Source organism: Streptomyces sp. NPDC085900, from assembly GCF_044540925.1.
GTDB lineage: Bacteria > Actinomycetota > Actinomycetes > Streptomycetales > Streptomycetaceae > Streptomyces > Streptomyces gilvifuscus.
The window spans coordinates 1-57,360 of the sequence record NZ_JBITSP010000023.1 but is presented as its reverse complement, the minus strand read 5'-3'; the positions used below and the strand labels follow the sequence as shown (position 1 = coordinate 57,360).

Sequence of the window (57,360 nt, the reverse complement as noted above, 5' to 3'; positions counted from 1 at the left end):
CCGGCGGGGGCTCGCGGCCCTCCTTCTACGCCGAGGGCGCGCCCGGGGCGGTCCTGCAGGACACGGTGTCGGTGACCAACCGCGGCGGGCGGCCGGTCATCGTACGGCTCAGCGGCCGGGGCGTCCGGGCCGTCTTCGCGCGAAGCCGCGTACGCGTGCCCGCCCGCACCCGCGCCGACATCCCCTTCACCGTCAGCGCGCCCGGCGACCGCAGCGGCGAGATCGTCGCCCGCGACCAGGACGGCCGCACGGCAACCGCCCCGCTCCGCCTGCGGGCGGGCGGACCCGAACTGTCCGCGCTGACCGTCGAGCAGGTGGCCGTGCACGCCGACCGCATCACGTACGACCTGGTCAACCGCGGTACGACCACCCTGGTGCCGACCCTCGCCGTGCACGCGGACGGCCTGCTCGGCCCGGTCCTCGACCGTGCTCCGCGCACCCTGCCGGTCCGCCTCGCGCCCGGCCGCCGGCTGCGCCTGACCGAGCCCTGGCGCGACCACCCCGCCCTGGACGCGGTCGACGTCCGTCTCACGGTGACGGCACCCGGTGGCGCGAAGGGCTCGGCCGCCGCGTCGGCCCGGTTCGTGCCCTGGAGCGGGGTGGCGGGAGCCGCGGGCGCGGTGACGGCGGGGGGCGCGCTGCTTCTCGTACGACTGCGGCGGCGCGGGCGTCGTCCGGCTCGGGAAGCCCCCGAACACGCGGGCGCGGATGTCGAGTTGACGGGAGCGGTGAGGTGAACGGCAAAGTGAGGACGGCCGCGCTGCTGGCGGTGTTCGCGCTGCTCCTGCTGCCGCTGACGGCGGGGACGGCGGCGGCGGACGGGCCGAGCGTGAAGCTCTCCAAGTCCCAGGCCGGGACCGGGGGTTCGGTCACCGTCAGCGGCAGCGGCTGGCGACCGCACGCGCTGCTGATGATGCTGGTCTGCGGACAGTCCACGCCGTCGCGCGGCGTGATCGGCGGCACCAACTCCTGTGCCAACGGCGACGGCCGGGCCGTCACCACCGACGCCAAGGGCTCCTTCACCAGGAAACTGCCCGTCGCCGAGCCGCCGGTGCCCTGCCCGTGCGTCGTGCACGTGGCGACCGTGGAGGGCGCGAAGGCGCAGGCGGACGCCGTCCTGAAGGTGGCCGGGCACGCCGTGGAGCCGCTGCCGGCCGAGCCCTCCGGCGGGCGCCTGTCGATCCTGACCGACACCCGGCTCGACGGTTCCAGCGGCCTGCTCACCTGGTTCGGCGCGCCGCCCACGCGCACCCTCGTCTTCACCGTCGGCAACGTCGGCACCTCCCCGATCAGGAACCCGGTCTTCCAGGTGGGCACCTCCCACGGCGTGTTCGCGCCGCAGTGGGAGGACCAGGAGTGGCGCGGCACCCTGGGCTCCGGGAAGAAGGCGCAGATCAAGCTGCCCGTCGAGCTCGCGGCGGGCGCGCACGGCGACTACACGGTCTCCCTGAAGTACGGCGGGAAGGTCCTCGCCGAACAGCCCTGGGGCGTGGGCCGGCCCTGGGGCGTGACCCTGTTCTGGGTCCTGGTCTGCCTGGTGGTGCCGGCCGCGCTCTTCCGCGCCGGGATGGCGATCGTGGACCGGGTGCGGCCCCGCCGCGCCGGCGGCCTGCGGCACCGCGGGCTGCGCCTGCCGGAACTGGCCCTGCGCCTGCCGGGCCTGGGCAACCAGAAGCCGGGCGCCCACGCGGCGCCCCCGACCGCCTCGACCTTGCCGTGGTTCACCCCGGACTCCGATCCGAACACGGCCGGTCGGCTCTCCGCACCGCACGACGACAGTCCGACGAGTCCCACGACTCCCACCAGGAAGGGAACGACGTGAGAAAGCGAAGGAGAGTCACACCGGCCGGCAGAGGGAGGCCGCTGGCAGCGGGTGTCGCGCTGGTGCTCGGCGGCGCCGCGGCCCTGCTGGGGCTGGCCGCCGGGTCCGCGCAGGCCGCGCAGGTGTCGTTCGCGACGCACTGTGTGCCGCCCGCCGGCATCGATCCCGTGGACGGCACCACCAAGGTCGAGATCACCGCGCCGGCCACCGCGAAGGTCGGCGACACCGTGAACGTCGTGTGGAAGTTCGTCCAGGCCGCCTCCAAGAACCCGGACATCATCGACCTGCCCGCCAACTCCGTCCAGCCGTCCGGCACCCTGAAGGCGGCCGGTGCGCAGACCGCGGACATCGCGATGCAGGGGCCGCGGGAGAACCCCGCGATCCCCAAGGGCGGCGACATGGTGCTCTCCGACATGAAGGGCACCCTGAAGCTGACGACGGCCGGCGAGGTGACGCTGACGCCCGACGCGTACACGGTCAACGCCATGTCGACGGACACCAAGTGCACGCCGAAGGAGACGGTGCAGAAGGCGGCCACGATCGAGGTGGCGCCGGGCGACGGGGGTACGGCGTCCGCGACACCGACGGACACCTCCTCCGCGACCCCCACGGACACGCCGTCCGCGACCGATTCGGCCTCCGCCTCCGCCTCCGCGTCCGCGAGCGACGGCACCGGTGACGGGCAGACCGACTTCACCGGTAAGGAAGTCGACATCCCCTACACCTGCCAGTCCCCGATCGGCGAGAAGAAGGCCACCTCGCCCATCCAGATCAACGCCAAGAAGGACGGCGGCAGTTACGGCCTCACCGTGCAGTTCAAGAAGTCGGTGATGGACAGCCCCGCCGACATCCCCGCGGGATCGGTCAAGCCCTCCATGGAGGTCGTCCTCGGCGGCGCCGACAAGGGCACGGTGCATGTGGAGGGGCCGACCAACTCCAAGGCCATCAAGTCGGGCGACCCGATAGAGATCCCGGATCTGACGGGCACCTACAAGCCGGGCGCCAGCGGCAGTTCGACCCTGTCCCCGGGCGTCCTGACGATCAACGCCCTGGGTACGACCACCACCTGCAAGCCGGACAGCACGGCGGTGTCGCTGACCCTGGACACGACCCAGCAGGCGAGCGGCGCCTCGGGCGGCACCTCGACGTCCGGCGGCACGTCCTCGTCCTCGTCGTCGAGCGGCGGCCTGGCGGAGACGGGTTCGAGCGACCACGGCGCGCTGAAGGCCCTGGGCCTGGTGGCGGGCACCGCGGTCCTGCTCGGCGCGGCGGTCTTCACCTTCATGCCGGGCCGGCGCACCCGGTGAGACGCCGCCGGCTCAGATCTTGCTCAGAAGATCACGAATCGTTTGCTTCCTTGATCATCGCCGGCATAACGTCCCGTTGTTCGCACAAGCAAGCGGACATGGCAAAGCGCGCGGGGCAAAAGGGCAGTTGAACGATTGACCATCGTGGCCGGTGCCCCGCGAAGGAAAGAGGAGCAAATGTTCTGGGGGAAGAAGCTGGCGGGCGGCGCGCTCGCCGCCGTCCTCATGGCGACCGGGGCCGGACTGGCCACGGCGGCGCCGGCTCAGGCCGCGGCGGCCAGGTACACCTGCAAGGCCGAGGTGCACCTCGACCTGGGCCGGCCCAAGGCGACGTCCTCGTGCCGGAAGTCCGGCTCGGGCAAGAAGGTCTCCAAGCACCGCGTCAAGCTCGTCTGCGACGTGGTGCGCGGGCGGGGGACCCCGCACGAGATCCCGTGGATCCTGTTCGGGCCGTGGGTGAAGCCGGGTCAGAAGTCGACCGTGATGTGCGGGTTCAGCAGCTTCACCCGCTCCTGGTCGGTCGAGACCAAGGCCTGACGAGCGGGCCGCGACACGCGTGAGGGCCGCCGTACCCGATGGGTACGGCGGCCCTCACGCCGTCAGGGGGCGGGCGTCAGCGCACGTCGCCCATCAAGGTCTTCACCTTGCGGCGGTACATCCACACCGCGAAGCCCGCGAGAGCGGCGAGAGCCGCCTCGCCGAAGACCGCTCCCGTGCCGCCGAGATCGACGCCGGCGACGGCCGGGTTGGACAGCAGGCTGGTGATCGAGTCGCCCGCGGTGACCGCGAGGAACCACACGCCCATCATCTGGCTGGCGTACTTGGCCGGCGCCATCTTCGTGGTGACCGACAGGCCCACCGGCGACAGACACAGCTCACCCACGGTCTGGATGAAGTAGATGCCGACCAGCCACATCGGGCTGACCGCCGTGCCGTTCGCCGCCATGGCGAGCGGAATCAGGAAGAAGAAGAACGAGACGCCGATCAGCACCAGGCCCATCGAGAACTTCACGATGGTGCTGGGCTCCTTGCCCTTGCGGTTCAGCCACACCCACACCCAGGCGAAGACCGGGGCCAGCGCCATGATGAACAGCGGGTTCAGCGACTGGTACCAAGAGGTCGGGAAGCCGAAGCCGAGCAGGGACGTCGACGCCTTGCCCTCGCCGAAGGCCTGGACCGTCGAAGCGCCCTGGTCGTAGATCATCCAGAACACCGCGGCCGCGACGAAGAACCAGACGTACCCGGTCATCTTCGACTGCTCGGTGGCCGTCAGCTCCTTGTCCCGCTTGATGCGCAGCAGCACGCCCGCCGGGATGACCAGACCGATGACGGTGAGCGGGATCATCGCCCAGTTCAGGGTGAAGTGGCCGGTGAGGCCGACGACGCCGTAGAAGACCGTCGCCGCGAGCAGCCAGAACAGTCCCTTGCGCAGCCAGGTCCTGCGCTCCTCGGCCGCCAGCGGCTTCGGGACGACGTTGCTGACCGGGCTCAGGTTGCGGGTGCCGAGCAGGAACGCGGCCAGGCCGATGGCCATGCCCACCGCGGCCATGCCGAAGCCGAGATGCCAGTTGACCTCCTGGCCGACGGTGCCGATCGCCAGCGGGGCGAAGAACGCGCCCGCATTGATGCCCATGTAGAAGATCGTGAACCCGCCGTCGCGCCGCGGGTCGTCCGGACCGTCGTAGAGGTGGCCCACCATCGTGGAGATGTTGGCCTTGAGCAGACCGGAACCGGCCGCGACCAGCGCCAGACCCGCGAAGAACGGCGCCTGGCCGCCGGGGATCGCCAGGACGACGTGACCGGACATGATCGTGACAGCCGCGATGGCCACCGTCTTGCGGGGGCCCCAGACGCGGTCGCCGAGCCAGCCGCCGGGCATGGCGAGCAGGTACACCATGGCCGAGTAGACGGAGACGATCACCGTGGTGGTGGCCACGTCCATCGCGAGGCCGCCGCCCATGCTGTGCTTGCCGGCGTCGGGGCCGCCGGAGAGCAGGTAGACGGTGAGCAGGGCCTTCATGCCGTAGTAGGAGAAGCGCTCCCACATCTCGGTCATGAACAGAGTGGCCAGTCCGCGGGGGTGGCCGAAGAAGGTCTTCCCGGAGCCGGGGGTCTCCGGGCGGACCGAGTCCTTCGTCAGGCTGGACGCCATGGTCGTTCCTTGCTGGTGGGGGTTACCGCACACAAAAGAGACCTTCGGCGTCGGTGCCGCCAAAGGTCCCCGCAGTGCTACAGGCGTTGTTTTTTCACCATACGGCAGAGTAGTGCCGGAAATGGAAGGACTTGAGACGTGAATCACAGGTGACCAAGGAACCGTACACCCGCTTTCCAAGGTCCCTTACAAGATCGCCCCACTGATGCACAGGTTCGTTTCGGTGCGTACGAAGGTAAGAATCACCCGTGCCGATCACACCCCAGCACCTGTCGGGAGCGGACTACCATCACCTCATGACCCGTGTACTGCTCGCCGAGGACGACGCGTCCATCTCGGAGCCGCTGGCCCGCGCACTGCGCCGGGAAGGTTACGAGGTCGAGGTGCGCGAGGACGGACCCACCGCGCTCGACGCCGGAATGCAGGGCGGCGTCGACCTGGTCGTGCTGGACCTCGGTCTGCCCGGCATGGACGGCCTCGAGGTCGCCCGCCGGCTGCGTGCCGAAGGCCACACCGTGCCGATCCTCATCCTGACCGCGCGGGCCGACGAGGTGGACACCGTCGTCGGTCTCGACGCGGGCGCCGACGACTACGTCACCAAGCCCTTCCGGCTCGCCGAACTGCTCGCCCGGGTGCGGGCCCTGCTGCGGCGCGGTGCCGCCGAGCCGGCGCAGCCGCCCGCCACGCACGGCGTGCGGATCGACGTCGAGTCGCACCGGGCGTGGATGGGCGACGAGGAACTCCAGCTGACCGCCAAGGAGTTCGACCTGCTGCGGGTGCTGGTGCGGGACGCGGGACGGGTCGTCACCCGCGACCAGCTGATGCGCGAGGTGTGGGACACCACCTGGTGGTCGTCCACGAAGACGCTCGACATGCACATCTCCTGGCTGCGCAAGAAGCTGGGCGACGACGCGGCGAACCCCCGGTACATCGCGACGGTGCGGGGCGTCGGATTCCGCTTCGAGAAGAGCTAGTCGGCTACGCGCGTTGCGCCGTCGTGGCTCGGGCGTGTGGCGCGGCTGCGGGTGCGTGGGGGCCGGTCGCGCGGTTCCCCGCGCCCCTTCACGGCATCGCCCACAGGGCGTTGAAGCCACTGTCCGGAGGAGTTCGTGCGTCGTCGTCTGATTCAGTCCACCCTCGCCGTCGTGCTGGTGGTCATCGCCGTCTTCGGCGTCTCCCTCGTCATCGTCGAGACGCGGACCATCAGCAACAGCGCCCAGGAACGGGTGAGTTCCGAGGCGCAGCGGCTGGCCAGCATCGTGGACAGCCGGCTGAACGTGGCGGGGGCGGTCAACGCGGAGGTGCTGCACGGGCAGGTCACCGGGGACCGGTATGCCGTGGTGCGGATCCCGGGGCAGGACGCCCTCACGCTCGGGACAAAGCCCGACGGCGAGGTCATCCGGGGGCACGCCAGCGGTGAGGAGGGCGAGACGGTCGTCGTCGAGGAGCCCCGCTCGACCGTCAGCCGGGAGGTCGGCCGGACGCTGCTGATCATCGGCCTGGTCGCGCTGCTCGCGGTCGTGGCCGCCGTACTCCTCGCGATCCGTCAGGCCAACCGCCTCGCCTCCCCGCTCACCGACCTCGCGGAGACCGCCGAGCGGCTGGGGTCGGGTGACCCGCGCCCCCGCCACAAGCGGTACGGCGTCCCCGAGCTGGACCGCGTCGCCGACGTCCTGGACTCCTCCGCCGAGCGCATCGCCCGGATGCTCACCGCCGAACGGCGCCTGGCCGCCGACGCCTCCCACCAGCTCCGCACACCGCTCACGGCGCTGTCGATGCGGCTGGAGGAGATCACCCTCACCGACGACCCGGACACGGTGAAGGAGGAGGCCAACGTCGCCCTGACCCAGGTCGAGCGCCTGACGGACGTGGTGGAACGTCTCCTCACCAACTCCCGCGACCCCCGCACCGGCAACGCCGTCTCCTTCGACCTCGACGAGGTCATCCAGCAGCAGCTGGCGGAGTGGCGGCCCGCCTACCGCAGCGCGGGGCGGGCGATCGTCAGCTCCGGCAAGCGGCACCTGCAGGCCGTGGGCACCCCCGGCGCCGTGGCCCAGGTCCTGGCGGCCCTCATCGAGAACTCGCTGATGCACGGCGGGGGCACGGTGGCGCTGCGCACGCGGGTCACCGGCAACCAGGCGGTGGTGGAGGTGACGGACGAGGGTCCGGGCGTCCCGGCCGACCTCGGCGCGCGCATCTTCGAGCGGACCATCAGCGGCCGCAACTCGACCGGCATCGGACTGGCCGTGGCCCGCGACCTCGCGGAGGCGGACGGCGGCCGCCTGGAGATGCTCCAGACGAAACCGCCGGTCTTCGGTCTGTTCCTGTCCCGCACACCGCCCCTGAAGCGGCCCCGGACCGACGAGGAGCCGACGGTCCGCTGAGTCAGGGGGAGCCGTGCGGCCCCCCGGCGGTCGTCAGTCCGGGTCAGCCGACCCGCTGTCGCGCCTTGCGTCGCCCCAGCTGGGCCGAGGCCTTCGCCTCGGCCTCCAGAAAGGCCTCCGCGTCCGCGACGGCCTCCCGGGCCGGCAGCGCCTTGAACACCCACGTGCGGTACGACCAGAACCGGAACAGCGTCCCGAGCCCGATACCGACGACCTTGAAAATGTTCCGCTGCAGGGAGCTGTCCCAGCCGAAACCGTAGATCGCGGCGTACAGCACGCCGTTCTCGATCACCAGACCGACCAGGCTGAACGCGAGGAAAAGCGTCAGTTCCCTGGTCCGGGCGCTCTTGTCGCGGTCGCGATAGGTGAAATAGCGGAAGCCCAGATAGTTGACCCCGATGGCGACGACGGTCGCGATCACGTTGGCGCGCACCGCCTGCAGGCTGGTCACATGCCACAGCAGGTTGGAGACGCCGAAGTTCACGACGGTGCCGAGCGCGCCCACCGCCCCGAACTTGGCGATCTCCTGAGTGAGCCTTCGCAGCCCGGAGGAACCCTGTTCCATGGTCCTTGAGGCTCCCATCCGGTAGGTATCGCCGTCGTTTTTCGTCGTTTTCACCAACCCAGCCATGCTAACCACCGCCCGTGGCGATCGCCTGTGCATGAGCTCACAGGTCGGAAAGAGGTCGGGAAGAGCGGGGGAGACGAGGGAAAAGTCCGGGAAGAGCCCGGTAAGAGCGCTGGGAAACGGCCGGAAATCGGTGCCCCCGGCGCGGCCGATACCCTAGGGGCGTGACGTTTCCGGTAGTCGGCATGGTCGGCGGAGGCCAGCTCGCTCGTATGACACACGAGTCAGGCATCCCGCTCGGCATCAGGTTCAAGCTCCTCAGTGACACTCCCCAGGACTCCGCGGCGCAGGTCGTCGGCGACGTCGTCGTCGGCGACTACCGCGACCTGGACACGCTGCGTGCCTTCGCGCAGGGCTGTGACGTGATCACCTTCGATCACGAGCACGTGCCCACCGAGCACCTGCGGGCCCTGGAGGCGGACGGCATCCCCGTGCGCCCCGGCCCCGACGCGCTCGTGCACGCCCAGGACAAGGGGGTGATGCGCGCGAGGCTCGACGCGCTCGGCATCCCGTGCCCGCGGCACAGGATCGTCAGCGACCCGGCCGACGTGGCCGCGTTCGCGGAGGAGGGCGACGGCTTCCCCGTCGTCCTCAAGACCGTCCGCGGCGGCTACGACGGCAAGGGCGTGTGGGTCGTGGACGGCGCGGAGGAGGCCGAGGACCCGTTCCGCGCCGGCGTCCCCGTGCTGGCCGAGGAGAAGGTCGACTACGTCCGCGAGCTCGCCGCCAACGTCGTCCGCTCCCCGCACGGCCAGGCCGTCGCCTACCCGGTGGTCGAGTCACAGCAGGTGGCCGGCGTCTGCGACACGGTCATCGCGCCCGCCCCCGACCTCGACGAGGAGCTCGCGCTCAAGGCCGAGGAGATGGCCCTGACCATCGCCAAGGAGCTCGGCGTCGTCGGCCACCTCGCGGTGGAGCTGTTCCAGACCCGCGACGGCCGCGTCCTCGTCAACGAACTGGCGATGCGCCCGCACAACTCGGGCCACTGGACCCAGGACGGCGCGATCACCTCGCAGTTCGCCAACCACGTCCGCGCCGTCCTCGACCTCCCGCTCGGCGACCCGCGCCCGCGCGCGAAGTGGACGGTCATGGTCAACGTCCTCGGCGGCGACTACCCGGACATGTACTCCGCGTACCTGCACTGCATGGCCCGCGACCCCCAGCTGAAGATCCACATGTACGGCAAGGACGTGAAGCCCGGCCGCAAGGTCGGCCACGTCAACACCTACGGCGACGACCTGGACGACGTTCTCGAGCGCGCGCGTCACGCAGCCGGCTACCTGAGAGGCACGATCACCGAATGAGCCCCGTTGTAGGCATCGTCATGGGTTCGGACAGCGACTGGCCCGTCATGGAGGCCGCGGCCAAGGCCCTGGACGAGTTCGAGATCGAGTACGAGGTCGACGTCGTCTCCGCGCACCGCATGCCGCGCGAGATGATCACGTACGGCGAGCAGGCGGCCGAGCGGGGCCTGAAGGTGATCATCGCGGGCGCCGGGGGCGCCGCCCACCTCCCCGGCATGCTCGCCTCCGTCACCCCGCTGCCGGTCATCGGCGTCCCCGTGCCGCTGAAGTACCTCGACGGCATGGACTCCCTGCTGTCGATCGTGCAGATGCCGGCCGGCGTCCCCGTCGCGACCGTCTCCGTCGCCGGCGCCCGCAACGCCGGCCTGCTCGCGGCCCGCATCCTCGCCGCCCACGACGAGGACCTGCTGCAGAAGATGCGCGACTTCCAGCAGGACCTGAACGACCAGGCCACCGAGAAGGGCAAGCGCCTGCGCGCCAAGGTCGACGGCAACGGCGGCGGCTTCGGCTTCGGGAAGTGACGCCCGTGAGCTCACTGGAGCAGGCCCGGGAACTCCTCGGCGAGTTCCCGGTCGTCGACGGCCACAACGACCTGCCCTGGGCCCTGCGCGAGCAGGTCCGCTACGACCTCGCCGCCCGCGACATCGCCGTACACCAGAACGCGCATCTGCACACCGACATCCCGCGCCTGCGCGAGGGCGGGGTCGGCGCGCAGTACTGGTCGGTGTACGTGCGCTCGGACCTGCCGGACGCGGTGCCGGCGACGCTGGAGCAGATCGACTGCGTACGGCAGTTGCTGGCCCGCCACCCGGCGGACCTGGCGCCCGCGCTGACCGCCGCGGACATGGAGGCGGCACGGCGGGAGGGCCGTATCGCCTCCCTGATGGGCGCCGAGGGCGGCCACTCGATCGCCAACTCCCTCGGCACGCTGCGCGGGCTGTACGCGCTGGGCGTGCGGTACATGACGCTCACCCACAACGACAACAACGACTGGGCGGACTCGGCGACCGACGAGCCGAACGTCGGCGGCCTGTCGGCCTTCGGCCGTGAGGTCGTGCGGGAGATGAACCGGCTCGGCATGCTCGTCGACCTCTCGCACGTGGCGGCGACGACCATGCGGGACGCGCTGGACGCCACCGGCGCGCCGGTGATCTTCTCCCACTCCTCCGCGCGGGCCGTGTGCGACCACCCGCGCAACATCCCGGACGACGTCCTCGAACGCCTGCCCGGCAACGGCGGCATGGCGATGGTGACCTTCGTGCCGAAGTTCGTGCTGCAGGCGGCCGTCGACTGGACGGCCGCGGCCGACGAGAACATGCGCGCCCAGGGTCTGCACCACCTCGACACGAGCCCGCAGGCCATGAAGGTCCACCGGGCGTTCGAGGAGCGTCACCCGCGCCCGGTCGCGACGGTCTCCACGGTCGCCGACCACCTGGACCACATGCGCGAGGTCGCCGGCGTCGACCACCTCGGCATCGGCGGCGACTACGACGGCACGGCCTTCACGCCCGACGGGCTGAACGACGTCTCCGGCTACCCGAACCTGATCGCCGAGCTCCTCGACCGCGGCTGGTCCAGGTCCGACCTGGCCAAGCTGACCTGGAAGAACGCGGTACGGGTGCTGGGCGCCGCGGAGGAAGTGGCGCGGGAGCTGCAGGGGGCGCGGGGGCCGTCGAACGCCACGATCGGGGAACTGGACGGCTGAAGCGGGCGGCGGCAGGGGGTCGCTGGACCGGCCGCCCCCCGAACGCCCCACCCACCAGGAAGCCCCAGCGGCTCCGTGCGACGGTGACCGTACATCTTCGGGATCCTTCGGGACGATCACGACGTACGGAGCCCGCCATGGCAGATCTCCAGGACGAACTGGACACGACGACCGAGGTCGGCGGGCTCGACGGCCTGCCGGACCCCTTCGAGACCGCGGAGCCGTACACCCCCGTCTCCGACCCGGACGACGCTCCGCTGGAGCGCGCCCACGCCATCCTCGCCGCGCATCCCGTCGCGGACGGCTACAGCGGGCTGCCGTGGGCGCTCAGACACCTGCCCTGGTACGACCTGGAGCTCGGCGAGAGCGCCGTGGACACCGACGTGCCGCGGCTGCGGGAGGGGCACGTCGGCGCGCTGTTCTGGTCGCTGCACCTGCCGGAGGGACTGGCCGGCGACCGCGCCGTCGGGGCCACCCTGGAGCAGCTCGACCTGGTCAAGACGGTCGTCCACGCCCACCCCGAGGGCCTGCGGCTGGCCGGCGCCGCCGGACAGGTCACCGACGCCCGCAACTGCGGCCGCATCGCCGTCCTGCTCGGCCCCGCGGGCGCCGCCGCCCTCGGCGACTCCCTCGGCATCCTGCGCTCCCTGCGCTCCCTCGGGCTGCGCCTCCTGACCCTGACCGGCGCGTCCTGGGCCAGCGAGGCCGGGCTGACCCGGTTCGGCGAGGAGGTCGTCCGGGAGATGAACCGGGTCGGCGTGCTCGCCGACCTCTCCGGCGCCTCCGCCGACACCGTGCGCCGCGCCTTCGCCGTCTCCAAGGCGCCGGTGCTGTTCACCCGCTCCGCCGCCCGCGCCCTGCGCCCCCACCCGGCCAACCTCCCCGACGACCTGCTCGCCGAGCTCGGCGCCGCCAGGGGCCTGTGCATGGTGCCGCTGACGGCGGAGCAGGCCGGGCCGTCGATCCGGGACGTCGCCGACCACCTCGACCACGTCCGTGAGATCGCCGGGTCCGAGTGCGTCGGCCTGTCCGGCACCTACGACGCCGGCACCGCCCACCCCCAGGACCTGGCCGACGCCTCCTGCTACCCGCTGCTGATCGCCGAGCTGCTGCACCGCGGCTGGTCCGAGCCCGACCTGGCCCTGCTGACCTGGGGCAACGTCCAGCGCGTGCTGCGCAACGCCGACTTCACCGCCCGCGCCGCCCAGCAGCGCCGCGAGCCGTCCACGGCGAAGATCGCCGATCTCGACGGCTGAGGGACGGGACCCTAAGAGGGCTCCTTACGACTCGTCGATCCGGCACAGGCAGAACGGATGCCCCGCCGGATCGGCGTACACCTGGAAGTCCTTCTCCTTGCGGTCCTCCAGGTCCAGCGGCGTCGCCCCGAGCGCCAGCACCCGCTCGTGCGCCGCGTCCATCTCCTCCCACGTCGAACCGGCGTCGAAGTCGAGGTGGAACTGCTGCGAGTTGCGGTCCGCGCGCGGCCACTCGGGCGGCGTGAGCCCCTCCGCCCGCTGGAAGGCGAGCCGCGGCCCGTCCGGGACGCGCAGGACGACCCAGTCGTCGTCCTCGGCCCGCGGGGTGCCGCCGACGACCTGTGCGTAGAAGTCGGCCAGCGCGTGCGGGTCGGGGCAGTCGATCACGACGGAACGGAAACGGGCCACGGCCATGGTGTCCTCCTGATCAGCAGGCGCAGAGGCAGAACGGGTGCCCTGCCGGGTCGGCGTACACACGGAAGCTTCGCGAGCGGTCGTCCGCGTCCAGCGGCTTCGCGCCGAGCGCCAGTACGCCGGCCTCGGCCGTGTCCAGGTCCTCGACGGTCAGGTCCAGATGGAACTGCTGCGAGCGGTCCGGCGCGGGCCACTCGGGGGCGACGAAACCGGGGGAGGCCTGGAAGGCCAGTGCCCGGCCCTCGGGGGTCGTGAGGTCCACCCAGTCGCCGTCCGCCTCGACCGTGCCGCCCAGCAGCTCGGCGTAGAAACCGGCGAGCGCGCGCGGGTCGGGACAGTCCAGGACGACGGCGCCCAGCTTGGCGATGGCCATGACTTCCTCCTGCGTTACCTGTAGATGTGGTCAAGGAGTAACCGTTACCGCATGCTCCCCCATTGGAGGTAACGTCGCAAGAGGAATTCCCGGAGGTAGCGTGCAGCCATGAGTGAGAGATCGGCCGCGCCCGGGGGCCTCGCACTGGTCGAGTCCCTGGTCAACACGCTGGACATCGAGTCGGGGGCGGACGCCCTGGACACCGAGGACGGCCGGGCGCGCTTCGGACTCACCCAGGACGAGGTGGAGGCCGCACGCGAGCTGCGCGAATCCCTGCGCGCAGCACTGCTCGCCCACGCCGGCCACCCGCCGCACAGCCGCGTCGTTCCCCTGGACGAGTTGCTGGCGTCCGCCCCGCTGCGGGTCACCGTCGACGCCACCGACGGCTCCGCCGCCCTCACCCCCGCCGACGCACGCCCGCTGCTCTCCCGTGTCGCCGCCGCCGTCGCCGAGTCCCTCGTCGCGGGCACCTGGCTGCGGCTGAAGGCCTGCGAGGCCGAGACCTGCCACTGGGCGTACTACGACCGCAGTCCCGCCGGGCGCGGCCGCTGGTGCTCGATGCAGGTCTGCGGGGCCCGCGCGAAGATGCGCCGCTACCGGGCCAGGTAGTTCCCCGGCCACCGCCCGCACCGGTGGTGCAGAATGCAACAAGACGCCGGTTCGGCCGACTGAGCCTCGGCCGAACCGGCGTCGTCCGTGTGGTTACGCGGTGGGCCGGCCCATCGCCCGGTACGTCCACCCCGCCTTGCGCCACAGCATCGGATCGAGCGCGTTGCGCCCGTCCAGGATCACCCGGGCCGTCGCCACCTCGCCCAGCGCCGCCGGGTCCAGCTCGCGGAACTCCCGCCACTCCGTCAGATGCAGGACGACGTCCGCGCCGCGCACCGCGGCGGTCGCCGACTCCGCGTAGCCGAGGGTGGGGAAGACCTTGCGGGCGTTGTCCATGCCCTTCGGGTCGTAGACGGTGACCTGGCCGCCCTGGAGGTGGATCTGCCCCGCCACGTTCAGCGCGGGGGAGTCGCGTACGTCGTCCGAGTCCGGCTTGAACGTCGCGCCGAGCACCGCCACCCGCTTGCCCAGGAACGGGCCGCCGCCCAGTGCCTCCCGGGCCAGCTCCACCATCTGCCCGCGCTGGCGCATGTTGATCGAGTCGATCTCCCGCAGGAACGTCAGGGCCTGGTCGGCGCCCAGCTCACCGGCGCGGGCCATGAACGCCCGGATGTCCTTGGGCAGACAGCCGCCGCCGAACCCGATGCCCGCCCGCAGGAACTTCCGGCCGATCCGGTCGTCGTACCCGATGGCCTCGGCCAGCTTGGCCACGTCGCCGCCGGAGGCCTCGCACATCTCCGCCATCGCGTTGATGAAGGAGATCTTGGTGGCCAGGAAGGAGTTCGCGGAGGTCTTCACCAGCTCGGCCGTCGGGAAGTCCGTCACGACGAACGGCGTCCCCTGGGCTATCGGCGTCGCGTACACCTCGCGCAGCAGCTTCTCGGCCCGCTCGCTGCGCACGCCGGCCACGATCCGGTCCGGCCGCAGGGTGTCCTCGACGGCGAAGCCCTCGCGCAGGAACTCCGGGTTCCAGGCCAGCTCGGCGTCCTCCCCGGCGGGGGCGTGCTCGGCGAGGTAGCGGGCCAGCCGGTCGGCCGACCCCACCGGCACGGTCGACTTGCCGACGACCAGCGCGGGGCCGGTCAGATGCGGGGCGAGCGAGGCGAAGGCGGACTCGACGTACGACATGTCGCAGGCGTACTCGCCGTGCTTCTGCGGGGTGTTGATGCACAGGAAGTGCACGTCGCCGAAGGCGCCGACCTCGGCCCAGTCCATGGTGAAGCGCAGCCGCCCGGTGGAGCCCTCGATCCCGGCGACGTGCTTGCGCAGCAGCTCCTCGAGGCCCGGCTCGAACATGGGCGACTCGCCCCGCTCCAGCTTGGCGATCTTCTCCGGCACCACGTCGAGCCCCAGCACCTCGAAGCCCAGCTCCGCCATGGCGGCGGCATGCGTCGCGCCGAGATAGCCGGTGCCGATCACGGTGATCCTGAGGGCCATGGGATGCTCCAGAGTGGGGACGTTGGCGATGCGGAGCCGAGCATAGTCGGGCTGTTCGCCGGGCACTTTTCCCGCTGTCGCCAAGCTCACGTATCAGTCCGGTGAGCCGCCCTCTAAAATTTGAGTTACTTAACGGTAATTAGCGTCGGCAATCGCAGCGTTTTGGAGCGTGAGAAACCTTGGCCGGATCGGCTGACTTCGACCTGTACCGCCCGTCCGAGGAGCACGACATGCTCCGTGACGCCGTCCGCTCCCTGGCCGAGGCGAAGATCGCACCGTACGCCGCCGCGGTGGACGAGGAGGCACGCTTCCCGCAGGAGGCCCTCGAGGCGCTCGTCGCCAACGAACTGGCCGCCGTCCATGTGCCCGAGGAGTACGGCGGCGCCGGCGCCGACGCCCTCGCCACGGTCATCGTGATCGAGGAGGTCGCCCGCGTCTGCGTCTCCTCCTCCCTCATCCCGGCCGTGAACAAGCTCGGCTCCCTGCCGGTGATCCTCTCCGGCTCCGAGGAGCTGAAGAAGAAGTACCTGGGCCCGCTCGCCAAGGGCGACGCGATGTTCTCGTACTGCCTCTCCGAGCCGGAGGCCGGCTCGGACGCGGCCGGCATGAAGACCAAGGCCGTCCGCGACGGCGACCACTGGGTCCTCAACGGCGTGAAGCGCTGGATCACCAACGCGGGCGTCTCCGAGTACTACACGGTCATGGCGGTCACCGACCCCGCCAAGCGCTCCAAGGGCATCTCCGCCTTCGTCGTCGAGCGCTCGGAGGAGGGCGTCTCCTTCGGCGCCCCGGAGAAGAAGCTCGGCATCAAGGGCTCCCCCACCCGCGAGGTCTACTTCGACAATGTCCGCATCCCCGCCGACCGCATGATCGGCGAGGAGGGCACCGGCTTCGCCACGGCGATGAAGACCCTCGACCACACCCGCATCACCATCGCGGCCCAGGCCCTCGGCGTCGCCCAGGGCGCCCTCGACTACGCCAAGGGCTACGTCCAGGAGCGCAAGCAGTTCGGCAAGCCGATCGCCGATTTCCAGGGCATCCAGTTCATGCTCGCCGACATGGCCATGAAGATCGCCGCCGCCCGCGCCCTCACCTACCAGGCCGCGGCCGCCTCCGAGCGCGGCGACGCCGACCTGACCTTCCAGGGCGCGGCGGCGAAGTGCTTCGCCTCGGACGTGGCCATGGAGGTCACCACGGACGCGGTGCAGCTCCTCGGCGGCTACGGCTACACCCGCGACTACCCGGTCGAGCGCATGATGCGCGACGCCAAGATCACTCAGATCTACGAGGGCACCAACCAGGTCCAGCGCATCGTGATGGCGCGCAACCTGCCGTAAGGGCGGACGGCCGACGGCTCTCGCCGATCGGCGTAGCGACACCGAAGCCCCCGGAGGGAATCCGGGGGCTTCTGTCGTCTCCGGCGTGGGGCAATTCGTAGCGGATTGTTCGCGTCCGCCCGATGGCGCCCCGCGCCCGGCGGGCGTAGGACGGGAACCAACACGGGGCCCGCCCCGGGCCCCTCTCCCTCCCAGGAGGAGCCATGACCCAGACCGGACCCGCCGCCGCCATGTCCAAGGAGATGCAGGACTGCGTCGAGGCGTGCATGTCGTGCCACAGCATGTGCGAGGAGACCATGAGCTCCTGTATGCAGATGGGCGGTCAGGCGCAGATGCAGATCATGCGCGCGCTCATCGACTGCTCCGAGATGACCCGCATGTGCGCGGACATGATGATGCGGCGCTCGCCCATGTCGGCCGAGATGTGCGCGATGTGCGCCAAGGCCTGCGACATGTGCGCGGAGGCGTGTATGTCCATGCCGGACGATCCCCAGATGATGCGCTGCGCCGAGGCGTGTCGCCGCTGCGCGCAGATGTGCCGGACCATGGCGGGCGCCACGATGTGACCCTCACCGGAGCGTGACGGGGGGCACCCGCCACGGGTGCCCCCACCGCGTCAGGTGAACAGGGGTTCCAACGCCCGCTCCAGGTCCGCCGGGTCGCGGTAGTGCACCGCGTTCATGCCCAGGGCGGCCGCCGCGCCGACGTTCTCCTCGCTGTCGTCGACGAACAGGCAGCGCTCGGGGTGGACGCCCGCCAGGTCCGCCGCCAGGCGGTAGATGCGCGGGTCCGGCTTGGCCAGGCCAACCCGGGCGCTGTTGACGACGTGGTCGGCGAGGTCGGCCAGGCCGAGGGAGTCGAGGTCGGCCTCCAGCTCCAGGGCCGCGTTGGAGACGAGGACGACCGGCACCCGGATACGGGCGCGGCGCAGCAGGGACACCACCTCGTCGTCGGCGTGGAAGGGCGACTCCAGCAGCGCCAGGGCCAGTTCGTACGCCGTCTGCGGATCGGAGTGGGGCACCAGCCCGGCCAGGCCCGCCGCGATCGACTCCGCCCACTCCTGCGAGGTGATCTCGCCCAGCACCAGCGGCGAGACCGTCTCCGGCGCGAACGCCACCTTCCGGGTGGACCCCTCGGCGACCCCCGCGGCCCGCTCCAGGGCCTGCAGACGCGAGGAGTCGAAGGAGCGGACCACGTTGTCCACGTCACACAGAACCGCCCCGAAGGGCGGTCTGCCGTTGTTGCCGTCAGTCACCCGACACCGTGACCTTCTGATCGTTGTTCAACTCGTTCACCAGCGTCTTCACCTTCGCCTTGTCCCAGACCAGGTTGCCGCCGGTGGAGCCGGAGATCGGCATGTTCATCGACGTGCCGTCACCGCCGCTGACGCCCTTCATCGCCCAGAACATGGAGGCCAGGTCCCACAGGCTCATGTCCTTGTCGACGGTGAGGGAGTCCAGGCCCGCGCCCATCGTCGGATAGAACTTGAAGGGGTTGAGGATCGTCGACGGGGTCGCCACCTGGTGGGCCAGGGCCGACAGGAACTTCTGCTGGTTCTTGGTGCGCTGCAGGTCCGAGGCGGCGAAGGCGTGCCGGGTGCGGACGAAGGCGAGGGCCTGCTCGCCGTTCAGCGTCTGCTTGCCCGCCTTGAAGTCGGCGCCCGAGTACTTGTCCTTGAAGCCCTTGTCGATGTCGATCGTCACGCCGCCCACCGCGTCCACGATCTTCGCGAAGCCGGCGAAGCCGATCTCCACGTAGTGGTCGATGTGCAGGCCCATGTTGTACTCGATCGTGCGGACCAGCAGCGTCGGCCCGTCCTCCGCGTAGGCCGCGTTCAGCTTGGTCTGCCGGCCCGTGTTCGGGTAGGTCTTGCCGGAGGTCGATCCCTTGTACGAGGGGATCGTCACGTTCGAGTCGCGCGGCAGGGAGATCAACGTGTCGCCGTTGGAGCCGACGTGCAGGATCATCATCGAGTCCGTGCGCTTGCCCTCGGCCGAGCCGGTGTGGAGCTTCTTCTTCTCCTCGGCGGACATGCCGGCGCGGCTGTCGGAGCCGACGATCAGGTAGTTCGTGCCGTCGCCCGTCGCCGGTCTGTCGATGACCTTGGACAGGTCGACGTCCCGGTGCAGCTTGGAGTCGGCCCAGAAGTATGTGGCGACGGAGGTCACGAGCAGCACGGTCACGAGGGTGAGCGCCGTCCACTTGATACGGCGCCGCCAGTTCGGCCGCGGCCGGCCTCCACCCGGTCCGCCGGGACCGCCGTGGCCGCCACCGCCGTACACCTGCCCGGTGTTGTAGCCGTCGTAGTCGTCGGCCGGGGCGTCGGCGTAGCCGCCGTGGCCCTGGCCGTTCACGTACGACGGCTGCTGGGGCACCCCACCGCCGTACGGCGGCGCGGACGGGCCGGAGCCCCCGTACGCGCCCGGGGCCGGCCGCCGGACCTGCCGCATCACGCGCGCGCCCTCAGGCTGTGCGCTGGCGCTGCCGCGTCCGTACCGGTTGTCGCGGTTGTCGTCGGACCATGCCTCGGGCCACTCGTTCATGGGCCCCAGTGTGCAGGCAGTGGGCATGCCCTTTACAAGGGTCGTCGAAAAATCAGGGCACTGCTGTTGCGAACCCAACACAAAGTCCGCGAATGTCACGTCGGCATAGGGTGGACGCCATGACAGACCAGGCCACGGCCACGGAATCGGACACCTCGGGCATCCCGGGCAAGCCCACCTCGGCGTCCCGGACCACGCTCAGCCACATCATGACCCACAACGACACCAACCTGCTGGGCACGGTGCACGGCGGTGTGATCATGAAGCTCGTCGACGACGCGGCGGGTGCCGTGGCCGGCCGGCACAGCGGAGGCCCCGCGGTGACCGCGTCCATGGACGAGATGGCGTTCCTGGAGCCGGTCCGCGTCGGCGACCTGGTGCACGTCAAGGCGCAGGTCAACTGGACCGGCCGGACCTCCATGGAGGTCGGCGTCCGCGTGCTCGCCGAGCGCTGGAACGAGTCCACCCCGCCCACCCAGGTCGGTTCCGCCTACCTCGTCTTCGCCGCCGTCGACGCCGACGGCAAGCCCCGCCGGGTACCGCCCGTCCTCCCGGAGACGGAGAAGGACAGGCGCCGCTACCAGGAGGCCCAGATCCGCCGCACCCACCGGCTGGCCCGCCGCCGGGCGATCATGGAGCTGCGGGAGAAGCGGGCGGCGGAGGGCCTGGACGACTGATCCGTGCGCCGGACCCTGTTACGAGCACACCACCTGGTCCCCGGTCACGGTCTCGAAGCGGCCCTGGGTCGCGTCCTGCGCCCGTACCTTCTGCACGCCCTTGAAGTCGGCCCCGGCGATCACCTTCAGCGTCGGCCCCTGTCCCTTGACGGCCCGCAGTTCGCTGCCGGGCAGCGCGGCCGCCAGCGACCTGGCCGAGCGGTCCCATCGGGGGTCGTAGGCGACGACCGTGCGGGCGACCTTGCGGTCGGCCGCGTTCGCCGGCGTGTGGGTCGTGCTGAAGCCGGCGCCGGCCAGGGCGGCGTCCACGCGGCGCCCGAGGCCCTCGGTGGCGGTGCCGTTCTCGACCTGCACCCGGATCTGCCCGGGGGCGACCTCCACGCGGACCACCTTGGCGCCGGCGGCGCGGCGCACGGTCAGGGGCTTGTCGTCCCGGAGGTCGGCGAACAGGGCGTCGGCCTTGGCGGTGTCCCACTTCAGGGTCGAGCCGATGCCCTTGACGGCGTATCCCATCTGCCCGATGGGGACCGTGGTGAACTCCGAGGAAGAGGGGGAGAAGTCGCGCATCGCGCGGCCGAGGTCGAGGAGTTCGTCCGTGCCGAAGCCCTTGTCCGCCCGGACCGAGCCCAGCACGGCCCGGGTCACGTCCCGGAACTTCATGGGGTTCAGCAGGATCCCGGAAGACGTCGCCCGTTCGACGAGGGCGGCCAGGAAGCGCTGCTGGCGCTTCATGCGGCCCAGGTCGGAGGCGCCGTCGACGTGCCGGGCGCGGACGTACTGCAGGGCCTGGCCACCCATCAGGGTGTGGGTGCCGGCGGGCAGGTCGAGGCCGGTGTAGGTGTCCTTGAGGGGTTCGGTGGTGCAGATCTTGACCCCGCCCAGTACGTCGACCGTCCTCATGAAGCTGGTGAAGTCGACCTCCAGATAGTGGTCGATCTTCACGTGGGTCATGTTCTCGACGGTCCGCACGGTGAGGTTGGGGCCGCCCTCCGCGTACGCCGCGTTGAGCTTGATCGGGTGGGTGCCCTCGCCGTCGGCGTTCGGCACCTGCGTGTAGGAGTCGCGCGGCAGGCTCACCACGCTCGCCCGCTCCCGGCCCTCCGAGATGTGCACGATCATCATCGTGTCGGTGCAGTGGCAGGGCGCGCCGCCCAGGTGGTACCGGTGCCGCTCCTGCGCGGTGATCCGGTCGCGGCCGTCCGTGCCGACCAGCAGGACGTTCATGCCGTTACCGGCCCGCGGGCGGTTCTTCATGTCCTTGAAGGGGTCCACGCGGGCGATGTCCGCGTCGAGGCTGGTGACCACCGCGTGCCCGATCCCGGCCGAGGCGAGGACGACGACGGAGAGGGTCGTCACCGCCCGCATGGCCCAGCGCGGCTTCTTGCGGCGCACGGGGGGCCGCGGTGCGCCGCCGCCGCGCTGCTGCGGGGTGCGGGGCGGCTGGGTGCGGCGCTGTGGGCGGGCGGGGGCGGCGGACCGGGGCTGCGTGGGCATGGGGGACACCTCCGGGCTACGGCCGTACGTGGGATCGTGAGCACCGTAGGCCGATATGATCTGCGGCCCGGTCCGCCGCCCCGGCGGGGCGCGGAGCTGTCCCCCGTTCGCGGTAACGTGAGCACCGATGAACGCCAATTCCGACGTGCAGCTCCCCGCCGTGTCTGTGATCATGCCCGTCCTCGACGAGGAACGGCATCTGCGCGGAGCCGTCCAAGCGATCCTCGCGCAGGAGTACGCCGGCGAGATGGAGGTCGTGATCGCCCTCGGTCCGTCCACGGACCGCACGGACGAGATCGCCGCCGAGCTCGTACGGGAGGACCCGCGCGTCCACACCGTCCCCAATCCCACCGGCCGCACCCCCGCCGCCCTCAACGCGGCGATCAAGGCCTCCCGGCACCCGATCGTGGTCCGCGTCGACGGCCACGGCATGCTCTCGCCGAACTACATCGCCACCGCCGTACGGCTGTTGCAGGAGACCGGCGCGCAGAACGTCGGCGGCATCATGCACGCCGAGGGCGAGAACGACTGGGAGCACGCCGTCGCCGCCGCGATGACCTCGAAGATCGGCGTCGGCAACGCGGCCTTCCACACCGGTGGCGAGGCGCAGCAGGCCGAGACGGTCTACCTCGGCGTCTTCCGGCGCGAGGCGCTGGAGCGGCAGGGCGGGTACAACGAGGAGTTCATCCGGGCCCAGGACTGGGAGCTGAACTTCCGCATCCGGGAGGCCGGCGGGCTGATCTGGTTCTCGCCCGAGCTGCGGGTGTCGTACCGGCCGCGGCCGAGCGTGAAGGCGCTGGCCAAGCAGTACAAGGACTACGGCCGTTGGCGGCACGTCGTCGCCCGCTACCACGAGGGCTCCATCAACCTGCGCTACCTGGCCCCGCCGACGGCGGTCCTCGCGATCGCGGCGGGCGTCCTGGTGGGCGCCCTGGTGACGCCCTGGGGCTTCGTCGTCCCCGGCGGCTATCTCGCGGCGATCGTCCTCGGGTCGATCCCGGCGGGCAAGGGGCTGCCGCTGAAGGCCCGGCTGCAGATCCCGGTGGCCCTCGCCACCATGCACATGTGCTGGGGCTGGGGCTTCCTGACCAGCCCGAAATCGCTGGCCAGGAAGGTCATCGCGTCGCGGCGGCCCGCGGTGCTCACCGCCGACTGAGCACCCGCGAGCCTCACTCGGGCCCGGACTACCAGGTGTAGTCCGGGTCGACGTGCATGCAGGCCTTGGTGTCCGCGCCGTTGAGGGCGCCCGCCGACTTCGGTGTCGTGTCGTCGTCGTCCGCCGAGGTGTACTTCGTGCCGGAGCGCCAGTCGGCGCCGACGACCAGGGTGACGCCGTCGACGTCCGTGGACTTCTTCACCTGGTCGGCCGGGATGCCGAGCGCCTTGGCGACCCGCTGGGCGTCGCCCTCCAGGTCGGCGTCGGGGTAGCGGATCACCGTCTCGTCCCGGCCGAGCAGCGTGGAGGAGTCCGCCACGGCCTCCTCGAAGCCCTTGCCGACGAGCAGGCGGGCGACCGTGCCCGCCCGCCCGCTCACGGGGGCGAGGGTGCTGGTGCGCGTGCCGTTCTGCACCTGTACGGCGATCTTGTCGTCGGTGTCGGCCGGCTCCGCGGTGGCCGTGGCCGTCGTGGTCTTCTTCTTGTCCTTGCCGTCCAGCGCGATGTCCTCGCGCACCAGCCGGAACAGCTTCGCCGCGTCGGTGGGCCTGGGCAGCACCCGGTTGCCGTCGGAGGAGTACACCCAGGGCATCGTCGTCATGGTGATGCGCTCGGTGGGGACCTTCTTCAGCTCCTTGCTCAGGTCGTAGAGCTTGGCGACGCTGCCGAGGCCGTCGTCGACCGTCAGCGCCTCGGTGGCGGTCTCGGCGAGCGCGCGCAGCTTGCCCGGGTTGCTGAGCGTGGCGTTGGCGCGCAGCCGGCGGACCATCGAGTTCATGTACATGTGCTGGGCCTTGGTGCGCGCGATGTCGCTGCCGTCCTCGAAGCCGTAGCGGGTGCGCAGCCACTGCAGGGCCTGCTTGCCCTTGACGGAGGTGGTGCCCTTCCTCAGCTTCAGGCCGGAGCCGTGGCCGGAGGAGGTGTGCGAGTAGACGTCGGCGTCCACGCAGACCGGGACGCCGCCCACGGCGTCCGCCATGGAGACCACGCCCGCGAAGTCGACCATGATGAAGTGGTCGATGTGGATGTCGGTGAGCTTCTCCCAGGTGGCCACCGTGCAGCCGGGGCCGCCGCGCTCCAGGGAGGCGTTGGTCATCGTCGAGGTCGACGCGGCGTACGTCTTTCCGGTGTCCGGGTCGGTGCACTCGGGGATGTCGAGCAGGGTGTCGCGGGGCATGCTCACGACCGACATGTTGGTGCGGTCCGCGGAGACGTGCAGCAGCATCTGGACGTCCGCGCGCGGGGCGGTGTTGTACGTGTCCTTCGCGCCGCCGAGCTTCTGGTTCTCCTTGGAGTCGCGGGCGTCGGAGCCGATCAGCAGGATGTTCAGCGGGGTCTGTCCGGCGGAGTTGGCCTTCGGCGCGGCCGCGCGGTCGTCCTTGTCCCCGATGTTGAGGTCGTCCTTGCGGAGGTTGTCGTTGAGGTGCTGGTAGTAGAGGTAGCCGGCGCCCGCCGTGCCGACTGTCACCACCGCCAGGACCGTCGCCGACCAGCGCAGTATCCGGTGTCTGCGGCGCCCGCGGCCACCACGGTCGTGGCGACCTCCGGGACGTACGTCTGTGTCCTGCGGCGTGAGGGACATCGTGTCCTCGACCGCGGGAACGCTGCTCTGCGCCAACTCCCTGTCCTTTCCCACCCCTGCGCCCCGGGCCCTCGGACGTGAGCGCGCCTCATCATTCTGCAGACAGCTTGGTTTCAGCTGTGGGTCACCATGTGAATCCCGGTCGACGCACCCGCCGTCCCCACGGCACGGGCCCGCCGTACGTCCTGGAGACATACGACGGGCCCGAGAGGTTGCCCTTGAGGCCTCGACCCCTTGAGGCCTCGACCGGTCCGGCGGTGGACCGAAGGCCGCCTACCAGCGGTAGGGCGCGTACACGTCCATGCACTGACTCTTGTCCGAGCCGTTGATAGCGTCGGTGCCGCTGGGCAGTTGACCCGCCTTGGGCGCGGACTGCTTCGGATACGCCGTGCCGTCGCGCCAGTCGGCGCCGACGACGACGGTGACACCGGACACATCCGTGGACCGCTTCACCGAACTCAGCGGGATACCCAGCGACTTGGCGACCCGCTGGGCGTCACCCTCCAGGTCGGCGCTCGGGTAGCGCACGACCGTGGTGTCCTCGGACAGGCCCGCCGAGGCGTCCTTGGACGCCCTGCTGAACCCTTTCGCCACCAGCTCCTGGGCGATGACACCCGCGCGGCCGCTGACCGGGCCCAGCGTGGAGCTGCGGGTGGCGTTCTGCACCAGGACGCCGATCTGGGCGTCCGGGGCCGAAGGGGCCTTGGTGGCAACGGATTTGGCGGACGTCTTCTTCGAACCCGACGCCTTGCCCTTGTCGTCGAGGGGCACGTCGTCGCGGAGCATCTGCCACAGCCGGTCGGCGCTCGCGCCGTTCGGCACCACGTGGTCGGTGTTCTGCGGGTCCTGGACGTTGGGCATCGTCACCGAGGTGATGCGGTCGGTGGGCACCGACTTCAGCTGCATGCCCAGGTCGTACAGCTTCTTGACGGTGCCGATCTCCTCGGACACCGACAGCGACTTGGTGGCCGCCTCGGCCAGGTCCATCAGCCGGCCGGTGTCGGTGAAGACGTTCTGGCCCTTCAGCTTGCGGATCATCGAGTTCAGGTACATGTGCTGGGCGCGGGCCCGCATCAGGTCGCTGCCCCAGGCGTGCCGGGTGCGCAGCCACTGCAGGGCCTGCTTGCCCTGGACCTTGTGGGTGCCCTCCGTCAGCTTCAGTCCGGAACCGCCGGGCACCGCGGCCGTCGGGTGGTCCCACACGTTCTGCCTGACGCACACGTCGACGCCGCCGATGGCGTCGGCCATGCGCACCACGCCCGAGAAGTCGATCGTCATCCAGTGGTCGATGTAGACGCCGGTGAGGTTCTCCCAGGTGGCCAGCGTGCAGCCGGCGCCGCCGCGGGCCAGCGACTCGTTGATGATGCGGTTGGTCGGCGGGTAGACCTTGCCCGTCTTGGGGTCGGTGCACTTGGGGATGTCGACCCGGGTGTCCCGCGGGATGCTCACCATCGCGGCGCTCTTGCGGTCCGCGGAGAGGTGGATGAGCATCTGCACATCGCCCAGCGGCGGGCTGCCGCGGTCGTACCTGGCTCCGCCCAGCTTGACGTTCTCGTCGGAGTTACGGCTGTCCGAACCGATCAGCAGGATGTTCAGCGGCGTCTGACCGGCCGCGTTCGCCTTGGACTTCAGCGCCTTGGCGTCGCCGCTGCTGCGCTGGCCCTTGTGGATGTTGCCGTTGAGGTGTTCGTAGTACAGGTAACCGGCGCCGGCCGTGCCGAGTATCAGCACCGACAGCGTGACCGCCGACCAGCGCAGCACCCGCCGCCCCCGCCGCGGCCCGCCCCTGCGGTGTCCGCCTTCCCCCGTCGCCCCCGTCCCCGATCTGCCCGAGCCGTCCGCGCCCTCGGTGGCCTCCTGGCCGCCGAAAGCCGGCCGGACCCCCGGTCGCGTTCCCTCCCCACGCACACTGCTCTGCGTCATTCCCCGTCCTCCCCACCCTTGCGCCGTCAAACGGGCCTGCCATGCGTCCTGTTAGACGCACGACAGGCCCGTCAGGTCACTTGGCGCACTCAACCTTGTCGGCCGTCGTCTTGTCGACGTCCGGCGCCTTGGACGACGCGGTGAACTTCTCCCCCGCCCCCGGGAAGTCCTTGCCCAGGGTCAGCGTCATCGTCGGCAGCCCCTGGTCGTTGGTCACGCTCTTGCCCGGCTTCAGCGCCGAGCCGGACAGGCCGAGGATGGCGGCCAGCCGGCGGGCCTGGTCGGCCTGGTCGGGGGCGTACTCGAGGGTGGTCTTCGCCTGGGAGGCGTCCGCGTTGCCCGCGTTCTCGGACTTCAGCACGCCCGCGTCGTTCTGCAGGTAGCTGAGCTCGGCCTGCGCGCTGCCCGCGTCGGCCCCGCCGTTGAGGATGCGCACCCGCACCTCGGAGGCGTCGGACTTGCTGCCCTTGAGACGGGCGGCGGCGGCCGCCGCCTCCTTCTTCTTCTGCGCCTTGACGGCGGTGAAGGAGACGTCGTTCTTGATGGCGTCGAAGACCTGCTGAGCCGCGCCCGGCTTCAGCACGACCGTCGCCTTCACCTTCTCGGCCGGGTTGTCGATCACCGGCACGGTGGTGAACGTCAGGTTCTTCGGGTTGAGCTTGCCGAGCTCCAGGCCGAGATCCTTCAGCTTGCCGATGCTGTCGAGGTTGGAGTCGACCGTCAGCGCCTTGGTGCCCGCCTCGGCGATCTTCAGCATCTTCGACGGGTCGGTGAGCGTGTCGTTCGACTTCAGCTTCCGCATCAGCGCGCTGAGGAACTGCTGCTGCAGGGTGATCCGGCTCAGGTCGCCGCCGAAGCCGACCGCGTGCCGGGTGCGCACGAAGGCCAGCGCGGTCTCGCCCTGGATGTGCCGCATGCCCTTCTTCAGGTTCAGATGCGAGTCGGGGTCGTTGATGTCCTTGCCGAGGCACACGTCGACGCCGCCGACCGCGGTGGTGAGCGTCTTGACCGCGTTGAAGTCGGCGACCATGAAGTTGTCCGGGGTGATCCCGGTCAGCTCCGTGACCGTGCGCGCGGTGCAGCTGGGCGTGCGGTCGTCCTGGCCGAGGCTGGTGTTGAAGCGGACGTTGTCCGTGCCGGTGATGACCTTCTCGGTGCCGTCGGCCAGCTTGGTCGGGCAGTCCGGGATGTCGGTGATCAGGTCGCGCGGGATGCTCAGCGCCGTCGCGTTGGAGCGGTCCTTGGAGACGTGCAGCAGGATCGTGGTGTCGGCGTGCCCGACGCTGTCCTTGTCGCCGTACTTCGTGTTGCCCTTGCCGGTGCGCTTGTCGGTGCCGATCAGCAGGATGTTGATGGCCTTGCCCTTGCTGAAGCCACCGGTGCTCGCGCCGTCGTCGGAGACGGCCGTGATGTTGTCGTTGAGGTGCTTGATGTAGAGGTAGGCGCCGCCGGCGGCGGCGACCAGCACGAAGGCCATCGTGCCGCCCGTCCACAGCAGGACCTTCTTCGCCTTGCTCTTCTTCACCGGCCGGCGCCCGCGCCGGCCCGGCAACGGCTCCTCGGGCACCCCGCGACGACGGCGCGGCGGCGGAACGTCACGGCCCGGCGCGCGCTCGGGGGCGGCCGTACGACTGCGCACGGCACCGCCCGCGGAACGTGAGGCCGCCCGGCGCGGACCGGGCACTCCCGACTGCGGAGCGGAAGGGCTCAGTCGCAGTTCGTATTCACCGGTGTTCGGATTGAGCACCCACTGGTCTGCGGGATCGATGTCGTCCGCCCGCCCACGGCCTGTCGCGTCCACGATTGTCCGAATCCTCCGTCGGGGCGCGGCGCCTTCCCCCCTCAAGGCGCTCGGTCTCGGTCTCACAGTGCTCGACGCCAGGACGGACCTCGCGGCGGGATGCACCGGACCGCTCACACTATCCGCCCTGTTCAGCGCGCAGTGACGGCGGTGAGAAATTCCACGCCCAAGGGCAGGGCAATTCGCCCTTTTTCTCGGACATAAGTGCGGTGATTTGGTGATCGCTTTACCTACAGGCGTCCTCTGCGGCCGAGTTCCCCCGGAACGTGGGCGCGGGAGAAACTCCGTTCGACGGGTACCCGGGTCCGTTTCCCTCGGACTTTCCGTCGCGGTATCCGTACTCCCCGTAGTTGTACGGGTCTTGGGGCGTCCCGCTCCCGGCAGTCGAATTGCCGCTTTTTGCGGGGGATTCCTGTGGAAGTTCCTCCGGGGCTTCCGCCGGGACCTCCTTGGCGACCCGGACCGGCAGGTCCGCGCGCAGCCGCTCGAACAGCTTCTGCGCCTCGGGCTCCACCAGTTGGTCGCGGTTGGTGTCGTAGGCGTACGACTCCCGCGGGACGGTGAGGAACCGCACATTCTCCGCCGGGACGTCACGCAGCCCGCGCACGAGGTCGTACAGCCCGCGCAGGCTCGCCAGGGCCGGATCGGTCGTCAGGGACGACGTGGCGGCGTCCAGCACGGGATAGAGCTTGACCGGGTTGAGCAGGACGTCGTTGCCGCGCACCTTGTTGACCAGGGCGCCGAGGAACTGCTGCTGACGGTCCATCCGCTCGGTGTCGCTGCCGTCCCCGAGCGTCTTGCGCGCCCGGACGTATCCCAGGGCCTGCTCACCGTCGAGCGTCACGCGCCCGGCCGGCAGCCTCAGCTTGGCGGCCTTGTCGTCGATCGGCTCCGCCAGGCACACCCGCACCCCGTCGACCGCGTCGACCATCTCCTTGAAGCCCTGGAAGTCGACCACCACGTGATGGTCGATACGGATGTCCGTCAACTGCTCCACGGTCCGGATGGTGCAGGCCGAACCGCCCGTCGCGAAGGCGGAGTTGAACATCGTGAACGCGGGCTCGGACCGGGTCCCGTCCGGGCGCAGACAGGAGGGCACGTCCACCATCAGGTCGCGCGGGAGCGACATGGCGGTGACGGTCCGCCGCCCCGCCGCCAGATGCAGCAGGATCGTCGTGTCGGACCGCTCGGTCCCGGAGTCCCGCCCGTAGCGCGAGTTGCCGTCCCCCGACCGCGAGTCCGACCCGATCAGCAGGATGTTCTGCGCGTCCTTGACGAGCGCGGTGGGCCGCTCCTTCTCGTACCGCGCCAGCTCGGCGGCGGCCGCGTCGTCGGCCGTGATGTTCCCGTCCAGCTTCGCGTACACCGCCCATCCGGCCCCGGCGGCGGCCAGCATCGCCAGCGCGACGCCGAGTCCGCCGGCCCGCAGCCACCGCCGCCGACGCCGCCGTGCGAGCCCCCGGCCGGTGGCGGACGCGCCGGCGCCGGGCCCGAGGGTGCGTGCGGTGTCGCTCACGGGCCGGCCCACCCCTCATGGCGTACGGACGTAGTGCTGCTACGACCATGCACCGGAAGGGGTGGGGGAGGCGGGCCAGGCTGATCCGAACGGGTGACCGCGACGCCTCAGGGGTGTGAGGAACCGCGTGACCGGTCACGGACGACCGCGGCCGCCCCTCGACGCTCAGCCGCCGTCCGCGCGCCGCACCGCGCTCACCCGCTCACTCTCGATCCGCTTGGCCAGAGCCTCCTCGCCCAGCCGGTCCAGATTCCGGCACAGCACCACGGACCCCCCGGTGGCGAGCGGCCCGTACAGCCCGGCGTTCAGCCCGTCCCAGGTGTCGTACGACAGCCCCGACAGGATCCGGCAGCCGGGCCCGGTGAGCCCCAGCCCCGTCGCCTCCTCCCGGGCCCGCTCCACGACCTCGGCCGCGCCGAACTCCCGCCCGGCCACGATCAGCGCGGGCTCCGCGGGGTCCACCGGAGCGAACGGCGCGAACCGGTCGCCCTGCCCCGGCACCTCGACGGCGTAGTCGACGAAACCCTCCGGGGTCTGCGGGAACCGCCCGCCCAGCGGCCGGAGCGCGAGCGCGACCCGCTCACCCCGGCACGCCCGCGCGGCCTCCAGCGTGTCGGGCCCGCTCACCACGACGTCGGCCGCGGCCGCGTTCCCGTCCATGTCCGCCACGACCCCCACCGACGCGCACGCCAGCAACCACACCGCCGTCTGCCAGTGCGCCGGCAGCAGCAGGGCGACCCGGTCGCCCGGCGAGGCCGCGAGGTCGCCCTGGAGGAGATTCGCGGTCTTGGCCACCCAATTGGCGAAGGTGGCCACGGACAGTTCGACACGCTCGCCCGTGGCGTCGTCGTAGAAGGTCACCAGAGGGCGTCCGGGATCGGCGGCGAGCGCGGAAGACAGCAGGTCGGCGGGGGTGCGATCGGTGGCGTTCACCCGCGCAAGCGTACGCGGGCACCGCCCGGCGCGGCGCGCGGCGGCACCACCGGTTCGGCGGAACGGGAGCCGACGGCCCGTCAGCTTCCGAATGGACAGACAAATATGACCATGTCCAACATCAGGGACATGCGTGGATTCCTTGCCTCCTCCCTCGCCTCCTCGATCGGCGTCACCTGCGCGGCCGCCCTCGTCCTCCCGCTCGCCCCGCCCGCGGTCGCGGCGTCGCCGAGCGGAGCGAACAGCGGAGCCAGACCCGCGCCGACGGCGGTCCGCCAGTCCGCCCAGGACCGCTCCGCCGTCCCCGGCAGCACCCAGTCCCTCCCCCTCGCCCCCCTCACCCGCGACCGCGCCATCGGCCCGGCCGTCCCCGAACAGGGCCTGTCCCGCGACCACGTTCGGAACTTCTCCCTCGTCGGCGTCGTCTGGAACGATCCGGACGTCACGCTGCACGGCCGCGTCCAGGTCCGCACCCGCGCGGCCGGCACCGGCACCTGGTCCGGCTGGCAGGACCTGCAGACCCACAACGACGACGCCGCCGACCCGGACGCCGCCGAGCGCACCTCCGGACACGTCCGCGGCTCCACCGCACCGCTGTGGGTCGGCGATTCCGACGGCGTCGACGTCCGCGTCCGCGCCGAGGGCGAACGCCGTACGGACGACACCGCCCGCGGCGCCCGCACCGTGACCGCCTTCACCGCGCTCCCCGCCGGACTCCGCCTCGAACTCGTGGACCCCGGCCCGCAGACCGCGCCGCGGGCCGTGCCCCCGCACGCCCAGAGCGGCATCGAGGCCGACACCGCCGACGCCCCCGGCGACCGCGGCCTCGGCGCCGAGTCGGCCGAATCGCTGACCGCCTCCGCCGCCAACGCCGAACTCGCCCCGCTCGGCGCCACGGAGATCCCGGCGCTCGGCAGGGCGGCGACGGAGAGCGAACAACGCACCCTGCGGGGCGCCGAGTTGACGGAGGTCCAGCGGACCAACCCCTTCATCGGCCCGCGCCCGCGCATCATCACGCGCCGCGGCTGGGGCGCCGACGAGAGCCTGCGCGAGCGGGGGTTCGTCTACACGAAGAAGGTCAAGGCGGCCTTCGTGCACCACACGGCCTCGGGCAACGGGTACCGCTGTTCGCAGGCGGCCTCGGTCATCCGCGGTATCTACCGCTACCACGTCAGGAGCATGGGCTGGCGCGACATCGGCTACAACTTCCTCGTCGACAAGTGCGGAACCATCTACGAGGGCCGGGCCGGGGGCGTGGCCAAGCCGGTACTGGGCGCGCACACCCTCGGGTTCAACACCAACAGCATGGGGATCGCGGTCCTCGGAACCTTCGGTTCCGCGAAGCCGCCGGCCGCGGTCCTCAAGGCCATCGCCCGGCTCACCGCCTGGAAGCTCGGTCTGTACGGAGCCAACCCGCGTGGCAAGACATATCTGAAGTCGGGCGGTGGCAATCTCTACCGAAAGGGAAAGAACGTACGCCTGAATGTGATCTCCGGACATCGTGACGGTTTCGCCACGGACTGCCCGGGCCGGCAGCTCTACCGCAAGCTGGGCACCGCCCGCACGACCGCCGCCCGCTACCAGGGCAGGTGAGGCGGGACCAGAGGGTCGCATTCACCGCCGTCGGGGGACGAGGGGCGGAACCACGAAACGCCGCCGAGCCGTCGAAGGCGTCGCACGACGATCTGCATACACTGGCCGGCCGAAGGACATTTCGGCCGGTCCCGGCAGGAAGCAGAGACGACAGGTGACAGAAGCGATCCTCCTGGTCGGCGGCAAGGGAACGCGGCTGCGTCCGCTCACGGTGCACACGCCGAAGCCCATGGTCCGGGCGGCGGGTGTCCCCTTCCTCACACACCAACTGGCGAGAGCCAGAGCGGCGGGCGTGGAGCACATCGTCCTCGCCACCTCCTACCTGGCCGACGTCTTCGAACCGTACTTCGGCGACGGCTCCTCGATGGGTCTGCACATCGAGTACGTGACCGAGGAGGAGCCCCTGGGCACGGGCGGCGCCATCCGCAACGTCGCCGCCCGCCTCCACTCCGGCCCGGACGACCCGGTGCTGATCTTCAACGGCGACATCCTGACCGGGCTGGACATCCGCCGGCTGGTGCGCACCCACCAGAGCTCCGGCGCGGACGTCTCCCTCCACCTGACGAAGGTCACGGACCCGCGCGCCTACGGCCTGGTCCCCACCGACGACACCGGCCGCGTCCTCGCCTTCCTGGAGAAGCCGCAGACCCCCGAGGAGATCGTCACCGACCAGATCAACGCCGGGGCCTACGTCTTCCGCCGCTCGGTGATCGACACGATCCCGGCGGGCCGCCCGGTCTCGGTGGAACGCGAGACGTTCCCCGGTCTCCTGTCCGCCGGAGCCCACCTCCAGGGCATGGTCGACTCCACCTACTGGCTGGACCTCGGCACCCCGGCCGCCTTCGTACGGGGCTCGGCGGACCTGGTCCTCGGCCGCGCCCCGTCGCCCGCCGTCCCCGGCCGCTGCGGCGACCGCCTCGTCCTGCCCACGGCCACGGTCGCCCCCGACGCCAAGCTGACCGGCGGCACGGTCGTCGGCGAGGGCGCCTTCGTCGCCGAGGGCGCCCGCGTCTTCGGCTCGACCATCCTGCCCGGCGCCGTCATCGAACCCGGCGCGGTCATCACCGACTCCCTCATCGGCACCCGCGCCCGCGTCGGCGAACGCTCCGTCCTCACCGGCACGGTCATCGGCGACGGCGCGATCATCGGCCCCGACAACGAACTCCGCGACGGAGTCCGCGTCTGGTGCGACGCCCGAATCCCAGCGGGGGCGGTCCGCTTCTCATCGGACCAGTAGATACGGCACGGCTGGGCGCGGCTGGGCGCGCTTTGGCTGTGCGCGGGCGGGCGTCCTTCAGCTCGTCCGGGTTCGGCGCGGGCCGCGTCATTCAGCCGGTCTGGCGGTTCGGCTGGGCGCGGGCGGGTGTCATTCAGCCCATCCGGCGGTTCCGGCTGGGCGCAGGCCCGCATCTCCAGCCCGTCCGGCGTTTGAGGACGAGGCCCGTTCAGGGCCGACGGGGGTCCAGGGGGCGGAGCCCCCTGGTGGGGCACCGACAAGGGCCGAAGCCCCCTGCCACCCCACCCCTCACAACTTCCCGATGTCCCCGCGAGGCATCTTCGGAGCCCTCCGAGCCGGCACCCGCCCACTCAGCAGAATCAACCGAGCCGCCCGATGCCGCTGCCCGGCATAAGGCTCCAGCAGCTTCAGCATGACGCCGTCATCCGCATCCCGATCCCCGGCAAGCGCCCACCCCACGATCCCCGGCAGATGCAGATCCCCCACGGTCACCGCATCCGCCGCCCCATGACTGCGCTGCACGACCTCCGCCGACGTCCACGGCCCGATCCCCGGCACGACCTCCAACCGCGCCTGCGCCTTCTCGGGCGACATCCCGACGGCCTCCTCCAGCCGCCCCGCCACCCGAACGGCCCGCAGGATCGTCGACGCCCGCTTGTTGTCGACCCCGGCCCGATGCCACTCCCACGACGGGATCAACGCCCACGTCCGCGGCGCCGGCATCACCCACAGCCGCCCCCCGGCCGCGGGCCCGGGCGCCGGCTCGCCGAACTTCCGCACCAACAACCGCCACGCCCGATACGCCTCGTCGGTCGTGACCTTCTGTTCCAGCACGGACGGGATCAACGACTCCAGCACCAGCCCGGTCCGCGTCAGCCGCAGCCCCCGCCGCCGGTGCCACGCCGAAGCCACCACCCGGTGCCGGGGCACGAACGCCTCCGGCTCGTCGGCACCGCCCAGCAGCTCCGGCAACCGGTCCAGCAGCCACTCGGCCCCGGGCCCCCAGGCCTCCCCGCGCACGGCCCCGCCCGCCACGGAGACCCGCAGCGTCCCGGGCCCGAGGGGCGTGAGAGTGGCCCGCCACACCGAGCCGTCGGGCATGGCCCGGAACGTCGGATCGCCGGGCCCGCGCCGCAGCGGTCCCAGCACCAGCCCGAGGTCGAGCGGCCCGTCGGGCACCACGGTCCGTACCCGTCCACCCGCCTCGGCCTGCCGGGGCACCGCCGCGGGCACGCCGACATGCCCGCCCCGCACGGTCGTACGAGTGGGCCGCGGAGAAAACCGTCCTGCCACGAAAGATGTCCTAGAGGTCCCTGGGTGTCCTCATGAGGGTAGGCGCAGCCACCCGCCCGTCACCGCACCTCGATGAAAGCGTCCGCTTCCCGGGCCGGCCGGGGCCTCGGTTCCTCCGCCGGATGCCCCACCGCCACCGCTCCCATCGGGTCCCAGCCCTCGGGCAGTCCCAGCACCTCGCGCACCACGTCCCGGCAGAACATCGTCGACGACACCCACGCCGACCCCAGCCGCTCCCCGGCCAGCGCGACCAGGAAGTTCTGCACACCGGCGCCCGCGGCGACCACGAACATCTCCCGCTCGGCCGCGTCCCGCCGCGCGTCCCCGTACGTGTGCGACCCGTCCATCACCAGGCACGGCACAACCAGATACGGCGCGTTGCGCAGCACGTCGCCGCGCCGCACCCGCTTGGCGATGGACTCCTCGCTCTTGCCGTCGCGCCGCAGATCGCTGATCCACGCCTCCCGCATGGCGTCCAGCAGTCGGACCCGCGACTCCTGCGACTCCAGCAGTACGAACCGCCACGGTGTCGTGTGATGCGGGGCCGGCGCGGTGACCGCCAGCGCGACCGCCCGCCGCACGGCGCCGGCGTCGACGGGTTCGTCGGTGAACGCCCGTACGGTACGACGCTGGGCCACCGCCTCCCGTACCGCCTCCGAGGTCCCCAGACGGAACATGTCGTCGCGCGCACCGCGCACCATGGCCCGCGCCCCCTCCCCGTCCTCGTCGGCCACGACGTGCGGCAGCCCGCGCACGACGGCGACCGGCCTGCCGGCCGCCTTGCCCTTGACCAGGTCACCGGCGGCGGCCAGTTCGTCGGCCGTGGCCACGACGGTCGCGCCCAGCTGATTGCCGTACGCGTCCGTGCCCCCGCGCAGATCGTCCAGCACCCGCACCCCGGCGGCGCCGATCGCGACATCGGTGAGGCCCGCGCGCCATGGCCGCCCGAAGGTGTCCGTGACGACGACGCCCACCCGCACGCCGAGGGCGTCCCGCAGGCCGTCGCGGATCGCGCGGGCGGAGGCGTCCGGGTCCTCGGGCAGCAGCAGCACGGTGCCGGCGGGGGTGTTGGAGGCGTCGACCCCGGCCGCGGCCATGACCAGGCCCTGCCGGTTCTCGACGATGCGGAGCGTCCCGCGCCGTGCCACGACGCGCACGGTCTCGGCGTCGATCGCGGCCTCCCGGTCGTCGGCCGCGACGAGGCGCCCCTCGGCCTTGGAGACGATCTTCGAGGTGACCAGCAGCACGTCCCCGTCGGCCAGTCCCGGCTCGGCGTCGGCGATCAGCTTGGCGAGGTCGTCCCCGCGCTGCACCTCGGGCAGTCCCGGCACGGCCCAGACGCGGTACCCGTCGGCAGACGCTGCGCTCAAGACGCCAGCACCTCCTCGGCCAGCGTCAGCGCCTCCTGCGCCATCCGCGCGGTCGTGTCCACGTCGGTCATCATCAGCGGCACCGCGCGGCACCGGATGCCCGCCGCCTCCACGCGCTGCACGGCGTCCGCGTCCCGGGTGTCGACGAGCCAGCCGTCGAGCAGTCCGGAGCCGTAGTGCTCGGCCACCGCGGCGGCACTCGACTCCACTCCGACGGCCGCGAGCACCTTGTCGGCCATGCCGCGCACGGGCGCGTCCCCGACGATGGGGGACAGGCCCACCACCGGCACCCCGGCCTCCGCGATCGCCTCGCGGATGCCGGGCACGGCGAGGATGGTGCCCACCGACACGACCGGGTTCGACGGCGGGAACAGCACGACGTCCGCCTCGGCGATCGCCTCCAGCACGCCCGGCGCCGGCTTCGCCTGCTCGGCGCCCACCGGCACCACCGCCTCGGCCGGCACCGAGGCCCGCAGCCGCACCCAGTACTCCTGGAAGTGGACCGCCTTGCGCTCCCCGTCGACCTCCACGGCCACATGTGTCTCGACACGGTCGTCGGTCATCGGGATCAGCCGTACGCCCGGCTTCCACCGGTCGCACAGCGCCTGCGTCACCGCGCTGAGCGGATATCCGGCGCCGATCATCTGGGTCCGCACGATGTGCGTGGCGAAGTCGCGGTCGCCGAGCCCGAACCACTCCGGGCCCACGCCGTACGCCCCGAGCTCCTCCTTCAGATGGAAGGTCTCGTCGGCCCGTCCCCAGCCCTGTTCCTCGTTGATGCCGCCGCCGAGCGTGTACATCACCGTGTCGAGGTCCGGGCAGACCTTCAGCCCGAAGAGGTGGATGTCGTCCCCGGTGTTGCCGATGACGGTGATGTCCGCGTCCGGCGCGGCCTTCTTCAGACCGCGCAGGAACCGGGCACCACCGATGCCGCCTGCCAGAACCACGATGCGCATGTCTCTCAGTGTTGCAGGCGGGTACGACAACGCGTCAGGCAGTCACCGGCCGGGTCCGCGCCGCCGGCTCGGTCCGGGCCTCGCAGTGCGGGGACGCGTGCATCGGCATGTCGGTCAGGCCGGGGTAGTAGATGTGCAGGCTTATGGCCGGCTCCAGCGTGTCGTTGACGACCTCGTGCACATAGCCCGGGGCGAACACACGCTGCGCCCCGGCCGCCAGCGCGCGCGTGCCCCGCTCGGTCCGCTCGGTCAGCGTCCCCTCCAGCACCGTCAGCACGCCCGACGAACGCCCGTGGTCGTGCAGTCCGCTGCCCTGGCCCGGCACCCAGGACAGCAGCCACACCTCGTAGCCGGGACCCGTACGCAGCCGGTGGTACCAGCGGGTCGTGGCGTCGTAGCGGACGAGGTGCTCCCACTCGGAGCGGTCCGCGGCGACGGAGCGGGCGAGCCCCACGAACTCGGCCACGGTGGCGGGGTGCTCGCGCGGCGGCTGCAGCAGATGCTGGACCTCGAGGATGTCGCCGGCGATCTGGAGGTCGTTGTCGCTGTTCATGGGTGCGGTGGTTCCTCGGTGAAAGAAGGTCAGAGGGAACGAGCAGCGGGGGAGAAACACGAAACCGAGCCGCGGGGCGACTCGGTCTCAGCTGGAGCGATCGGGCAGGCTCAACAGCTGGAACAGCAACAGCTACAGCGAGCGCGGGCAGCACCGTGGGACCCGGCGGTGCGGGTCGAGGTGAGTGCCGAGTTCGCGAGCATGCCCACAAGGACACCGGTTCACACCTTCACTGTCAACTCGACACCCGGTATGTGGGACGGGTTTCACCTCATCCGGTCCATCTGGGTGATGAAAGGTTTGTTCAGAGGGGGACCGGGACACAAGGCGCACAACCGCGCGCTCAGGCCTCGTTGCCATCCCGTGATCCGAACGTGATCCGGGTTGCTTCGTGGGGCGCGTGGAACGGGATCGAACATCCGGGCGTCCTTTCCCGTACAGGCTCTGCAACGGGTCCAAGGCCCTCCCGGGCCTCATCTGCATGTCAAGGTTTATGCCGATTTGAACACTTTCCGCATGGCCTTGGTTCCGCAGAGTGAATAAGGGGCCCAATAGCAGATCTCGGCTTGACTCGCCCGGAGCAGCACACTTGTAATTTCACTCGTGTCGTTCAGCCGGAATCGGTAACGGCTACATCACGGGGACGCGAAAGACAGACGAGGGGCGCACATGACCGAGCTGGTGCAGCAACTGCTGGTCGACGACGCGGACGAGGAACTCGGCTGGCAGGAGCGCGCGCTGTGCGCCCAGACCGACCCCGAGTCCTTCTTCCCCGAGAAGGGCGGCTCCACCCGGGAGGCCAAGAAGGTCTGCCTCGCCTGCGAGGTGCGCTCCGAGTGCCTCGAGTACGCCCTCGCCAACGACGAGCGCTTCGGCATCTGGGGCGGTCTGTCCGAGCGTGAGCGGCGCAGGCTGAAGAAGGCGGCCGTCTGACCCCGTATCTCCCGTTCCGTACGTCATCAACGGCCCGTCGCAGGTGGCTTGTCCACAGGCGGCGGGCCGCCCCCATGCCCATCCGTACCCCGGTCGCCGCCCCTCAACGAGGCGCTTCGCGCCGCCCCTTTTGGTTCTCCCGATAGTGTGGTCGCTCGTCCGAGACGCCTCGCCGCCCCCACGGGGCACAGACGTCCACCGCAGTCCATCGAACCGGGGCCCGTACCTCGATGTCCGTGCACAGCCACACGGCAGCCCACAACCCCGCTGCCACTCCAGAGTTCCCGCGTCACGTGGTGACGGCGGTGCTCGTCTCCCACGACGGCGCCCGCTGGCTGCCCGACGCGCTCACCGGGCTGCTCGGCCAGGAGCGCCCCGTCCAGAACGTGGTGGCGGCCGACACCGGCAGCGCGGACGCCTCCGCCCAGCTGGTCACCGACGCCCTCGGCGCCGACCGCGTGCTGCACCTCGCCCGCCGCACCGGCTTCGGCCAGGCCGTCGAGGAAGCGGTGCGGACCGCGCCCGTGCTGACCCCCGAGGAGCTGCCGTACCTGAAGCGGCCGAGCGGCTGGGACCCCGTCACGCGCACCTGGCGCGACGACGCCTACGACCTGCCCGAGCTGCCGCACGGTGAGCCGGTCCAGTGGCTGTGGCTGCTGCACGACGACTGCGCCCCGGACCCCGACGCCCTGGCCCAGCTGCTGCGGGTCGTGGAGAACGAACTGGAACTCGGCCGCGACGACGTGGCCGTCGTCGGCCCCAAACTGCGCGGCTGGTACGACAGACGGCAGTTGCTGGAGGTCGGTGTCTCCATCGCCCACTCCGGCCGCCGCTGGACCGGCCTGGACCGCCGCGAGCAGGACCAGGGCCAGCACGACCACGTCCGCCCGGTGCTGTCGGTGTCCACCGCCGGCATGCTGATCCGGCGCGACGTCTTCGAGCGGCTCGGCGGCTTCGACAAGCGGCTGCCGCTGATGCGCGACGACGTGGACCTCTGCTGGCGCGCCACCGCCGCCGGACTGCGCGTCCTCATCGCCCCCGAGGCGGTCGTACGGCACGCCGAGGCCGCCTCCCGGGAACGCCGTACCGTCGACTGCGTGGGCCGCAGCGCCGCCTCCCCGCACATGGTCGACAAGGCCGGCGCCGTCTACACCCTGTTCGTCAACTCGCGAACGGCCGCGCTGCCGTGGGTGCTGCTGCGCGTCGTGCTCGGCACGCTCCTGCGCACCCTCGCCTATCTCGTCGGCAAGGTCCCCGGACAGGCCGTCGACGAGATCCGCGGCCTGCTGGGCACCCTGCTGCGGCCCGAACGGATCATCGCCGGGCGGCGCAGGCGCGGCGCCCCGCAGATCGACAAGGGAGAACTGCGCGCCCTGTTCCCGCCGCCCGGCGCGACCGTGCGGGCCACCGTCGAACAGGTCGCGGGCAACTTCTTCAGCGACTCCGACGCCGACGCCGCCTCCGGTGCCGGACGGCACGGCGGTGCCGTCGAGTCCGGGCCGGGCGGCGACGACGCCGACTTCCTGGAGATCGAGCAGTTCGCCCGGCTCAAGCGCATCGCCCGCAAGCCCGGCCCGATGCTCTTCCTGGTGCTGCTGTTCGTCTCCCTCGTCGCCTGCCGCGCCCTGCTCGGCGGCGGCGCGCTCGCGGGCGGCGCCCTGCTGCCCGCCCCGGCCGACGCGAGCGAGCTGTGGTCGCGCTACACCGACTCCTGGCACGCCGTAGGCGCCGGCGGCACCCCGTCCGCGCCGCCGTACCTGGCGATCGTGGCGACGCTGGCCTCCGTGCTGTTCGGCTCGACCGGACTCGCGGTGACGGTCCTGACGGTCTGCTCGGTGCCCCTGGCCGGCTTCACCGCCTACTTCGCCTCCCGCCCGCTCGTCGAGTCGCGCCTGCTGCGCGCCTGGGCGGCCGTGGTCTACGCCTTCCTGCCCGCCGCCACCGGCGCGCTCGCCGGCGGCCGCATCGGCACCGCCGTCCTCGCCGTCCTGCTGCCGCTCATCGCGCGCGCGGGCATCGCCGCGAGCGGTACCACGAACGCCTCGGGAGCCCGCGGCAGCTGGCGTGCCACCTGGGCGTACGCACTGCTGCTGACCATCACCACGGCCTTCACGCCGATCGTGTGGCCGATCGCGCTGATCCTCGGCATCGCGGTGCTGGTGCTGCGCCGAGCCGACATCACCGCCTACGGCCTGCGCTTCCTGGCCCAGCTCGGCTCGCCCCTCCTGGTGCTCGCGCCCTGGTCGCTGACACTGCTGCCGTTCGGCTTCTTCAAGCAGGCCGGACTCGACTACGGCCCCTCGGCCGCCGGCGCGCTCGACCTGCTCGGCATGAGCCCCGGCGGGCCGGGCACGGTCGACGGGCTGATGCTGATCGGCGTCGTGCTGGCCGCGCTGGCCGCCCTGATGCGCTCGGAACGCCAGTCCGCGATCCGGACGGCCTGGGCGGTCGCGCTGGTGGGTCTGGTCTTCGCCGTGCTGTCCAACCGGTCCACCTGGGCCGGTCCGGCCACCCTCGTCTACGGCATCGCCCTGCTCGCCGCCGCCGCACTCGGTGCCGACGGCGCACGCGCGCGCGTGGCCGAGCAGAGCTTCGGCTGGCGCCAGCCGGTGGCCGCGCTGATCGCCTTCGCCTCGCTCGCCGGCCCGCTGCTGGTCGCTGCGGGCTGGATGATCCGCGGCGCCGACGGACCGGTGGAACGACGCGACCCCACACAGGTGCCCGCGTTCGTCGCCGAGGAGAGCGGCACCAGCGACCAGGCCCGCACCCTTGTCCTGGACAGCGACTCCGCCGCCCGCGTCGGCTACACCCTGGTCCGCGGCTCCGGCGCCCGCCTGGGCGACGCCGAGGCCGCAGCGGCCGACGGCGAGAACAGCGCGCTCGACAAGGTCGTCGCCAACCTGGTCGCCGGCTCCGGCGCCGACCAGTCCGACCAGCTCGGCAAGTTCGCCGTGCGCTACGTCCTGGTCCACAAGGGCGCCCCCCGCGAGGTCACCCGCGTCCTGGACGCCACCCCGGGCCTGTCCCGCCTCAGCCAGCAGGACGGCAGCGCCCTGTGGCGGGTCGACCAGGAGGTCGCCCGCGCGACGATCGTGACCGCCTCGGGCTCCGGCACCCCGCAGCCCGTGGCCGCCGGCCCCGTCGACATCCACACCACCGTCCCGGCCGGAGCCGACGGCCGCGTCCTGCGGCTGGCCGACACCGCCTCCGAGGGCTGGACGGCCACCCTGGACGGCAGGCCGCTCACCCGCAAAACCGTCGACGGCTGGGCCCAGGGCTTCGAACTGCCCGCCTCCGGAGGCAGGCTGGACGTCACCTACGACGAGCCGGTCACCCACACCGCCTGGCTGTGGGCGCAGGGCCTCCTCGCCGTCGTCCTCGTCGTCATGGCCCTGCCCGGCCGTCGGCGCGACGTCGACGACGATCTCCCCGAGGAGCCGGCGATCCCCGCCCAGCCCGTCGTGGGCGAGGGCCGCCGCGCCCGCCGCCTGCGCGCCCAGTCGGAGGCCGAGGAAGGCGCGCCGGAGGAGGAGTTCCCGGCCCCTCCCGCGGAGGAGGCACCGGTCGCGGTCCCGCAGCAGTCGTACGGCGACTGGGACCGGACGAGCTACCAGGGCGCCGCGTACGACCCCTACGGCAACGAGCAGTACCAGGACGCCCAGCAGTACCCGGCGGGCGCGTACGACCAGACGTACCAGGCGAACCCGTACCAGGGCGGCCAGTACGACCCGTACGCCTACGGCGACTCCCAGGGAGGGTACGACCAGACGTACGACCCGACGGCCTATCAGCAGCAGGGCTACGACCCCGCGTACGACCCGGCGCAGCAGCAGCACCCGCACGCCCCTGAGCGCCCCGACGGGAGTCAGCAGTGAACCGCACCACCCTCTCCCTGTTCGCCGGCACGGCCGCCCTCGCCGCCATCACGGGCGTCGCCTCGCTCACCGCGCCGGGCGCCTCCGGCGCGAACACCGCCAAGGCGGCCGCCGAACTGCCCGTGGAACGCACCACGTTGCTGTGCCCGGCGCCCAGCGCCTCCGACCTCGCCGACACGGCGTACACCTCGTACACGCCCCTCACCAAGGGCACGGCGGGCGACGGCAAGGCCGAACTCCAGGCCGCGACCGAGCAGTCGGACGGTGCGACGAGCGGCGGCAAGGGCACGAAGGACAAGAAGGGCAAAGGCAAGAAGACGGCCGACAAGCCGGTCCTCACGCCCAAGGAGCCCGGCACCCCGGTCACGGGCGACACCTCCGGCGCCGACACGCCCGCGCTGATCGGCACCGCCGAGGGCAAGTTCGCGCCGGGCTGGGCGGTGCAGGAGACCACCGAGGTCGCGGCGGGCACCGGGCGCGGTCTGCAGGGCGTCAACTGCACCGCGCCGGACACGGAGTTCTGGTTCCCGGGCGCCAGCACGGTCGCCGACCGCACCGACTACGTCCACCTGACCAACCCGGACGACTCGGCCGCCGTCGTCGACATCGAGCTCTACGGCAAGGACGGTGCCCTGAAGTCGACGGTGGGGGAGGGCATCACCGTCGCACCGCACTCCAGCGACCCGGTCCTGCTGTCCACGCTGACCGACGAGAAGCAGACCGACCTCACCGTGCACGTGAACGTGCGCAGCGGGCGGGTGGGCGCCGCCGTGCAGGCCCTGGACGACAAGACGGGCGGCGACTGGCTGGCCGCCGCCGACGACGGGGCGGGCAGCCTCGTCATGCCCGGCATCCCCAAGGACGCCACGTCGGTCCGTCTGATCGCCTTCACGCCGGGCGACGCGGACGCCGACCTGAAGGTGCGCCTCACCTCCCCGTCCGGGCTGATCACGCCCGCCGGCAACGAGACGCTGCACGTCAAGGCGGGGATGACCAGCGCGGTCGACCTCGGTGCCGTCACCCGCGGCGAGGCCGGCTCGCTGGTCCTGACCCCCACGGGCCGGTCGGTGCCGGTCGTGGCGGCGCTGAAGGTCGTACGCGGCAAGCCCGGCAAGCAGGAGACGGCGTTCCTCCCGGCCACCGCCCCGGTCGGCACGCGCGCGACGTCGGCGGACAACAGCGGCAAGGGCTCCACCCTGTCGATCACGGCGCCGACCCGCACCGCCCGGGTGAAGGTCACCGCGTCCGCCGGCAGCGACGGCGGCTCGGCGGTGTCGAAGACGTACACCGTCAAGGCCGGTACCACCCAGGACGTCGACGCCCCGGTGCCGAACGGCGCGAAGGGCACGTACGCGTTGACGGTCGAGACGCTCTCGGGCGGCCCGGTGTACGCGTCCCGGACCCTGTCGGCCACGGAGGGCGGCGTCCCCGGCTTCACGATCCAGACGCTGCCGGACGACCGGGGGCTGGTGTCGGTGCCGCAGGCGGACGAGGACCTCTCCGTCCTGCAGAAGTGAGCGCGGCCGGCGGGGCTCAGTCCTCGCCGTACCGCGGGTCCACCGTCTCCGGGGTCAGCCCCAGCAGCTCGGCGACCTGCTCCACGACGACCTCGTGCACCAGGGCGGCCCGCTCGTCGCGTCCCTTGGTGCGGATCTCCACCGGCCGCCGGTAGACGACCACGCGCGCGGGACGTCCGTCGCGCGCGGAGATCGTCCCGCCCAGGGGCACCGCCTCGTCGTTCCACGTCTGCCCGGGCCCGTCCAGCCGCGGCACCTCGAGGACCAGGAAATCGATGTCGGCGAGCTGCGGCCAGCGCCGCTCCAGCCGTTCCACGGAGTCCTGGACCAGGTCCGCGAACAGGTCGGCGCGGCTCGCGGCGAGCGGCACCTGGGGCGGTGCGATAGGGCCGCGCATGCCCCGGCCGTGGCGGTCACGACGGCGGGGCCCGGGGCGGCCGGCGGCACGGTGCGGTACGGGGTTGTCCATCACTGGTGAAGCGTAGTCCCCGCCGAGTCCGGCCGCCCGGCCCCACACGGCATCCCGGACACCGTTCGGCCACCGGGGACGGCATGTCACAGGTTGACCATTCCAGCCAAGGTTGGGCTCGATTCCGTATCTCTCCGAGACCGCCGACGTCGAGGCAAATGACGGTGTTTGTACGGAGTGTTGATCGGACGGCGGATCGCGCGACGGCCGGCGGACGCGCGTCCGCCCAGGTCAGCAAGGTGTGGCGAAAGGGGCGTGTGGGGCGATTCACACCACGACACGGTGGAGTGACCTGGTGGAGAGTCGTCGCGGCCCGCTCAAGAGTGCGGTACCGTCCAACGTCGTGAGCCCTGTACGTCGCTGTTCGCGCACCGCCTGCGGCCGACCCGCCGTCGCGACGCTGACGTACGTCTACGCCGACTCGACCGCGGTCCTCGGCCCGCTCGCCACCTACGCCGAACCCCACTGCTACGACCTGTGCGCCGAGCACTCCGAGCGCCTCACCGCGCCGCGCGGCTGGGAGGTCGTCCGGCTCCTCGACGGCTCCGCCCCGGCCCGCCCCAGCGGCGACGACCTGGAAGCGCTCGCCAACGCGGTGCGCGAGGCGGCCCGTCCGCAGGAGCGGGCGGCCGAGGCCGGTGGCGGGGCACGCTCGGCGGACCCCATGGAGGTCGCGCGCCGCGGCCACCTGCGGGTGCTGCGCTCTCCGGACAACTGATCCGCGTTCCGGTCCTCGGCTGAAACACCTCCCGCGCGCCTGGCGGGTGCCTTCCCATGCACGCATTGCGGGATGCCTTCCCCTACGCGTGTGACGCGCATCGAGCCATCGAGTCACCGATGTGAGTGAGCCGCGGTCACCGACGCGAGTGATGCGTGCGACGCACGGCCATTGACGCGAGCTTGGCGCGGACACGACCATTCCGTAGGCCGAAGTGAGAAATCGCTTTCCGCATGGCGGAATCGGGGAGGCGCCCGTGTACGTCCAGAAACTCGAACCCGTCGCCGGCTCGCTCGGCCTGTCCGCCCTCGTCGCCGCCCTGCCCCTGGTGATCGTCCTGATCCTGCTCGGCGGCGTCCGCATGAAAGCCCACCTCGCGGGCCTGACAGGCCTTCTGGCGGCCGTTCTGGTCGCCCGGCTCGCCTACGGCATGCCCCTCGGTCAGACGCTCTCCAGCGCCGCCCAGGGTGCCGTCTTCGGCCTCTTCCCCATCCTGTGGATCGTCGTCAACGCCCTGTGGGTGTATCGGATGACCGTCCGCACCCGGCACTTCGACATCCTGCGCCGCTCCTTCGGGCGCCTCTCCGACGACCCGCGCATCCAGGCGCTCGTCGTCGCCTTCTGCTTCGGCGCCCTCCTGGAGGCGCTCGCCGGCTTCGGCGCGCCGGTCGCGATCTGCTCGGTCATGCTCGTCGCCCTCGGCTTCGACCCGGTGCGCGCCGCCGTCGTCGCCCTGGTGGCCAACACCGCGCCGGTCGCCTTCGGCGCGATGGGCACGCCGGTCGTGACGCTCGCTCAGGTCACCGGGCTGCCGCTGGACTCCGTGGCCTCCGTGGTGGGCCGTCAGACGCCGCTGCTCGCCCTCGTGGTGCCGCTCGTGCTGGTGTGGCTGGTGGACGGGCGGCGCGGACTGCGCGAGACCTGGGTGCCGGCCCTGGTGTGCGGAGTCGCCTTCGCCGTCGCCCAGTTCGCCGCCTCCAACTACGTCTCCGCTCAACTCGCCGACATCGCCGCCTCCCTGGTGGGGGCGGGCGCCCTGGTCGCCGTACCGCACGCGCGCGTGGCCGCCACCGAGGAGGTGCGCGCGTCCGTGCTGACCGGTGCGCGCAGCGAGGAGCTCGACGAGGAGGACCCGCGCCACGAGGTCGTGCGCGCCTACGCCCCGTACGCCCTGATCGTGGTGATCTTCTCGGTCGCGCAGATCCCCGCGGTCAAGGACTGGCTGGCCGGGGCCACACAGACGTACGACTGGCCCTTCCTGGACGTCGTCGCGCCGGACGGCGAACCGGTCGGCGGCAACGTCTTCACCTGGCCGGTCGTGTCGACCGGCGGCACCCTCGTGCTGCTCGCCGGGCTGTGCACGGCCGCCGTGCTCGGGGTGCACGCGCGCGTGGCGGTCCAGGAGTGGCTGGCGACCGTGCACGAGCTGCGCTTCGCGATCCTGACCGTCACCTCCGTGCTGGCCCTCGCCTACGTCATGAACCTCTCCGGACAGGCGGCGACCATCGGCCACTTCGTGGCGGCCGCCGGCGCCGGGCTGGCCTTCTTGTCGCCGGTCCTCGGCTGGTTCGGCGTGGCCGTCTCCGGCTCGGACACCTCGGCGAACGCCCTCTTCGGGGCCCTCCAGGTCACCGCCGCCCGCGAGTCGGGGCTGTCGCCCGAACTCCTGGCGGCGGCCAACAGCTCCGGCGGCGTCCTGGGCAAGATGATCTCGCCCCAGAATCTCACCATCGCGTGCGCGGCCGTGGGGCTCGCCGGCCGTGAGGGAGACCTGCTGCGCAAGGTGCTGCCCTGGAGCGCGGGGCTGCTGCTGGTGATGTGCCTGATCGTCGTAGGCCAGAGCTCGCCGGTCCTGGAGTGGATGCTGCCCTGAGCGTTCTTACCCTGCTCTGACCTGAGGTTACGGCCCGCGGCGCCGGCTCGGCGTCCGCGCACCGCACGGCCATCCGGTACGGGTAGTTTGGGGCCACCGATAGGACTCCAGGAGGGTTGGCCGTGGCTGCTGATCTGTCACAGATCGTGAAGGCGTACGACGTGCGCGGGGTGGTCCCGGACCAGTGGGACGAGTCACTGGCCGAGCTCTTCGGGGCGGCCTTCGTCCACGTGACCCGGGCGCGCGCGATCGTCGTCGGCCACGACATGCGGCCCTCGTCCCCCGGCCTGTCGCGGGCCTTCGCGCGCGGGGCGGCCGGGCAGGGCGCCGACGTGACCGAGATCGGCCTGTGCTCGACGGACCAGCTGTACTACGCCTCCGGCGCGCTGAACCTGCCGGGCGCGATGTTCACTGCGTCGCACAACCCGGCGCAGTACAACGGCATCAAGCTGTGCCGGGCCGGCGCGGCCCCCGTCGGCCAGGACACGGGCCTGTCCGAGATCCGCGAACTCGCCGAGCGGTGGATGGACTCGGGCGCTCCGCAGCCGGCCGCCGAGCCGGGAACGATCACCGGGCGCGACACGTTGTCGGACTACGCGGCCCACCTCCGCTCCCTCGTCGACCTCACCTCCGTCCGCCCCCTGAAGGTCGTCGTCGACGCGGGCAACGGCATGGGCGGCCACACCGTCCCCACGGTGCTCGACGGCCTGCCCCTGACCGTCGTCCCGATGTACTTCGAACTCGACGGCACGTTCCCGAACCACGAGGCGAACCCCCTGGACCCGGCGAACCTCGTCGACCTGCAGCAGCGGGTCCGCGCGGAGGGCGCCGACCTCGGCCTCGCCTTCGACGGCGACGCCGACCGCTGCTTCGTCATCGACGAGCACGGCGACCCGGTGTCCCCGTCCGCGATCACGGCTCTGGTGGCCGCACGCGAACTGGCGAGGAACGGCGGCAAGGGCGTGATCATCCACAACCTGATCACGTCGTGGTCGGTCCCCGAGGTGGTCCGGGAGCACGGCGGCACCCCGGTCCGCACCAGGGTCGGCCACTCCTTCATCAAGGCCGAGATGGCCACCTCCCGCGCGATCTTCGGCGGCGAGCACTCGGCCCACTACTACTTCAAGGACTTCTGGAACGCCGACACCGGCATGCTGGCGGCCCTGCACGTCCTCGCGGCCCTGGGCGGCCAGGACGGCCCGCTGTCCGCCCTGGTCGCCGAGTACGACCGCTACGTCGGCTCCGGCGAGATCAACTCCACCGTTGCCGACCAAGAGGACCGCGTGGCCGCCATCAAGGCCGCCTACGCCGGCCGCGAGGACATCACCCTGGACGAGCTCGACGGCCTGACGGTCACCTCCACCGACTGGTGGTTCAACGTCCGCCCCTCCAACACCGAACCCCTCCTCCGCCTCAACGCGGAGGCCCGCGACGAGGCGACGATGACGAAGGTCCGGGACGAGGCGCTGGCGATCATTCGCGCGTGAACGCCGCTTCGGCTGTCGGGCGTTCGCATTTCAGCCCGTCCGGCGTTTGAGGACGAGGCCCGTTCAGGGCCGACGGGGGTCCAGGGGGCGGAGCCCCTGGTGGGGTACCGCAAGGGGCGAAGCCCGGAGGACGGGACGGGTAGGGGCGGCGGGGGCGAGAAAAACCCCCGACGGCCACCGCCCGCCCAACCCTCCCCAACCCCACCGAGCCGCCCCCCACGGCGGTACCCTGACCAGGCACATCCGCACAGCCGCCGCACGGGCACGCGCACGCGTACCCACCCCGAAGGGACACCCCATGCCGCTCGAATCCGGCCTCCTGGAGATCCTCGCCTGCCCGGCCTGCCACGCCCCCCTCAAGGAGCAGGACACCGAGCTGATCTGCACAGGTCAGGACTGCGGCCTGGCCTACCCCGTCCGCGACGGCATCCCGGTCCTCCTCGTCGACGAGGCCCGCCGCCCCGCGTGACACAGGGGGCACCGCCTCACCCGCGCGGCACTTCCCGAGGCCCCGCCGCGAGGCCCGCCCGAGGCCCCGCCCCACCCGCGCGGCCCGCCCCGAGGCACCGCCGACCAGTAGACCAGCAGACCCAGCAGACCCACATCTGGACACCGTCCGCCGCACGCACCCCCAAGCCCGCCGCCCCCAGGGACCGGCGATCGGAGGCTGCCGCCCCATGCTCGACGAATCGCTGCTCGACACCCCCGAGGCCCTCTCGGAGGCCGACCGCCGCGGCCTTCTGCGCGGCGCCGCCGAAGCGGGCGCCCGCGTCCGCACCGCCGCCCGGCACGCCGCCGAGGCAGGCGTCAACGACCTCAAGCCGGACGGCCGTCCCCGCGCCGTCCTCATCGCGGGCCCCGGCGCCGCGGCCATCTGCGCCGCCGACCTCCTCGGCACCCTCGCCGGCCCCGGCAGCCCCGTCATCCGCCTCGCCCCCACCGGCGTGGCCCCCGCGGCAGGCGCCCTGCGCTGGGAACTCCCGGGCTGGGCCGGTTCGGTCGACCTGCTCCTGATCACCACCCCCGACGGCAGCGAGCCGGGCCTGTCCCTGCTCGCCGACTCGGCCTACCGCCGCGGCTGCACCGTCGTGGCGGTCGCCCCCTCCCACACCCCCCTCGTGGAGGCGGTGGCCGGCGCCCACGGCCTCTTCGTACCGATGGCGACGGCCCCGTACGAGCAGGACGAACCGCTGGCCGCGTCCGCCCCCGGCGTGCTGTGGGCGCTGCTCACGCCCCTCCTCGTGCTGCTGGACCGCACCGGTCTGCTCTCCGCCCCGCCGGACGCCGTCGAGAAGGTCGCCGACCGCCTCGACCAGGTCGCCGAGCGTTGCGGTCCCGCCATCGCGACCTACAGCAATCCCGCCAAGACGCTCGCCGCCGAACTCGCCGACGCCCTGCCGGTCGTATGGACCGAAGGCGTCTCCGCGGGCCCCGCAGGCCGCCGTTTCGCCGCGGCCCTCGCCGAGCTCTCCGGCACCCCCGCCGTCGTCGCCGAGCTCCCAGAGGCCCTCGCCGCGCACAGTGCGCTGCTCGCCGGACCGCTCGCCGCGAGCGCCGACCCGGAGGACTTCTTCCGGGACCGGGTGGAGGAACCGCCCGCCCTGCACGCGCGCGTGGTGCTGCTCCGCGACCGGCCGATCGGCGGCCTCACCGCCGCCCCGGCCGCCCGCGACCTGGCCCTCAGCCACGACACACCCATCAGCGAACTCGAGCCGCAGCCCGGCGACGAGCTGGAGACCCTCGCCGAACTGATCGCCATCACGGATTTCGCCGCCGTTTACCTGGCGCTCGCCTCAGGGGCCTGATCTTGACGCCTGCGCACTGAGCACAGCCGTACACGCACGCGCGTACCGATCGACCGGCAGAGAGAACCGCATGGACCGCCTGGACAACACCATCCGCCCCTACGCCTGGGGTTCCACCACCGCCATCCCCGCCCTCCTCGGCGTCGAACCGAGCGGCGAACCCCAGGCGGAGCTGTGGATGGGCGCCCACCCCGGTGCCCCTTCGCGCACCGCACGCGGCACCCTGGTGGAGGTGATCGACGCGGCCCCGGAGAAGGAACTGGGCCCCGAGGCCGTCGCCAAGTTCGGCCCCCGCCTGCCCTTCCTCCTCAAGATCCTCGCCGCGGGAGCCCCGCTCTCCCTCCAGGTCCACCCCGACCTGGCACAGGCGAGGGAGGGTTACGAGGACGAGGAGCGCCGGAGCATCCCCGTCGACGCCCCCCACCGCAACTACAAGGACGCCAACCACAAGCCCGAACTGATCTGCGCGCTCACCGAGTTCGACGGACTGTGCGGCTTTCGCGACCCGCTGCGGGCGGCCGAACTGCTCGACGGCCTCGGCGTCGACTCCCTCAAGCCCTACGTCGACCTGCTCCACGCCCACCCCGAGGACGCGGCCCTGCGCGAGGTCCTCACGGCGATCCTCACCGCCGACCCCGGGGAGATGCGCCACACGGTCACCGAGGCCGCGTCCGCCTGCGACCGCCTGGGCGGCGCGTACGCCCCCTACGCCGACATCGCCCACCACTACCCGGGCGACCCGGGCGTGATCGCCGCGATGCTCCTCAACCACGTGCGTCTGCAGCCCGGCGAGGCGCTCTTCCTCGGCGCCGGCATCCCGCACGCCTACCTCAACGGCCTCGGCGTCGAGATCATGGCCAACTCCGACAACGTCCTGCGCTGCGGCCTCACCCCCAAGCACGTCGACGTTCCCGAACTCCTGCGCATCGTCCGCTTCGAGGCGAGCGACCCGGGCGTCCTGCGCCCCGAGGCCTCCCCGGACGGCGAGGAGGTCTACGAGACCCCGATCGACGAGTTCCGGCTCTCGCGGTACGTCCTCCCCGAGGGCGGTACGACTCACGACCTCACCCGCGAGACCCCGCAGATCCTGCTGTGCACGGCCGGTTCGGTGCGGGCGGGGGAGGAGGAACTGACACCGGGCACATCCGTGTTCGTCCCCGCCGGCGAGAACGCCGAGGTGTCCGGCGCGGGAACGGTCTTCCGGGCCACTGTGATCGTATGACCGGGGTTGTGGGTACCTGACGGGCCGTCGCCGGTCCGGGCTGCAAGAATGGCCCACCGGCAAAGGACGGGCAAAGGCCTGGACGGCGTACACGTACGAAGGCGAAGGGACAACGCGGACACATGAGCGCGTCAGGCGGCACCAGAGCGATCGTGGCGGCACTCGGCGCCAACCTCGCGATCGCGGCATCGAAGTTCGTTGCGTTCGCGTTCAGTGGCTCGTCCTCGATGCTCGCCGAGGGCGTCCACTCCCTCGCCGACTCCGGCAACCAGTTCCTGCTGCTGGTCGGCGGCAAGAAGGCCCAGCGCGAGGCGACCCCGCAGCACCCCTTCGGCTACGGCCGCGAGCGGTACATCTACGCCTTCCTGGTGTCCATCGTCCTGTTCTCGATCGGCGGCATGTTCGCCATCTACGAGGGCTACGAGAAGATCCGCCACCCGCACGAACTGGAGCACTGGTACTGGCCGGTGGGCGTCCTCCTCTTCGCGATCATCGCCGAGGGCTTCTCCTTCAAGACGGCCATCAAGGAGTCGAACGAACTGCGGGGCAAGCTGTCCTGGTCGCAGTTCATCCGCCGCGCCAAGGCGCCCGAGCTGCCCGTCGTCCTGCTGGAGGACTTCGGCGCGCTGATCGGCCTGGTCCTCGCCCTCGGCGGCGTCGGCATGGCCCTGCTCACAGGCGACGGCGTCTGGGACGGCATCGGCACGGTCTGCATCGGCATCCTGCTCGTCTCCATCGCCCTCGTCCTGGCCGCAGAGACCAAGTCGCTCCTGCTGGGCGAGGCCGCGGGCGTCGAGGACGTCAGGAAGATCGAGGCGGCCGTCGTCGACGACGAAACGGTCACCGGCATCATCCACATGCGCACGCTCCACCTCGGCCCCGAGGAACTCCTGGTCGCGGCGAAGATCGCCGTCCAGCACGACGACACGGCCGCCGAGGTCGCCTCCGCCATCAACGCCGCCGAGGCCCGCATCCGCGCCGCGGTCCCCATCGCCCGCGTGATCTACCTCGAGCCCGACATCTACAGCGAGGCCGAGGCCGCCAAGGGCCCGGACCGGGAGGCGACGCCCGGAGGCCCCGCCCCCCACCCGGCCGGCCACTGACGGGTTTCGGCCCCGTCTTCCGGACCGCGATCGGCTCGATCTGTTCGGAGGTGGACTGGGGTGCTCGGCCCGGCCGGTGTAGCTTGGGGTGGAGCCAGACGTCGCTGCTGATGGCGGTCGGGCGGTCCCACCGCGGACCGACCGAGGGAGAGAGGGCCTCCGACGGACTGCGCTGCGCGCACGCGGGCATGCCTGTGTCCTCTTCTCGGGCACCCCTGTGTCCGCCGCCGCGCAGACCAGCCGTACCCACCTCGCCCCAACCCCGAGGAGCAGCTCGCAATGACGACTGTCGAAAACCGACAGGACTTCAAGGTCGCCGACCTCTCCCTGGCCGAGTTCGGCCGCAAGGAGATCACCCTCGCCGAGCACGAGATGCCCGGCCTGATGGCGATCCGCAAGGAGTACGCCGAGGCCCAGCCGCTGGCCGGCGCCCGCGTCACCGGCTCCCTGCACATGACCGTGCAGACCGCCGTTCTCATCGAGACCCTGGCCGCCCTGGGCGCCGAGGTCCGCTGGGCGTCCTGCAACATCTTCTCCACCCAGGACCACGCGGCCGCCGCCATCGCCGTCGGCCCGAACGGCACGCCCGACAACCCGCAGGGCATCCCGGTCTTCGCCTGGAAGGGCGAGACGCTGGAGGAGTACTGGTGGTGCACCGAGCAGGCGCTGACCTGGCCGGACAGCCCCACCGGCGGCCCGAACATGATCCTCGACGACGGCGGTGACGCCACCCTCCTCGTCCACAAGGGCGTCGAGTACGAGAAGGCCGGCGCCGTCCCCGCTCTGGAGACCGCCGAGTCCGACGAGCACCGCGTCATCCTCCAGCTGCTCCACCGCACCCTGGGCGAGAACCCCCAGAAGTGGACCCAGCTGGCGTCCGAGATCCGGGGCGTGACCGAGGAGACCACCACCGGTGTCCACCGCCTGTACGAGATGCAGCGCGAGGGCTCCCTGCTGTTCCCGGCGATCAACGTCAACGACGCCGTGACCAAGTCGAAGTTCGACAACAAGTACGGCTGCCGCCACTCCCTGATCGACGGCATCAACCGCGCCACCGACGTCCTGATCGGCGGTAAGACGGCGGTCGTCTGCGGTTACGGCGACGTCGGCAAGGGCTGCGCGGAGTCGCTGCGCGGTCAGGGCGCCCGCGTGATCGTCACCGAGATCGACCCGATCTGCGCGCTGCAGGCGGCGATGGACGGCTACCAGGTCACGACGCTGGACGAGGTCGTCGACAAGGCCGACATCTTCATCACCACGACCGGCAACAAGGACATCATCATGGCCTCGGACATGGCCAAGATGAAGCACCAGGCGATCGTCGGCAACATCGGTCACTTCGACAACGAGATCGACATGGCCGGCCTCGCCAAGGTCCCCGGCATCGTCAAGGACGAGGTCAAGCCGCAGGTCCACACCTGGACCTTCCCCGACGGCAAGGTGATCATCGTGCTGTCCGAGGGCCGTCTGCTGAACCTGGGCAACGCCACCGGCCACCCGTCGTTCGTGATGTCCAACTCCTTCGCGGACCAGACCCTGGCCCAGATCGAGCTGTTCACCAAGCCCGACGAGTACCCGACCGGCGTGTACACGCTGCCCAAGCACCTCGACGAGAAGGTCGCCCGTCTCCACCTGGACTCGCTCGGCGTGAAGCTGACCACGCTCCGCCCCGAGCAGGCCGCGTACATCGGCGTCGAGGTCGAGGGCCCGTACAAGTCCGACCACTACCGGTACTGAGCACCGCCACCGGGTCGGTGCGCTGACGCGCCCACCGCCGGTGAGTCCTCAGAGGCAGGCCCCCGCACCCCCGTGTCGGGGGCCTGCCCCTTCGGCCCCGTGGCCCGTCGGCCGGACCAGCCCGTCAAGATCCAGGACCCTCATGCCCCGCGGCCGTTATTCGCTCCACGATCCGCACGACCACACCCCCTTCGCAGAAGAGCACTTCCACTGCGCCCCCGGCCCCTCGGGCTGGCGCTACGTCTCGCAACTGACCACCCCCGCGGGCGACCACCGCGGCTCGGTCGACCTTGCCCTCGACGAACTCGGCCGCCCCATCCGCATGGAGCTCCACTCCGCCGGATGGCAGGTGCGCGGCGTCGCGCTGGACGGCGTCACCTGGGTCCGTACGGACCCCACCGGAGCTCATGCCACCGAAGGCAATGTGCGCGCCCACGCCTTCACCGGCACGTCCCCCGCGTTCCTCGTCGCCACCACCCGTCTCCTGCGCCTCACCCCTTCCGCCTCAGCAACCCGCGTACGCCTCGTCGCCTTCACGGACCCCGTCCTCGCCCCACGCACCGTGGACCAGTCCTGGACCTTGCTGAACAGAGAAGCACACGCCACTGACAACGGCCCTCTGACCGTGGACGAATACCAGGTCACAGCCCTGGACACCGGCGAGCAGCACTCCGTGCACATCGCGGGAGACGTGGTCCTCGCGGCGCCCGGAATCGAGCTGGAAGACCTCGAGTCACCGCCGTCAGCCTTCGCCTGAAGCGGAGGGACCTGCGGGCACCGAGGCGACGGAACTAGGCCGGCGGTACGAACCCTGTCGCCCCCGTCTTACCGGTGCCCTCCGTCGCGGGGCGCTCGGCAGGCGGCGCGGCCGCAGGCATGGAGGGCGGCGCGTCCGTCGGCGCGGCCGGCTGAGCCTCGTACGGCGGCATAGCGGGCTGAGCCGCGTACGGCGGCATGGCCGGCCGAGACTCGTACGCCGCCGTCGGAGCAGGACCCGCCACCGCGCCGTTCCCGAAGGCCCGCCGCACCTCGCGGGCCTGCCGCTCCTGCACCACGGCGGCGAGATAGGCCGTCGGCGGCACACCCTGCGGAACAGGAGTACCCGTACGAGCGGCCACATCGGACGCGAGCCGTTCCGCCATGGCCCAGCCCACCTGCGGGTCGAGCTGATGCATCCGAGTCAGGTACTGACGCACCGCCAGCCACAGCCCGTCGGGCACCGCGGACAGATCGAGCTCCGAGAACCGTCCGGCCAGCCACGGCGGAGGCGGAGGCAGAAAACCGGTCCGTGCGGCGGGTACTCGTTCCCGTACGACGAGAGTCCCGGCGAAGACGTCCCCGAGCCGCCGCCCGCGCGACGACACGAGTGACGCGATACAGGCGATGACACCGAAGGTCATCAGGATCTCCACCACGCCGATCAAGCCACGGACCAGTGCATGCCGAAACCGGATCGGCCCGCCGTCGTCGCGCACCACCCGCAGTCCACACGCCAGCTTCCCGAGGGACCGCCCGTGACTGAGGGTCTCGACCGCGATCGGCGCCCCCACCAGCAACAGGACGAAGGTCGAGATCGACACCGCGAACTGCGCTGCGTCATCCAAAGAAGCCGTGGCGGCGACCAGCGCGATGGTCACGACGACGTAGGCGGCCACGGCCACCACCAGATCCAGCAACACCGCGAGCGCCCTGCTGGGCAGCCTCGCGGGGCGCAACTCCAGCGCCACCGCCTCGCCCGTCACCAGCTCACTCACGCCCGCCGCCCTTCCCTGGTCTGCCCTCGCAGCGGCCAGTCTGCCAAGCTGAGGGCGCATCGCGCCGCAGTACGACAAGCTGACATCAACGACGGGCCAGCGACGACAGCCGAGGAGCAGCCGAACCGATGGACCTCGACGTCTTCGTCACGACCCACCGGGCCGAATGGGACCGCCTCGACGCGCTCCTGGGACGTCAACGCCGTCTCACCGGAGCCGAGGCCGACGAACTCGTCTCGCTCTACCAGCGCACGGCGACCCATCTCTCCCTGATCCAGTCCAGCGCGCCCGACCCCCAGCTCACCGGACGACTGAGCCAACTCGTGGCACGCGCGCGTAGCGCGGTGACGGGAACCCGGCGCGCCTCCTGGAGAGACGTCACACGCTTCCTCACCCAAGGTTTCCCGTCGGCCGTCTACAGATCGCGCCGCTGGTGGGTGCCCACCGCCCTCCTGTCGATCCTTGTCTCCGTCCTCCTGGGCTGGTGGATCGGCACCCACCCGGACGTCCAGGCCACCATCGCGGCCCCCAATGAGCTGCGGGAGCTCACGCGCCCCGGGGGCCAGTACGAGACGTACTACTCCAGCCACCCCGCAGCGTCCTTCGCCGCCCAGGTGTGGACGAACAACGCCTGGGCGGCCGCCCTGTGCCTCATCCTCGGTGTCTTCCTGGGCCTGCCGGTCCTCTGGCTCCTCTTCCAGAACATGCTCAATCTCGGCGTCGGCTTCGGGCTGATGTCGTCCGTCGGCCGGCTCGACACCTTCCTCGGTCTAGTCCTGCCCCACGGCCTGCTCGAACTGACCGCGGTCTTCGTGGCCGCCGGAACCGGTCTCCGGCTCGGCTGGACCGTCGTCGATCCGGGTCCCCGTTCCCGTCGCACGGCCCTGGCCGAGGAAGGCCGTGCGGCCATCGGCATGGCGATCGGCCTCGCCCTGGTCCTCTTCGTCTCCGGTGCCATCGAAGGCTTCGTCACCCCTTCCGGCCTGCCCACTTGGGCACGCATCGGCATCGGCGTCGTCGCCGAGTTGACCTTCCTCGCGTACGTCTTCGTCCTGGGCGGCCGAGCGGCCCGCGCCGGCGAGACGGGCGACGTCGAGGCGGCCGAGCGAAGCGCCACGGTGCCGACGGCGGCCTGATGTGCATACGAGCCCGCTGAGCTGTTACTCTCTTCCTCGCCCCAACGGAGCCGTTGACACGGACCGCTAGGGGAGGTAGATTCGAACAGTTGCCTGGAACTGGGTTCAACCGGTCGGCAACAGTGAGTGTCTGTCTGCTTCTCGGAACTTCGATTTCGACGAAGCCACTCCCGATGAATCGGAAAATTAGCGGCCGGTCAGACCGGCTCGAAACTTCTGATAAAGTCGGATCCGCCGGAAAGGAAACCGCGAAACAAAAGCGGGAACCTGGAAAGCACCGAGGAAATCGGATCGGAAAAAGATCTGATAGAGTCGGAAACGCAAGACCGAAGGGAAGCCCGGAGGAAAGCCCGAGAGGGTGAGTACAAAGGAAGCG

General features: G+C 71.4%; 50 protein-coding genes (1 of these 50 only partly in view). 30 read left to right on the top strand and 20 right to left on the bottom strand.

Annotation, left to right across the window (positions count from 1 at the left end; translation table 11 throughout):
* The 4 genes from ACIGDI_RS42590 to ACIGDI_RS42575 form a co-directional block, all read left to right on the top strand.
* On the top strand, positions 1–737 hold the 3' portion of the coding sequence (locus ACIGDI_RS42590; protein WP_399908202.1) for a hypothetical protein. It extends 103 nt beyond the left edge of the window; 737 of the gene's 840 nt are visible here — the last part of the coding sequence; its start codon lies beyond the left edge, outside the window; the stop codon is at positions 735–737.
* Positions 734–1,822 carry a hypothetical protein gene (locus ACIGDI_RS42585; RefSeq protein ID WP_399908200.1) on the top strand — a complete coding sequence of 363 codons (1,089 nt, stop codon included), beginning with the start codon at positions 734–736 and terminating at the stop codon, positions 1,820–1,822. The genes ACIGDI_RS42590 and ACIGDI_RS42585 overlap by 4 nt, the downstream gene beginning before the upstream one ends.
* A 62-nt stretch (positions 1,823–1,884) precedes the next feature.
* Positions 1,885–3,129, top strand: coding sequence for a hypothetical protein (locus ACIGDI_RS42580; protein ID WP_399908240.1), 1,245 nt, complete (start codon positions 1,885–1,887; stop codon positions 3,127–3,129).
* A gap of 177 nt (positions 3,130–3,306) precedes the next feature.
* Positions 3,307–3,666, top strand: coding sequence for a hypothetical protein (locus tag ACIGDI_RS42575; protein WP_399908197.1), 360 nt, complete (start codon positions 3,307–3,309; stop codon positions 3,664–3,666).
* A gap of 76 nt (positions 3,667–3,742) precedes the next feature.
* On the opposite strand, the gene ACIGDI_RS42570 is transcribed toward ACIGDI_RS42575, so the two are convergent.
* Positions 3,743–5,281 carry a peptide MFS transporter gene (locus ACIGDI_RS42570; RefSeq protein WP_399908194.1) on the bottom strand — a complete coding sequence of 513 codons (1,539 nt, stop codon included), beginning with the start codon at positions 5,279–5,281 and terminating at the stop codon, positions 3,743–3,745.
* Between the two features lie 296 nt (positions 5,282–5,577).
* On the opposite strand from ACIGDI_RS42570, the gene ACIGDI_RS42565 reads away from it, so the two are divergent.
* Together ACIGDI_RS42565 and ACIGDI_RS42560 are read left to right on the top strand one after the other, a co-directional pair.
* A complete protein-coding gene (locus tag ACIGDI_RS42565; RefSeq protein WP_058928367.1) occupies positions 5,578–6,255 on the top strand; it encodes a response regulator transcription factor in 678 nt (225 codons plus the stop codon).
* A 135-nt stretch (positions 6,256–6,390) separates the two neighbouring features.
* Positions 6,391–7,665: an ATP-binding protein gene (locus tag ACIGDI_RS42560; protein ID WP_399908191.1), complete on the top strand. Its 1,275-nt coding sequence runs from the start codon at positions 6,391–6,393 to the stop codon at positions 7,663–7,665.
* Positions 7,666–7,708: 43 nt separating this feature from the next.
* Here ACIGDI_RS42560 and ACIGDI_RS42555 read toward each other — a convergent pair whose 3' ends face one another.
* Positions 7,709–8,230: a GtrA family protein gene (locus ACIGDI_RS42555; protein WP_399908237.1), complete on the bottom strand. Its 522-nt coding sequence runs from the start codon at positions 8,228–8,230 to the stop codon at positions 7,709–7,711.
* 227 nt (positions 8,231–8,457) lie between these two features.
* Here ACIGDI_RS42555 and ACIGDI_RS42550 point away from each other — a divergent pair, with 227 nt between their 5' ends.
* From ACIGDI_RS42550 to ACIGDI_RS42535, 4 genes are all read left to right on the top strand, one after another.
* The gene (locus ACIGDI_RS42550) at positions 8,458–9,597 is read left to right on the top strand and encodes a 5-(carboxyamino)imidazole ribonucleotide synthase (protein ID WP_399908188.1); all 1,140 of its coding nucleotides are present in this window, start codon (positions 8,458–8,460) and stop codon (positions 9,595–9,597) included.
* Positions 9,594–10,118 (top strand): 5-(carboxyamino)imidazole ribonucleotide mutase, encoded by a 525-nt coding sequence (purE, locus tag ACIGDI_RS42545; RefSeq protein ID WP_200704294.1) that lies wholly within the window; start codon positions 9,594–9,596, stop codon positions 10,116–10,118. The genes ACIGDI_RS42550 and purE overlap by 4 nt, the downstream gene beginning before the upstream one ends.
* A 5-nt stretch (positions 10,119–10,123) precedes the next feature.
* A complete protein-coding gene (locus tag ACIGDI_RS42540) occupies positions 10,124–11,302 on the top strand; it encodes a dipeptidase (RefSeq protein WP_399908185.1) in 1,179 nt (392 codons plus the stop codon).
* Positions 11,303–11,439: 137 nt separating this feature from the next.
* The gene (locus tag ACIGDI_RS42535; RefSeq protein ID WP_399908182.1) at positions 11,440–12,558 is read left to right on the top strand and encodes a dipeptidase; all 1,119 of its coding nucleotides are present in this window, start codon (positions 11,440–11,442) and stop codon (positions 12,556–12,558) included.
* Between the two features lie 24 nt (positions 12,559–12,582).
* Here ACIGDI_RS42535 and ACIGDI_RS42530 read toward each other — a convergent pair whose 3' ends face one another.
* Both ACIGDI_RS42530 and ACIGDI_RS42525 read right to left on the bottom strand, forming a co-directional pair.
* A complete protein-coding gene (locus tag ACIGDI_RS42530) occupies positions 12,583–12,972 on the bottom strand; it encodes a VOC family protein (protein WP_399908179.1) in 390 nt (129 codons plus the stop codon).
* Between the two features lie 13 nt (positions 12,973–12,985).
* Entirely contained in the window at positions 12,986–13,345 is a 360-nt protein-coding gene (locus ACIGDI_RS42525; RefSeq protein ID WP_399908176.1) for a VOC family protein, read from the bottom strand.
* 108 nt (positions 13,346–13,453) lie between these two features.
* On the opposite strand from ACIGDI_RS42525, the gene ACIGDI_RS42520 reads away from it, so the two are divergent.
* Positions 13,454–13,954 carry a CGNR zinc finger domain-containing protein gene (locus tag ACIGDI_RS42520; protein ID WP_399908173.1) on the top strand — a complete coding sequence of 167 codons (501 nt, stop codon included), beginning with the start codon at positions 13,454–13,456 and terminating at the stop codon, positions 13,952–13,954.
* A 93-nt stretch (positions 13,955–14,047) separates the two neighbouring features.
* Here ACIGDI_RS42520 and ACIGDI_RS42515 read toward each other — a convergent pair whose 3' ends face one another.
* Entirely contained in the window at positions 14,048–15,391 is a 1,344-nt protein-coding gene (locus ACIGDI_RS42515; RefSeq protein ID WP_399908170.1) for a UDP-glucose dehydrogenase family protein, read from the bottom strand.
* Positions 15,392–15,570: 179 nt separating this feature from the next.
* On the opposite strand from ACIGDI_RS42515, the gene ACIGDI_RS42510 reads away from it, so the two are divergent.
* Positions 15,571–16,728 carry an acyl-CoA dehydrogenase gene (locus ACIGDI_RS42510; RefSeq protein WP_399908168.1) on the top strand — a complete coding sequence of 386 codons (1,158 nt, stop codon included), beginning with the start codon at positions 15,571–15,573 and terminating at the stop codon, positions 16,726–16,728.
* Between the two features lie 203 nt (positions 16,729–16,931).
* Positions 16,932–17,294 carry a four-helix bundle copper-binding protein gene (locus tag ACIGDI_RS42505; protein WP_142152360.1) on the top strand — a complete coding sequence of 121 codons (363 nt, stop codon included), beginning with the start codon at positions 16,932–16,934 and terminating at the stop codon, positions 17,292–17,294.
* A gap of 50 nt (positions 17,295–17,344) precedes the next feature.
* On the opposite strand, the gene ACIGDI_RS42500 is transcribed toward ACIGDI_RS42505, so the two are convergent.
* Positions 17,345–17,983, bottom strand: a complete 639-nt coding sequence (locus tag ACIGDI_RS42500; RefSeq protein WP_399908165.1) for an HAD family hydrolase — start codon at positions 17,981–17,983, stop codon at positions 17,345–17,347.
* Positions 17,976–19,271 (bottom strand): LCP family protein, encoded by a 1,296-nt coding sequence (locus ACIGDI_RS42495; RefSeq protein ID WP_399908162.1) that lies wholly within the window; start codon positions 19,269–19,271, stop codon positions 17,976–17,978. Before ACIGDI_RS42495 ends, ACIGDI_RS42500 begins: the two co-directional genes overlap by 8 nt.
* Positions 19,272–19,390: 119 nt before the next feature.
* On the opposite strand from ACIGDI_RS42495, the gene ACIGDI_RS42490 reads away from it, so the two are divergent.
* Positions 19,391–19,948, top strand: coding sequence for an acyl-CoA thioesterase (locus tag ACIGDI_RS42490; RefSeq protein WP_234492086.1), 558 nt, complete (start codon positions 19,391–19,393; stop codon positions 19,946–19,948).
* An 18-nt stretch (positions 19,949–19,966) separates the two neighbouring features.
* Here ACIGDI_RS42490 and ACIGDI_RS42485 read toward each other — a convergent pair whose 3' ends face one another.
* A complete protein-coding gene (locus ACIGDI_RS42485) occupies positions 19,967–21,442 on the bottom strand; it encodes an LCP family protein (RefSeq protein WP_399908159.1) in 1,476 nt (491 codons plus the stop codon).
* Positions 21,443–21,569: 127 nt separating this feature from the next.
* Between ACIGDI_RS42485 and ACIGDI_RS42480 the strand changes: the two genes are divergently transcribed.
* Positions 21,570–22,598, top strand: a complete 1,029-nt coding sequence (locus tag ACIGDI_RS42480; protein ID WP_142152357.1) for a glycosyltransferase family 2 protein — start codon at positions 21,570–21,572, stop codon at positions 22,596–22,598.
* A gap of 28 nt (positions 22,599–22,626) precedes the next feature.
* Here ACIGDI_RS42480 and ACIGDI_RS42475 read toward each other — a convergent pair whose 3' ends face one another.
* From ACIGDI_RS42475 to ACIGDI_RS42455, 5 genes are all read right to left on the bottom strand, one after another.
* A complete protein-coding gene (locus ACIGDI_RS42475) occupies positions 22,627–24,180 on the bottom strand; it encodes an LCP family protein (RefSeq protein ID WP_399908234.1) in 1,554 nt (517 codons plus the stop codon).
* Positions 24,181–24,453: 273 nt separating this feature from the next.
* Entirely contained in the window at positions 24,454–26,103 is a 1,650-nt protein-coding gene (locus ACIGDI_RS42470) for an LCP family protein (RefSeq protein WP_399908156.1), read from the bottom strand.
* A 76-nt stretch (positions 26,104–26,179) separates the two neighbouring features.
* On the bottom strand, positions 26,180–27,904 hold the full coding sequence (locus tag ACIGDI_RS42465; protein ID WP_399908153.1) for an LCP family protein: 1,725 nt from the start codon (positions 27,902–27,904) through the stop codon (positions 26,180–26,182).
* Positions 27,905–28,130: 226 nt separating this feature from the next.
* A complete protein-coding gene (locus ACIGDI_RS42460; RefSeq protein ID WP_399908150.1) occupies positions 28,131–29,420 on the bottom strand; it encodes an LCP family protein in 1,290 nt (429 codons plus the stop codon).
* Between the two features lie 165 nt (positions 29,421–29,585).
* The gene (locus ACIGDI_RS42455; RefSeq protein WP_399908147.1) at positions 29,586–30,353 is read right to left on the bottom strand and encodes a TIGR03089 family protein; all 768 of its coding nucleotides are present in this window, start codon (positions 30,351–30,353) and stop codon (positions 29,586–29,588) included.
* Positions 30,354–30,482: 129 nt separating this feature from the next.
* Between ACIGDI_RS42455 and ACIGDI_RS42450 the strand changes: the two genes are divergently transcribed.
* Positions 30,483–31,946 carry a peptidoglycan recognition protein gene (locus tag ACIGDI_RS42450; protein ID WP_399908144.1) on the top strand — a complete coding sequence of 488 codons (1,464 nt, stop codon included), beginning with the start codon at positions 30,483–30,485 and terminating at the stop codon, positions 31,944–31,946.
* 154 nt (positions 31,947–32,100) lie between these two features.
* The gene (locus tag ACIGDI_RS42445; protein ID WP_399908141.1) at positions 32,101–33,183 is read left to right on the top strand and encodes a sugar phosphate nucleotidyltransferase; all 1,083 of its coding nucleotides are present in this window, start codon (positions 32,101–32,103) and stop codon (positions 33,181–33,183) included.
* A gap of 288 nt (positions 33,184–33,471) precedes the next feature.
* Here ACIGDI_RS42445 and ACIGDI_RS42440 read toward each other — a convergent pair whose 3' ends face one another.
* Genes ACIGDI_RS42440 through ACIGDI_RS42425 form a run of 4 tightly spaced genes read right to left on the bottom strand, consistent with a single transcriptional unit; the run spans position 33,472 to position 37,355 of the window.
* Complete coding sequence (locus ACIGDI_RS42440; protein ID WP_399908139.1) at positions 33,472–34,476, bottom strand: DNA-3-methyladenine glycosylase family protein; 1,005 nt, start codon at positions 34,474–34,476, stop codon at positions 33,472–33,474.
* Positions 34,477–34,535: 59 nt separating this feature from the next.
* Complete coding sequence (locus ACIGDI_RS42435) at positions 34,536–35,846, bottom strand: coenzyme F420-0:L-glutamate ligase (RefSeq protein WP_399908136.1); 1,311 nt, start codon at positions 35,844–35,846, stop codon at positions 34,536–34,538.
* Positions 35,843–36,802 (bottom strand): 2-phospho-L-lactate transferase, encoded by a 960-nt coding sequence (gene cofD, locus ACIGDI_RS42430; protein WP_399908133.1) that lies wholly within the window; start codon positions 36,800–36,802, stop codon positions 35,843–35,845. The genes ACIGDI_RS42435 and cofD overlap by 4 nt, the downstream gene beginning before the upstream one ends.
* 34 nt (positions 36,803–36,836) lie before the next feature.
* Entirely contained in the window at positions 36,837–37,355 is a 519-nt protein-coding gene (locus ACIGDI_RS42425) for a cysteine dioxygenase (protein ID WP_399908130.1), read from the bottom strand.
* 669 nt (positions 37,356–38,024) lie between these two features.
* Here ACIGDI_RS42425 and ACIGDI_RS42420 point away from each other — a divergent pair.
* The 3 genes from ACIGDI_RS42420 to ACIGDI_RS42410 all read left to right on the top strand — a co-directional run bounded on the left by ACIGDI_RS42420 (position 38,025) and on the right by ACIGDI_RS42410 (position 43,680).
* Complete coding sequence (locus ACIGDI_RS42420; protein ID WP_003975777.1) at positions 38,025–38,288, top strand: WhiB family transcriptional regulator; 264 nt, start codon at positions 38,025–38,027, stop codon at positions 38,286–38,288.
* Positions 38,289–38,518: 230 nt separating this feature from the next.
* Positions 38,519–42,163, top strand: a complete 3,645-nt coding sequence (locus ACIGDI_RS42415; RefSeq protein WP_399908128.1) for a glycosyltransferase — start codon at positions 38,519–38,521, stop codon at positions 42,161–42,163.
* Positions 42,160–43,680, top strand: coding sequence for a DUF5719 family protein (locus tag ACIGDI_RS42410; RefSeq protein ID WP_399908125.1), 1,521 nt, complete (start codon positions 42,160–42,162; stop codon positions 43,678–43,680). The genes ACIGDI_RS42415 and ACIGDI_RS42410 overlap by 4 nt, the downstream gene beginning before the upstream one ends.
* 16 nt (positions 43,681–43,696) lie before the next feature.
* On the opposite strand, the gene ACIGDI_RS42405 is transcribed toward ACIGDI_RS42410, so the two are convergent.
* Positions 43,697–44,149, bottom strand: coding sequence for a metallopeptidase family protein (locus tag ACIGDI_RS42405; protein ID WP_200705041.1), 453 nt, complete (start codon positions 44,147–44,149; stop codon positions 43,697–43,699).
* A gap of 295 nt (positions 44,150–44,444) precedes the next feature.
* Between ACIGDI_RS42405 and ACIGDI_RS42400 the strand changes: the two genes are divergently transcribed.
* The 9 genes from ACIGDI_RS42400 (at position 44,445) to ACIGDI_RS42360 (ending at position 54,851) form a co-directional block, all read left to right on the top strand.
* Positions 44,445–44,867, top strand: coding sequence for a DUF3499 domain-containing protein (locus tag ACIGDI_RS42400; protein WP_200705038.1), 423 nt, complete (start codon positions 44,445–44,447; stop codon positions 44,865–44,867).
* Positions 44,868–45,123: 256 nt separating this feature from the next.
* A complete protein-coding gene (locus ACIGDI_RS42395; RefSeq protein ID WP_399908122.1) occupies positions 45,124–46,740 on the top strand; it encodes an L-lactate permease in 1,617 nt (538 codons plus the stop codon).
* 122 nt (positions 46,741–46,862) lie between these two features.
* On the top strand, positions 46,863–48,227 hold the full coding sequence (locus ACIGDI_RS42390; RefSeq protein WP_399908119.1) for a phosphomannomutase/phosphoglucomutase: 1,365 nt from the start codon (positions 46,863–46,865) through the stop codon (positions 48,225–48,227).
* Between the two features lie 298 nt (positions 48,228–48,525).
* Positions 48,526–48,696: a Trm112 family protein gene (locus ACIGDI_RS42385; RefSeq protein ID WP_079078118.1), complete on the top strand. Its 171-nt coding sequence runs from the start codon at positions 48,526–48,528 to the stop codon at positions 48,694–48,696.
* Between the two features lie 208 nt (positions 48,697–48,904).
* Positions 48,905–50,032 (top strand): SIS domain-containing protein, encoded by a 1,128-nt coding sequence (locus tag ACIGDI_RS42380; RefSeq protein ID WP_399908114.1) that lies wholly within the window; start codon positions 48,905–48,907, stop codon positions 50,030–50,032.
* A 70-nt stretch (positions 50,033–50,102) separates the two neighbouring features.
* Positions 50,103–51,254: a mannose-6-phosphate isomerase, class I gene (manA, locus tag ACIGDI_RS42375; protein WP_399908112.1), complete on the top strand. Its 1,152-nt coding sequence runs from the start codon at positions 50,103–50,105 to the stop codon at positions 51,252–51,254.
* A 122-nt stretch (positions 51,255–51,376) separates the two neighbouring features.
* Positions 51,377–52,357: a cation diffusion facilitator family transporter gene (locus tag ACIGDI_RS42370; protein WP_399908109.1), complete on the top strand. Its 981-nt coding sequence runs from the start codon at positions 51,377–51,379 to the stop codon at positions 52,355–52,357.
* A 279-nt stretch (positions 52,358–52,636) separates the two neighbouring features.
* A complete protein-coding gene (gene ahcY, locus ACIGDI_RS42365) occupies positions 52,637–54,094 on the top strand; it encodes an adenosylhomocysteinase (RefSeq protein WP_399908107.1) in 1,458 nt (485 codons plus the stop codon).
* A gap of 142 nt (positions 54,095–54,236) precedes the next feature.
* Positions 54,237–54,851, top strand: coding sequence for a hypothetical protein (locus ACIGDI_RS42360; RefSeq protein ID WP_399908104.1), 615 nt, complete (start codon positions 54,237–54,239; stop codon positions 54,849–54,851).
* Between the two features lie 34 nt (positions 54,852–54,885).
* Here the strand turns inward: ACIGDI_RS42360 and ACIGDI_RS42355 are convergent, their stop codons facing one another.
* Positions 54,886–55,848, bottom strand: coding sequence for an RDD family protein (locus ACIGDI_RS42355; RefSeq protein WP_399908101.1), 963 nt, complete (start codon positions 55,846–55,848; stop codon positions 54,886–54,888).
* Positions 55,849–55,976: 128 nt separating this feature from the next.
* Between ACIGDI_RS42355 and ACIGDI_RS42350 the strand changes: the two genes are divergently transcribed.
* Positions 55,977–56,984 carry a stage II sporulation protein M gene (locus tag ACIGDI_RS42350; RefSeq protein ID WP_399908099.1) on the top strand — a complete coding sequence of 336 codons (1,008 nt, stop codon included), beginning with the start codon at positions 55,977–55,979 and terminating at the stop codon, positions 56,982–56,984.
* Positions 56,985–57,170: 186 nt separating this feature from the next.
* Here ACIGDI_RS42350 and ACIGDI_RS42345 read toward each other — a convergent pair.
* Positions 57,171–57,360, bottom strand: a 190-nt coding sequence (locus tag ACIGDI_RS42345) for a hypothetical protein (protein WP_399908096.1), incomplete at its 5' end; no start/stop codon positions are given.

Excerpts from the sequence above, each read along its gene's own strand:
- ACIGDI_RS42380 (WP_399908114.1), top strand. The coding sequence starts at position 48,905 with ATGCTCGACGAATCGCTGCTCGACACCCCCGAGGCCCTCTCGGAGGCC.
- ACIGDI_RS42470 (WP_399908156.1), bottom strand. The coding sequence starts at position 26,103 with ATGACGCAGAGCAGTGTGCGTGGGGAGGGAACGCGACCGGGGGTCCGG.
- ACIGDI_RS42370 (WP_399908109.1), top strand. The coding sequence starts at position 51,377 with ATGAGCGCGTCAGGCGGCACCAGAGCGATCGTGGCGGCACTCGGCGCC.
- ACIGDI_RS42480 (WP_142152357.1), top strand. The coding sequence starts at position 21,570 with ATGAACGCCAATTCCGACGTGCAGCTCCCCGCCGTGTCTGTGATCATG.
- ACIGDI_RS42385 (WP_079078118.1), top strand. The coding sequence starts at position 48,526 with ATGCCGCTCGAATCCGGCCTCCTGGAGATCCTCGCCTGCCCGGCCTGC.
- ACIGDI_RS42405 (WP_200705041.1), bottom strand. The coding sequence starts at position 44,149 with ATGGACAACCCCGTACCGCACCGTGCCGCCGGCCGCCCCGGGCCCCGC.
- ACIGDI_RS42520 (WP_399908173.1), top strand. The coding sequence starts at position 13,454 with ATGAGTGAGAGATCGGCCGCGCCCGGGGGCCTCGCACTGGTCGAGTCC.
- ACIGDI_RS42485 (WP_399908159.1), bottom strand. The coding sequence starts at position 21,442 with ATGCCCACGCAGCCCCGGTCCGCCGCCCCCGCCCGCCCACAGCGCCGC.
- ACIGDI_RS42515 (WP_399908170.1), bottom strand. The coding sequence starts at position 15,391 with ATGGCCCTCAGGATCACCGTGATCGGCACCGGCTATCTCGGCGCGACG.
- ACIGDI_RS42475 (WP_399908234.1), bottom strand. The coding sequence starts at position 24,180 with ATGTCCCTCACGCCGCAGGACACAGACGTACGTCCCGGAGGTCGCCAC.
- ACIGDI_RS42495 (WP_399908162.1), bottom strand. The coding sequence starts at position 19,271 with ATGAACGAGTGGCCCGAGGCATGGTCCGACGACAACCGCGACAACCGG.
- ACIGDI_RS42530 (WP_399908179.1), bottom strand. The coding sequence starts at position 12,972 with ATGGCCGTGGCCCGTTTCCGTTCCGTCGTGATCGACTGCCCCGACCCG.
- ACIGDI_RS42565 (WP_058928367.1), top strand. The coding sequence starts at position 5,578 with ATGACCCGTGTACTGCTCGCCGAGGACGACGCGTCCATCTCGGAGCCG.
- ACIGDI_RS42570 (WP_399908194.1), bottom strand. The coding sequence starts at position 5,281 with ATGGCGTCCAGCCTGACGAAGGACTCGGTCCGCCCGGAGACCCCCGGC.
- ACIGDI_RS42535 (WP_399908182.1), top strand. The coding sequence starts at position 11,440 with ATGGCAGATCTCCAGGACGAACTGGACACGACGACCGAGGTCGGCGGG.
- ACIGDI_RS42420 (WP_003975777.1), top strand. The coding sequence starts at position 38,025 with ATGACCGAGCTGGTGCAGCAACTGCTGGTCGACGACGCGGACGAGGAA.
- ACIGDI_RS42450 (WP_399908144.1), top strand. The coding sequence starts at position 30,483 with ATGCGTGGATTCCTTGCCTCCTCCCTCGCCTCCTCGATCGGCGTCACC.
- purE (WP_200704294.1), top strand. The coding sequence starts at position 9,594 with ATGAGCCCCGTTGTAGGCATCGTCATGGGTTCGGACAGCGACTGGCCC.
- ACIGDI_RS42505 (WP_142152360.1), top strand. The coding sequence starts at position 16,932 with ATGACCCAGACCGGACCCGCCGCCGCCATGTCCAAGGAGATGCAGGAC.
- ACIGDI_RS42425 (WP_399908130.1), bottom strand. The coding sequence starts at position 37,355 with ATGAACAGCGACAACGACCTCCAGATCGCCGGCGACATCCTCGAGGTC.
- ACIGDI_RS42525 (WP_399908176.1), bottom strand. The coding sequence starts at position 13,345 with ATGGCCATCGCCAAGCTGGGCGCCGTCGTCCTGGACTGTCCCGACCCG.
- ahcY (WP_399908107.1), top strand. The coding sequence starts at position 52,637 with ATGACGACTGTCGAAAACCGACAGGACTTCAAGGTCGCCGACCTCTCC.
- ACIGDI_RS42350 (WP_399908099.1), top strand. The coding sequence starts at position 55,977 with ATGGACCTCGACGTCTTCGTCACGACCCACCGGGCCGAATGGGACCGC.
- cofD (WP_399908133.1), bottom strand. The coding sequence starts at position 36,802 with ATGCGCATCGTGGTTCTGGCAGGCGGCATCGGTGGTGCCCGGTTCCTG.
- ACIGDI_RS42575 (WP_399908197.1), top strand. The coding sequence starts at position 3,307 with ATGTTCTGGGGGAAGAAGCTGGCGGGCGGCGCGCTCGCCGCCGTCCTC.
- ACIGDI_RS42415 (WP_399908128.1), top strand. The coding sequence starts at position 38,519 with ATGTCCGTGCACAGCCACACGGCAGCCCACAACCCCGCTGCCACTCCA.
- ACIGDI_RS42555 (WP_399908237.1), bottom strand. The coding sequence starts at position 8,230 with ATGGAACAGGGTTCCTCCGGGCTGCGAAGGCTCACTCAGGAGATCGCC.
- ACIGDI_RS42490 (WP_234492086.1), top strand. The coding sequence starts at position 19,391 with ATGACAGACCAGGCCACGGCCACGGAATCGGACACCTCGGGCATCCCG.
- ACIGDI_RS42360 (WP_399908104.1), top strand. The coding sequence starts at position 54,237 with ATGCCCCGCGGCCGTTATTCGCTCCACGATCCGCACGACCACACCCCC.
- manA (WP_399908112.1), top strand. The coding sequence starts at position 50,103 with ATGGACCGCCTGGACAACACCATCCGCCCCTACGCCTGGGGTTCCACC.